Source organism: Halomonas citrativorans, from assembly GCF_014898005.1.
Lineage (GTDB): Bacteria > Pseudomonadota > Gammaproteobacteria > Pseudomonadales > Halomonadaceae > Vreelandella > Vreelandella citrativorans.
In genome coordinates this window covers 57,672-115,342 of record NZ_JABUYX010000004.1, presented here as the reverse complement: position 1 = coordinate 115,342, position 57,671 = coordinate 57,672, and the positions used below count along the sequence as shown (strand labels likewise).

The 57,671-nt window shown below is 55.7% G+C and carries 53 protein-coding genes (2 of these 53 cut by a window edge); 33 read left to right on the top strand and 20 right to left on the bottom strand.

Going from position 1 to position 57,671, the window contains the following annotated elements; all coding sequences use genetic code 11:
• The 9 genes from INT20_RS06935 to INT20_RS18220 all read left to right on the top strand — a co-directional run.
• On the top strand, window positions 1–266 hold the end of the coding sequence (locus INT20_RS06935; protein WP_193056664.1) for a TonB-dependent receptor domain-containing protein. Its footprint begins 1,729 nt before the window's first position; the window shows 266 of its 1,995 coding nt (coding positions 1,730–1,995); its start codon lies beyond the left edge, outside the window; its stop codon occupies window positions 264–266.
• Between the two features lie 32 nt (window positions 267–298).
• Window positions 299–1,351 (top strand): ChuX/HutX family heme-like substrate-binding protein, encoded by a 1,053-nt coding sequence (locus tag INT20_RS06930; protein WP_193056663.1) that lies wholly within the window; start codon window positions 299–301, stop codon window positions 1,349–1,351.
• A complete protein-coding gene (locus tag INT20_RS06925; RefSeq protein WP_193056662.1) occupies window positions 1,348–2,217 on the top strand; it encodes a heme/hemin ABC transporter substrate-binding protein in 870 nt (289 codons plus the stop codon). The genes INT20_RS06930 and INT20_RS06925 overlap by 4 nt, the downstream gene beginning before the upstream one ends.
• 40 nt (window positions 2,218–2,257) lie before the next feature.
• Window positions 2,258–3,250 (top strand): FecCD family ABC transporter permease, encoded by a 993-nt coding sequence (locus tag INT20_RS06920; protein WP_193056661.1) that lies wholly within the window; start codon window positions 2,258–2,260, stop codon window positions 3,248–3,250.
• Complete coding sequence (locus INT20_RS06915; RefSeq protein WP_193056660.1) at window positions 3,244–4,005, top strand: ATP-binding cassette domain-containing protein; 762 nt, start codon at window positions 3,244–3,246, stop codon at window positions 4,003–4,005. Before INT20_RS06920 ends, INT20_RS06915 begins: the two co-directional genes overlap by 7 nt.
• A 31-nt stretch (window positions 4,006–4,036) precedes the next feature.
• Window positions 4,037–4,618: an RNA polymerase sigma factor gene (locus INT20_RS06910; RefSeq protein ID WP_192535740.1), complete on the top strand. Its 582-nt coding sequence runs from the start codon at window positions 4,037–4,039 to the stop codon at window positions 4,616–4,618.
• On the top strand, window positions 4,611–5,603 hold the full coding sequence (locus INT20_RS06905; RefSeq protein ID WP_193054573.1) for a FecR family protein: 993 nt from the start codon (window positions 4,611–4,613) through the stop codon (window positions 5,601–5,603). Before INT20_RS06910 ends, INT20_RS06905 begins: the two co-directional genes overlap by 8 nt.
• Window positions 5,604–5,690: 87 nt before the next feature.
• Window positions 5,691–6,311, top strand: coding sequence for a biliverdin-producing heme oxygenase (locus INT20_RS06900; RefSeq protein ID WP_192535742.1), 621 nt, complete (start codon window positions 5,691–5,693; stop codon window positions 6,309–6,311).
• A gap of 184 nt (window positions 6,312–6,495) precedes the next feature.
• Entirely contained in the window at window positions 6,496–6,618 is a 123-nt protein-coding gene (locus tag INT20_RS18220; RefSeq protein WP_264298670.1) for a hypothetical protein, read from the top strand.
• Window positions 6,619–6,680: 62 nt separating this feature from the next.
• Here INT20_RS18220 and INT20_RS06895 read toward each other — a convergent pair whose 3' ends face one another.
• Window positions 6,681–6,893 carry a hypothetical protein gene (locus INT20_RS06895; RefSeq protein ID WP_192535744.1) on the bottom strand — a complete coding sequence of 71 codons (213 nt, stop codon included), beginning with the start codon at window positions 6,891–6,893 and terminating at the stop codon, window positions 6,681–6,683.
• 436 nt (window positions 6,894–7,329) lie between these two features.
• Here INT20_RS06895 and INT20_RS06890 point away from each other — a divergent pair, with 436 nt between their 5' ends.
• From INT20_RS06890 to INT20_RS06865, 6 genes are all read left to right on the top strand, one after another.
• Complete coding sequence (locus INT20_RS06890; RefSeq protein WP_193056659.1) at window positions 7,330–10,326, top strand: TonB-dependent receptor; 2,997 nt, start codon at window positions 7,330–7,332, stop codon at window positions 10,324–10,326.
• A gap of 128 nt (window positions 10,327–10,454) precedes the next feature.
• Window positions 10,455–11,030 carry a heme acquisition protein HasAp gene (locus INT20_RS06885; protein ID WP_193056658.1) on the top strand — a complete coding sequence of 192 codons (576 nt, stop codon included), beginning with the start codon at window positions 10,455–10,457 and terminating at the stop codon, window positions 11,028–11,030.
• A 246-nt stretch (window positions 11,031–11,276) separates the two neighbouring features.
• Window positions 11,277–13,067 (top strand): type I secretion system permease/ATPase, encoded by a 1,791-nt coding sequence (locus INT20_RS06880; RefSeq protein WP_193056657.1) that lies wholly within the window; start codon window positions 11,277–11,279, stop codon window positions 13,065–13,067.
• On the top strand, window positions 13,064–14,428 hold the full coding sequence (locus INT20_RS06875; protein WP_193056656.1) for an HlyD family type I secretion periplasmic adaptor subunit: 1,365 nt from the start codon (window positions 13,064–13,066) through the stop codon (window positions 14,426–14,428). The genes INT20_RS06880 and INT20_RS06875 overlap by 4 nt, the downstream gene beginning before the upstream one ends.
• Complete coding sequence (locus INT20_RS06870) at window positions 14,425–15,774, top strand: TolC family outer membrane protein (protein ID WP_193056655.1); 1,350 nt, start codon at window positions 14,425–14,427, stop codon at window positions 15,772–15,774. The genes INT20_RS06875 and INT20_RS06870 overlap by 4 nt, the downstream gene beginning before the upstream one ends.
• Before the next feature lie 43 nt (window positions 15,775–15,817).
• The gene (locus INT20_RS06865) at window positions 15,818–16,243 is read left to right on the top strand and encodes a YbaN family protein (RefSeq protein ID WP_193053384.1); all 426 of its coding nucleotides are present in this window, start codon (window positions 15,818–15,820) and stop codon (window positions 16,241–16,243) included.
• 29 nt (window positions 16,244–16,272) lie between these two features.
• Here INT20_RS06865 and INT20_RS06860 read toward each other — a convergent pair whose 3' ends face one another.
• Window positions 16,273–16,959, bottom strand: a complete 687-nt coding sequence (locus tag INT20_RS06860; RefSeq protein ID WP_193053383.1) for a GntR family transcriptional regulator — start codon at window positions 16,957–16,959, stop codon at window positions 16,273–16,275.
• Window positions 16,960–17,244: 285 nt separating this feature from the next.
• Here INT20_RS06860 and INT20_RS06855 point away from each other — a divergent pair, with 285 nt between their 5' ends.
• The 6 genes from INT20_RS06855 to otnC all read left to right on the top strand — a co-directional run bounded on the left by INT20_RS06855 (window position 17,245) and on the right by otnC (window position 23,758).
• Window positions 17,245–18,639: a flagellar biosynthesis protein FlgA gene (locus INT20_RS06855; RefSeq protein ID WP_193056654.1), complete on the top strand. Its 1,395-nt coding sequence runs from the start codon at window positions 17,245–17,247 to the stop codon at window positions 18,637–18,639.
• An 82-nt stretch (window positions 18,640–18,721) separates the two neighbouring features.
• Window positions 18,722–19,687: a tripartite tricarboxylate transporter substrate binding protein gene (locus tag INT20_RS06850; protein ID WP_192528261.1), complete on the top strand. Its 966-nt coding sequence runs from the start codon at window positions 18,722–18,724 to the stop codon at window positions 19,685–19,687.
• Between the two features lie 101 nt (window positions 19,688–19,788).
• Complete coding sequence (locus INT20_RS06845) at window positions 19,789–20,277, top strand: tripartite tricarboxylate transporter TctB family protein (RefSeq protein ID WP_193056653.1); 489 nt, start codon at window positions 19,789–19,791, stop codon at window positions 20,275–20,277.
• Window positions 20,278–20,317: 40 nt separating this feature from the next.
• On the top strand, window positions 20,318–21,805 hold the full coding sequence (locus INT20_RS06840) for a tripartite tricarboxylate transporter permease (RefSeq protein WP_193056652.1): 1,488 nt from the start codon (window positions 20,318–20,320) through the stop codon (window positions 21,803–21,805).
• A gap of 22 nt (window positions 21,806–21,827) precedes the next feature.
• Entirely contained in the window at window positions 21,828–23,114 is a 1,287-nt protein-coding gene (gene otnK / locus INT20_RS06835; RefSeq protein WP_193056651.1) for a 3-oxo-tetronate kinase, read from the top strand.
• Window positions 23,111–23,758, top strand: a complete 648-nt coding sequence (gene otnC, locus INT20_RS06830; RefSeq protein ID WP_193053377.1) for a 3-oxo-tetronate 4-phosphate decarboxylase — start codon at window positions 23,111–23,113, stop codon at window positions 23,756–23,758. The genes otnK and otnC overlap by 4 nt, the downstream gene beginning before the upstream one ends.
• 3 nt (window positions 23,759–23,761) lie before the next feature.
• Here otnC and INT20_RS06825 read toward each other — a convergent pair whose 3' ends face one another.
• From INT20_RS06825 to INT20_RS06785, 9 genes are all read right to left on the bottom strand, one after another.
• Window positions 23,762–24,883, bottom strand: coding sequence for a Gfo/Idh/MocA family protein (locus INT20_RS06825; RefSeq protein ID WP_193056650.1), 1,122 nt, complete (start codon window positions 24,881–24,883; stop codon window positions 23,762–23,764).
• Window positions 24,884–24,963: 80 nt separating this feature from the next.
• Window positions 24,964–26,466 carry a CoA-acylating methylmalonate-semialdehyde dehydrogenase gene (locus tag INT20_RS06820; protein WP_193056649.1) on the bottom strand — a complete coding sequence of 501 codons (1,503 nt, stop codon included), beginning with the start codon at window positions 26,464–26,466 and terminating at the stop codon, window positions 24,964–24,966.
• Between the two features lie 35 nt (window positions 26,467–26,501).
• Window positions 26,502–27,413, bottom strand: a complete 912-nt coding sequence (gene iolE / locus INT20_RS06815; protein ID WP_193056648.1) for a myo-inosose-2 dehydratase — start codon at window positions 27,411–27,413, stop codon at window positions 26,502–26,504.
• A 38-nt stretch (window positions 27,414–27,451) separates the two neighbouring features.
• On the bottom strand, window positions 27,452–29,299 hold the full coding sequence (gene iolD, locus INT20_RS06810; protein ID WP_193056647.1) for a 3D-(3,5/4)-trihydroxycyclohexane-1,2-dione acylhydrolase (decyclizing): 1,848 nt from the start codon (window positions 29,297–29,299) through the stop codon (window positions 27,452–27,454).
• A 1-nt stretch (window position 29,300) separates the two neighbouring features.
• A complete protein-coding gene (locus tag INT20_RS06805) occupies window positions 29,301–31,259 on the bottom strand; it encodes a bifunctional 5-dehydro-2-deoxygluconokinase/5-dehydro-2-deoxyphosphogluconate aldolase (protein WP_193056646.1) in 1,959 nt (652 codons plus the stop codon).
• 116 nt (window positions 31,260–31,375) lie between these two features.
• Complete coding sequence (locus INT20_RS06800; RefSeq protein WP_193056645.1) at window positions 31,376–32,173, bottom strand: TIM barrel protein; 798 nt, start codon at window positions 32,171–32,173, stop codon at window positions 31,376–31,378.
• 9 nt (window positions 32,174–32,182) lie between these two features.
• Entirely contained in the window at window positions 32,183–33,079 is an 897-nt protein-coding gene (locus INT20_RS06795) for an ATP-binding cassette domain-containing protein (RefSeq protein ID WP_226912077.1), read from the bottom strand.
• Between the two features lies 1 nt (window position 33,080).
• The gene (locus tag INT20_RS06790) at window positions 33,081–34,211 is read right to left on the bottom strand and encodes an ABC transporter permease (protein ID WP_193056644.1); all 1,131 of its coding nucleotides are present in this window, start codon (window positions 34,209–34,211) and stop codon (window positions 33,081–33,083) included.
• Between the two features lie 52 nt (window positions 34,212–34,263).
• Window positions 34,264–35,208 carry a sugar ABC transporter substrate-binding protein gene (locus INT20_RS06785; RefSeq protein WP_193056643.1) on the bottom strand — a complete coding sequence of 315 codons (945 nt, stop codon included), beginning with the start codon at window positions 35,206–35,208 and terminating at the stop codon, window positions 34,264–34,266.
• Window positions 35,209–35,420: 212 nt separating this feature from the next.
• Here INT20_RS06785 and INT20_RS06780 point away from each other — a divergent pair, with 212 nt between their 5' ends.
• From INT20_RS06780 to INT20_RS06765, 4 genes are all read left to right on the top strand, one after another.
• Window positions 35,421–36,275, top strand: a complete 855-nt coding sequence (locus tag INT20_RS06780) for a MurR/RpiR family transcriptional regulator (RefSeq protein ID WP_193056642.1) — start codon at window positions 35,421–35,423, stop codon at window positions 36,273–36,275.
• Between the two features lie 85 nt (window positions 36,276–36,360).
• Complete coding sequence (gene iolG / locus INT20_RS06775; RefSeq protein WP_193056641.1) at window positions 36,361–37,356, top strand: inositol 2-dehydrogenase; 996 nt, start codon at window positions 36,361–36,363, stop codon at window positions 37,354–37,356.
• 88 nt (window positions 37,357–37,444) lie between these two features.
• A complete protein-coding gene (iolB, locus tag INT20_RS06770; protein ID WP_193056640.1) occupies window positions 37,445–38,248 on the top strand; it encodes a 5-deoxy-glucuronate isomerase in 804 nt (267 codons plus the stop codon).
• Window positions 38,249–38,358: 110 nt separating this feature from the next.
• Window positions 38,359–39,105 carry a sulfite exporter TauE/SafE family protein gene (locus INT20_RS06765; protein ID WP_193056639.1) on the top strand — a complete coding sequence of 249 codons (747 nt, stop codon included), beginning with the start codon at window positions 38,359–38,361 and terminating at the stop codon, window positions 39,103–39,105.
• A 42-nt stretch (window positions 39,106–39,147) separates the two neighbouring features.
• Here INT20_RS06765 and INT20_RS06760 read toward each other — a convergent pair whose 3' ends face one another.
• Window positions 39,148–39,843 (bottom strand): HAD family hydrolase, encoded by a 696-nt coding sequence (locus INT20_RS06760; protein ID WP_193056638.1) that lies wholly within the window; start codon window positions 39,841–39,843, stop codon window positions 39,148–39,150.
• A gap of 217 nt (window positions 39,844–40,060) precedes the next feature.
• On the opposite strand from INT20_RS06760, the gene INT20_RS06755 reads away from it, so the two are divergent.
• Genes INT20_RS06755 through INT20_RS06740 form a run of 4 tightly spaced genes read left to right on the top strand, consistent with a single transcriptional unit; the run spans window position 40,061 to window position 43,576 of the window.
• The gene (locus INT20_RS06755) at window positions 40,061–41,149 is read left to right on the top strand and encodes an HDOD domain-containing protein (protein ID WP_193056637.1); all 1,089 of its coding nucleotides are present in this window, start codon (window positions 40,061–40,063) and stop codon (window positions 41,147–41,149) included.
• A 47-nt stretch (window positions 41,150–41,196) separates the two neighbouring features.
• Window positions 41,197–41,949, top strand: a complete 753-nt coding sequence (locus tag INT20_RS06750; protein ID WP_193056636.1) for a 5-oxoprolinase subunit PxpA — start codon at window positions 41,197–41,199, stop codon at window positions 41,947–41,949.
• On the top strand, window positions 41,946–42,650 hold the full coding sequence (gene pxpB, locus INT20_RS06745) for a 5-oxoprolinase subunit PxpB (protein WP_193056635.1): 705 nt from the start codon (window positions 41,946–41,948) through the stop codon (window positions 42,648–42,650). The genes INT20_RS06750 and pxpB overlap by 4 nt, the downstream gene beginning before the upstream one ends.
• Window positions 42,647–43,576, top strand: a complete 930-nt coding sequence (locus tag INT20_RS06740; protein WP_193056634.1) for a 5-oxoprolinase subunit C family protein — start codon at window positions 42,647–42,649, stop codon at window positions 43,574–43,576. The genes pxpB and INT20_RS06740 overlap by 4 nt, the downstream gene beginning before the upstream one ends.
• A 28-nt stretch (window positions 43,577–43,604) precedes the next feature.
• Here INT20_RS06740 and INT20_RS06735 read toward each other — a convergent pair whose 3' ends face one another.
• From INT20_RS06735 to INT20_RS06710, 6 genes are all read right to left on the bottom strand, one after another.
• Complete coding sequence (locus INT20_RS06735) at window positions 43,605–45,101, bottom strand: sodium:solute symporter family protein (RefSeq protein WP_193056633.1); 1,497 nt, start codon at window positions 45,099–45,101, stop codon at window positions 43,605–43,607.
• Window positions 45,094–45,282, bottom strand: coding sequence for a hypothetical protein (locus INT20_RS06730; protein WP_192528407.1), 189 nt, complete (start codon window positions 45,280–45,282; stop codon window positions 45,094–45,096). The genes INT20_RS06735 and INT20_RS06730 overlap by 8 nt, the downstream gene beginning before the upstream one ends.
• A 250-nt stretch (window positions 45,283–45,532) precedes the next feature.
• Complete coding sequence (gene katG / locus INT20_RS06725) at window positions 45,533–47,683, bottom strand: catalase/peroxidase HPI (protein WP_193056632.1); 2,151 nt, start codon at window positions 47,681–47,683, stop codon at window positions 45,533–45,535.
• A 298-nt stretch (window positions 47,684–47,981) separates the two neighbouring features.
• Entirely contained in the window at window positions 47,982–49,424 is a 1,443-nt protein-coding gene (locus tag INT20_RS06720) for an NAD(P)(+) transhydrogenase (Re/Si-specific) subunit beta (RefSeq protein ID WP_193056631.1), read from the bottom strand.
• 16 nt (window positions 49,425–49,440) lie between these two features.
• Window positions 49,441–51,021: a Re/Si-specific NAD(P)(+) transhydrogenase subunit alpha gene (locus INT20_RS06715; RefSeq protein ID WP_193056630.1), complete on the bottom strand. Its 1,581-nt coding sequence runs from the start codon at window positions 51,019–51,021 to the stop codon at window positions 49,441–49,443.
• A 233-nt stretch (window positions 51,022–51,254) separates the two neighbouring features.
• The gene (locus tag INT20_RS06710; protein WP_172117817.1) at window positions 51,255–51,527 is read right to left on the bottom strand and encodes a DUF2798 domain-containing protein; all 273 of its coding nucleotides are present in this window, start codon (window positions 51,525–51,527) and stop codon (window positions 51,255–51,257) included.
• Between the two features lie 131 nt (window positions 51,528–51,658).
• On the opposite strand from INT20_RS06710, the gene INT20_RS06705 reads away from it, so the two are divergent.
• Window positions 51,659–52,582 carry a LysR family transcriptional regulator gene (locus INT20_RS06705; RefSeq protein ID WP_192528411.1) on the top strand — a complete coding sequence of 308 codons (924 nt, stop codon included), beginning with the start codon at window positions 51,659–51,661 and terminating at the stop codon, window positions 52,580–52,582.
• Here INT20_RS06705 and INT20_RS06700 read toward each other — a convergent pair.
• Window positions 52,579–53,229 carry a TetR/AcrR family transcriptional regulator gene (locus INT20_RS06700; RefSeq protein WP_192528412.1) on the bottom strand — a complete coding sequence of 217 codons (651 nt, stop codon included), beginning with the start codon at window positions 53,227–53,229 and terminating at the stop codon, window positions 52,579–52,581. The two genes, INT20_RS06705 and INT20_RS06700, sit on opposite strands and share 4 nt — an antisense overlap.
• 128 nt (window positions 53,230–53,357) lie before the next feature.
• Between INT20_RS06700 and fabF the strand changes: the two genes are divergently transcribed.
• Both fabF and mapR read left to right on the top strand, forming a co-directional pair.
• Entirely contained in the window at window positions 53,358–54,623 is a 1,266-nt protein-coding gene (fabF, locus tag INT20_RS06695; RefSeq protein ID WP_192528413.1) for a beta-ketoacyl-ACP synthase II, read from the top strand.
• 67 nt (window positions 54,624–54,690) lie between these two features.
• A complete protein-coding gene (gene mapR / locus INT20_RS06690) occupies window positions 54,691–56,112 on the top strand; it encodes a GntR family transcriptional regulator MpaR (RefSeq protein WP_087110820.1) in 1,422 nt (473 codons plus the stop codon).
• A 45-nt stretch (window positions 56,113–56,157) separates the two neighbouring features.
• Here mapR and INT20_RS06685 read toward each other — a convergent pair whose 3' ends face one another.
• Window positions 56,158–56,808: a hypothetical protein gene (locus INT20_RS06685; RefSeq protein ID WP_192528414.1), complete on the bottom strand. Its 651-nt coding sequence runs from the start codon at window positions 56,806–56,808 to the stop codon at window positions 56,158–56,160.
• Between the two features lie 356 nt (window positions 56,809–57,164).
• On the opposite strand from INT20_RS06685, the gene INT20_RS06680 reads away from it, so the two are divergent.
• Window positions 57,165–57,671, top strand: the start of a protein-coding gene (locus INT20_RS06680) for an NRAMP family divalent metal transporter (protein ID WP_192528415.1). Its footprint extends 813 nt past the window's final position; 507 of the gene's 1,320 nt are visible here — the first part of the coding sequence; the start codon lies at window positions 57,165–57,167; the stop codon falls past the right edge of the window.

Sequence of the window (57,671 nt, the reverse complement as noted above, 5' to 3'; positions counted from 1 at the left end):
CGACCTTAGGCAGTGATATTGCACTGTACAACGGTAATGTGCGCCTGGGCTGGCAAGGTCGGTTTGCCCGTGATTTCGACAAACAGGGCGATGACGAGCGCTTGCCAGGCTACGGGCTACACGATGTACACCTGGCCTGGCGCCTTACCCCCGCCATTGATACCTCGCTACGCCTGGCCAACCTGGGCGATAAAGTGTGGTACCGCCCCGATGGCAGCTTAGGCGATGGGCGCAGCCTGTTCGCCACCCTCAACTGGCAGTGGTAATGCCACACCATGCACCCGATGGAGGTGAGCTCATGACGCAATCCCAACAAATCGCTATTCTGGAAGCCTTTGATGCTGCGCGTGAAGCACAGCCGCGCCTGCCCGCTATTGATATTGCCGAGCGCTTGGCCATTAGCGAAGGCGAGTTACAGGCGGCTCGCCTGGGGCGTGATGTATGGACACTGCCCCTGCCACCCAGTGAGATCGCAAGCTATCTGCCCACGCTTGGCCGCGTAAAATCACTGACCCGCTCGCGCTTGGCCGTCCTTGAACAAACCGGGGGCTATCCTGAATTGCGCGGCGGAGCCCAAACGGGACTACTGCTCGACCCCGGCGGTTTGGATCTTCGCTTGCTGTATTCCCACTGGCACTGGGTGTGCCTGATTCGCGATGCCATGCCTTCACAAGATGGCTCGGAGGAGTGGCGCTGGAGCCTGCAAATATTTAACCAGCATGGCTGCGCCGTGCACAAATGCTTTGCGCTGGAAACACCGCTTCCCAGCGCCTGGGACGCGTTAGCAGCACTCGGCACCCAGGACACTCCAGCGTTCACCCAGAGTGCACCACGCCTTAAACGCCCGCTTCCCAACGCCCCCGACCTTGCGAGCGAATGGGGAGCGATGCAGGACGTACATCAATTCTTCGCTCTGCTGCAGCGCCATCGCCTGGAGCGTATTGAGGCCAACCAACTGATGGAGGGCCACTATACCCGGGCGCTACCGGCTAACATACTGGAAAACCTGCTCCATCAGGCAAGCCAACACGCCTTGCCGCTCATGCTGTTTGTCGCCAGCCCCGGCTGCGTGCAAATCCGCACGGGGACGCTGCCCATGCCCCAGCGCGCACGGGGTTGGCTGAACCTGTTTGGCGATAGCTTTACCCTGCACCTGGACGACACCGCTATTGATCAGGTATGGCAAGTGTCTAAACCCAATCGTGATGGAGGCGTCACCAGCATTGAAGCGTTTGACGCACAAGGCGCATTAGTCCTGCAAATATATGCCGAGCGCCGCGAGGGCAATCCCGAATCCAGCGCCTGGCGGCAGCTATTGAATGAGCTTAATCAGCGTGAGGCCGTGGCATGAAGCAGCCTGTTCGACTGCTCTCCGGCGTTTTGCTTGCGCTGCTGTTCAGCCTGGAAACGAGCGCCAGCGAACGCTGGGTTGTGCTGGGCGGCGATATTGCTGAAACGCTTTCGGCCTTGAAGGCTGACATTAACCTGGTCGCCCGTGACGATACGGTTCTCTATCCTGAGACCCTGACAGCGCTGCCCTCTGTGGGTTATTTACGCCAGCTCTCGGCCGAAAGCGTACTGTCGGTTCAGCCTGACCGTATCCTTGCCAATCAGCATGCCGGCCCTAAAGAAGTGCTTGAACAGCTGGACGCTGTCGGCGTTACGCTGGATGTAGTTAGCGCACCCGCGACGCTAGCGGCCATTGCTGAAAAGGTTCGCGCGGTGGGTAGCTACACTGACCGGCATGAACAAGCCAACGCTTTAGCGCAAACCTTGACTGACAAGCTTGAATACCTGGCCGACTTGCCCCCCTTACCTTCAACCCGGGCGATGTTTATTCTCCAGCATAGCGGCTTAACGCCGCGCGCCGCTGGTCGCCAAACTGCGGCGCATACGGCACTTAAAGCCGTCGGGCTGGAAAACGCCTTTGCAGCGATGGAGGGCTACCACAGTGTTGGCGCCGAGGCGTTGGTGCGCGAGGTGCCTGAGCTGATCATTATGTCAGCGCACGGTTTAGACGCCATGGGCGGCCCAACGGCCTTATGGCAATTACCCGGTATGGCACTTACTCCGGCAGGCCAAGCGCAGCGGTTAATCGTTATCGATGATCAGGCACTGCTGGGCTTTGGGCCACGTGCGCCCGACCAACTGTTAGCCTTACGCCAGGATGCTGAAGCGCTGCTCAACGCCTCGCCCACAGCACTGGCTGCGCCGTAATGGTCAGCTTAAGGCTTATCGTCAGCGTACGATGCGACCGATGGGGCGCGCTCCACGAGTCCTTATCGGCTTAACGCTTGCGCTGTTACTTGCCTTGGCGTGGGGCGCGGCGTCGGGCGCATTAGGGCTCTCCCCATGGGCACTGCTAAACGGCAATGCCGATACGCTCAGCACACAGGTTTGGTGGCAGCTGCGCTTACCGCGCTTGCTGCTGGGGGTTGTCGTAGGCGCCATGCTTGCGGGCAGCGGCGCTGCCATGCAGGGGCTATTTCGTAATCCCTTGGCCGACCCAACGCTGCTCGGCCTTGCCAGCGGTGCCGGGCTATTTGTGGCGCTATGGATCGTTATTTTTCAGGATAGCGCCGTCAACAGCCTTTACGGCCAGTTTGCTGCTGGCTTTTTGGGCGCGCTGAGCGTATGTGTCATCGTGTTTGGCTTGGCCAAACGCCAGGGTGGGAGTGCCGCCGTTATGACCCTGCTGCTAGCGGGCCTGGCGATTAACACTCTGGCCGGCGCTGCGGGTGGTGTCCTTGCGTTTATCGCCAGCGATGAACAGCTGCGCCAACTGAGCCTGTGGGGTATGGGCACGCTAACCCATGCCTTATGGCGAACCACCGCTATCGCCCTGGTACTGATTAGCCTGGCACTGTGGATGCTAATGCGCAGCGCCAGCGAGCTTGACCTGCTTCAACTAGGCGAAACCACGGCCCATGCGGCGGGGCTGGACGCCAACCGCCTAAAACGCCGTATTGTCGTGGCCACCTCACTTGGCGTCGGGCTGTGCGTAGCCCTCACCGGTGTCATTGGCTTTCTTGGCCTGCTGGTTCCCCACTGCCTACGGCTTTGGCTAGGGCCCGGACACAGGTTACTCCTGCCTGCCTCAATGCTGGGCGGTGCTTTGTTATTAGTGGTCGCCGATACCCTGGCTCGTACGCTAGCCGCTCCTGCCGAGATCCCGGTCGGGCTGCTAACGAGCCTTTTGGGCGGGCCCTACTTTCTGTATCTGCTTATGCGCCGGAGCCCGTCATGCTGACCCTGCATCAAGCGGGGCTAACCTCAATTCCCGCACTAGCGCCCATGAATGGTGAGATCCATCCAGGCGAACTGCTCGCGATTGTAGGGCCTAATGGCGCAGGCAAAAGCACGCTGCTCAGCATGCTGTCAGGCTATCGCCGCTGCGAACAGGGCACCGTACAGTTGGATGGCCACTTGCTACATGAATGGGAGATCACCGCGCTCGCCAACCGTCGTGCGCTTGTCGCTCAGCAGGAGCCTGTCGGCTTCGATTGGCGAGTGGAAGAACTGGTGTGTCTGGGGAGCAACCCCGATAAAGCACTCATCGCCGAACTACTCGATGATCTGGACCTCGTCCCGCTCGCCAAGCGCAGCGTACTCTCGCTCTCGGGCGGCGAGCGCCAGCGAGTGATGATCGCCCGCGGCGCCTGCCAACTGCTCTCGCGGCGCTCGGACGCTGCCAGGGATGGCGGCCTGCTTCTGCTGGATGAACCCACCAGCGCCTTGGATATCGGCCAGCAGCAGCGACTAATGCGTCAACTACGCACCTGGGCCACACGGCATCATATGGCCATCGTATGCGTCCTACATGACCTGAACCTGGCCGGCACTTACGCCGACTACGTTTGGTTACTGCAAAAGGGGCAGCGTATAGCGCATGGTAAACCCCGACACGTTTTAAAGACTACGACCATCGCCAAGGTGTATGGAGCGGAACTTTACTGCATCCAAAGCGACATGGCGTTGGCTCCTCTTATTACCCTTGCGCCGTGATTTTTTTATTAATGAGATGAGCAAGCCTCGCATGACCAAAACTTCTTCTGCTCTGCTTCGCATGTTTCTTAACGAGCGGCATCGTCTTATAAAACGTATCAAGCAGGTTGTTGGTAGCACTAGTGTTGCAGAGGATCTGGCACAAGACACCTTTGTTAAGCTGTGGCAACGCCCCTCTAAAGAAACAGATACTGCTGGCTTGCTACACCGCACGGCGCACAACCTAGCGCTGGACTATTTACGATCCCAAGGGGTGCGTAAGCGTCATCAAACTCAAGAATTTAATGCCACTATTGATGAGCCCCCTCAGGAGCCAAGTCCAGAACAAATTGCTCATAAGACTCAACAGTGGCAGAAACTAATCGATCAATTAAATACCCTTCCCCCCAGAACTAAACGCGTATTCCTACTCAATCGAATTAGCGGTGAGACCTATCAGGCTATTGCCGAGCGCTTGGGCATTTCTGTTAGCACGGTTGAAAAAGACATGATGCACGCGATGCGCCAGTGTCGTAAATGGAAAAAACAATCAATCAATGAGGAAAACATTCAGTCCACTCGTTGTATTAATAACAACAGGCCACGTTCCCAGGAAGGGTTAGACCGTGACTAAACCAAACGAACCTTTGAGCCAGCCAGCGCCATCGCCTGCAATAGATGACGCCACCATGGATGATGCCATCGCTTGGTATCTTAAACTCAAGGATGCAAGCGTCACCCAACATGATCAACAGGCGTTCAACGCGTGGCTACAACAAAGCCCGCTTCACCACTTTGCGTATCAAGAAGCGAAACAGCTTTGGCAGGATATTGAAGCCCCCATTCGCCTGTTTCACCTTCAACAGTCTGCCACGCCATCCAAACGGCGGAATGAACGACCGTGGGGATGGGCAGTCGCTGCCCTATGCATGCTCGGCTTGCTGTTGAGCCTTGAACTATGGCGTGAACCAGCCAACTGGGATCGACTGACAGCCGATGCCGTCACGACACCAGGGCAAATGAAACAACTTCTACTGGCAGACGGCTCGTCTCTTTTACTGGATGGGAATAGCGCGCTGGACATTGAGTTTGACGAAACCTACAGAGGACTAACGCTAAGACGCGGGCGATTATGGGTTGATGTTACGCAAGATGCCCAGCGCCCCTTCACCATTACCGCTGGCGAAGCATCGATAAAGGTTATCGGTACTCACTTTGCTGTGATGCATAGCACTGACAGTGTCACCGTGACGGTGGCAGAGGGGCAAGTAGCCATTACAGACAGTCAAGGACACCAAGCCCTGTTGGGTGGCGGTAAGCAAGTGGCACTTATCAATGGCGAACTTGGCCCTGTCTCACCGGTAGCTCTGCCTGTAGCACTTGGCTGGAAGGAAGGAAGAGTTGTATTCGATGACGCAGGAATGAGTGAGATCGTTGCTCAATTGGAACGCATGCTACCAGGCCGCCTACTACTCGATACTCACGCTTTTTCTGACGTACGTCTTTCCGGAAGCTTCCCTGTCGACCAGCCGGAGGCTCTGCTTTCAGCCTTGACTCATGTATCTGACATTGAGGTTCATCGCTTACCCGGCGATTTACTGTGGCTACGCACGGGGTGAAGTACTCATAGGTAATACACGCACACACGGGGATTGCGCCTCCATTTACGTCCCTGATTTCATTCATCTCACTAAAGAGAACGACTCATGGAAACACTTCTTTCCCCTTCAAGAGAGACGAATACTCTCCCCTTGAGCAAGCGTCTAAAGTTGGATACCCATACTGCTCATGAACATGTTGATAAAGCCATTATGGAACTCGCCCCTTTTGCCAGCCTGGAAGGCTACAAGAGATTTCTAACGGTTCAATATCAGTTCCAACGTCACACTGAAGTGCTTTATCTTCAGCCTGAGCTGAACGACTGGCTGGAAGGGCTGGCCGAGCGCAGTCGTTACCAAGCAGTGATCAGAGATTGCCAGGATCTTGCCCTCAACCTCGATGACTTGACTGACGATGCTCTCTCAGTACCCGCTATCGAATCTCAAGCGGCTGCGGTTGGCTGGCTTTATGTCAATGAAGGCTCGAACCTGGGTGCGGCTTTTCTGCTCAAATACGCCAGCCAACTTAACCTCTCCATCAATTTTGGTGCCCGTCACCTCGCCCCCAGCGATGCAGGACGTGGGTTGCACTGGCGCCGCTTCACTGCACAGCTAGACGCCATCCCGCTCTCTGAAGAACAGGCAAACGAAGCCTTAAACGGCGCCAGAGCGGCCTTTACTTTCGTTAAATCGCTGGCCTCTAACGTACTAACTAATAACCAAAAATAACGCCAAAAGAAGCGTTACTAAAACGATATAACGGGGAATTTTAGTGAACCAGACTCTACAGGGACACTCGTCCAGATTGCTTGTATACGCCTTTCCTGCCGCCTCTCTGTTGCTCAACTGGTGGGCAGCCAGCTTATTCATGATTTCACTGATAAGCGGGTGTTTAGGCTCACTCTATGGGCTAATGACAGAAACACCTAGCGTATGGATTTCGCTAATGATCGCCTTGGCAAGCGGCGTTTTTCTGCATAGCGTGCTGATCGCAGTTGCATTGACGATTGCCGTGACCGCCGAACAAACCTGCTGATGCAGTTCGCTCAACTACAAACGGCGGCTGCAGAAACTGAGCGCAACACCTTAGCGAAATGCTCAGGTGTTGCACTCAGTTTTTGCAGCCAAGCGGTAATGTACGCCGAGATAAGGCACATAATTGCGGAAATTAAACACCTTGGACTCATGAATAGTCACCAACCCGTGCACTTCTTTTCGTGTTATACCCTCTTCATTGGGAGTTATAAAACCACCATCGTTAAAAACGATACAATTACTTCCGCCATGAATGACAAAAATATCGTCGCCCATGCCACCCATTCGCATACCGTCTATGGTGAAGCCTCCACCAAGATAAACGCCTGAACCATGCCCGCTCCCTCATACCGGGAGGGAGGCATACGGTGATATCATCCCACTCGATTTCCTGAGCCATACCATCCCCCCCTTGAATGTACCTAATCTGCCTTTGATTTGATCACTATAAAATATAAACAATCTCAAATATAAGCAAATATCAATTGCAATTGATTATGATTAACCCCGAAGTTGAACGAGGGGTATATAACGCATGCTCGTATGCCCAGAGGGAAACCTGCATGCATGGCATGCCACGCATCGCGTCCCATACCACGGCCCCACAAAATAATTTGGCAAAAAATTTATTTCAGATGAGGGAAATTCTCATCCCAATCGTTAATTAAGATACAAACGATTATTATTAGCGTAACAAGGGAGCTTTATTTCAATGCATTTTAAGGTTTTTTCCCGATCCCCAATCACTGCCGCTGTGATACTGGGCCTGCTTGCCGCGCAAACTCAGGTATTGGCACAGGCCCAGCCCTCTGTACCGAACTCATCCAAGGCGCTGCAGCAAAATCCTTTGCAGCAGCGCTACACGTTCGACCTGCCCGAACAGCACCTGCTCTACTCGCTGGGTGAATTTACCGCTACCACGCAGATTGCTGTCGTCCGTCAGGATGGCCAGCCCATCAACGGTACCGCACCGGCCTTACGCGGCGAAATGACTGCCGATGAAGCACTTCGCACACTGCTAGCCGACTCATCACTGACCTTTTCATACCGCAATGGCAGAACGGCAGAACTACTGGAACCAACCACCTCAATCACCGTGGGCAACCAAACAGCCTTTAGCACTCTGACCGTATCGGCAGACCGTATCGGTGACGACTGGGTCTATCATGAGCCACGCTCGGTAAGCGTGATCACGCGCGAACAGATTGATCGCACGCCGCCGCGCCACGCCGCCGATATGCTGCAGGAGACCCCTGGTGTCTACAGTGCCGTCAACGCCCAGGACCCGGGGCTCTCGGTCAATATCCGGGGCATGCAGGACTTTGGGCGCGTCAACATGATGGTCGACGGCATGCGCCAAAACTTCAACGACAACGGTCACCAACAGCGTAACGGCACCATGTATGTCGATTCCGAGCTGCTCTCGGACGTGGTGGTCGAGAAGGGGTCCAGCACGGGCGTGCATGGTGCGGGTGCCATCGCTGGCAGTGCCAACTTCCGCACCATCGATGTGGATGATGTTCTTCTACCGGGTAAAGATATCGGCGTGCGCTTACGCGGCATGACTGGCGTAGGTGGAGAAGGCAATGGAGTCAACTTTATTGGTAGCGCGACTGTAGCCGGGCGCCTTGGCGATCGCTGGGAACTGCTGGCGGCGCGCAGCAACCGTAATTTCGGCGAATACGCCCCCGGCCGCCGTCGACCAAACTACGATTTTCTTACGGTAGGAGTCCAGGATGAGTTTCATAAAGACATCGTTCAGGATGTCGACCGAGTCCGCTTCACCGACAACGAGCAGGACTCAAACCTGTTCAAGGCGCGCTTGCATATCGATGACGACCAGTCACTGACGTTTTCCTACCTGGGTACCGAACTCTCTTACAACAACGTCTCGGATCGGCAGATAATGAGGGCTGGTGAGGTGGTCGACGGCGATGATGCCTGGCGCCGCTTTGGCGACGCCAGTACAACCTCCGACTCGGTCAGCCTGCGCTATAACCTTAACCCCTCCTCCCCTCTGATCAACCTGGAGGCTAACGCTTACTTCGTTTCAACAGAAGGGCAGCGTTATACCGAAGCTGGCCGGCCCGTGGTGCTAAACGGCACCGATATGACCGAGCTTTACTGGATGATCGGCGTCTGTGAACAGAATCCCATCCCAGATAATGCATATAGCGCCTGCCGGGCGGGGCTTGACAACAATAACCGCACTCAAATCGATACCTACGGCTTTACGCTGGAAAATACTGCGCATTTTGCACTCGGCGGGATTGATGGTTTCTCTTCCAACCACGGGGTTGAGTACTTTATCGACAAAGGCGAGTCCACCACTGCACAGGAGCGCGGCGGCCGCCAGCTGGCCTCGATCGACAACACCATGCAGCCCAGCGGTGAACGCAGTATTGCAAGCGCTTTTAGTAACTTACAGTGGGAAAACGAAGCCTTTACCCTAGCGGCAGGGCTTCGCTACGACTATTACAAGCTTAAAGGCTCTACAAAGCTGCCTGGAGTAGAGTGGACATATCATAACCGCTATGACAGAGCGTCAAGAAGAGCTGAAAACGGTCTGAGAACCAGGAGATCCAACTGCATCAGCGCTATCATTCCAGAGCAAAGTAGGCAGACAGCTTGCGATGATATTCCGACTTGGGAAGGTTATGTTAACGACCCAACCTCTATGATCGACTATGAGACAAGTTGGCGTTACGAACCTACTTGGTTATCGGACACTGTGATGCAAGATTACGACGTCGATAACAGCATGGATAAGTTGCTACCCACATTATCCGCAGCCTATCGCCCCAATGAGAACGTCGAACTATTTGCTAACTGGGGCCGTGGCTGGCGGCCACCCTCACTCACTGAAACACTCATGCAGGGCAGTCACCCCGGCGACCCCTTCGCGGTGCTATTCCCCAACCCTCATGCACAACCGGAAACCTCACGCAGTTGGGATATAGGCACCAATTTTACCGCCCAGGATCTATTTAAAAGTGGGGATCGCTTCTTCAGCAAGCTCTCTTACTACGACACCCGTGTGGATAACTACCTGATCACCTCTATGGTTAACGTGATGCCAGGGCAGCAAGGGGGATTAGGCCATACCATGTTCGTGCCAAACCTGCTACCCATGAACTTCCGCGGTTTGGAGCTGGAGATCGATTATGACGCCGAACGTTGGTACACCCAAGCCAACTATACCCATGTACTGGGGAGCGATAATCAGTTCTGCCAGAAGATCTATCCACTGGGCAGCGGGAATATCCGTGAAGATATACCGGATGAAAACGGCAACTACTCTGACGCTTACTACGAAGCCATTGAAGCCGGTTACGACTCTTATGAGGCAATGAGAGATGACCTAACTTATTGCGGCATTGATGTCATCGGTATGAATAGTGCCAGGCAATTGCCCATGGATCGCGGAAGCCTCACCTTCGGTACCCGCTGGTTCGACCAGCGCCTAGATGTAGGCACCCGCCTTAACTACAGCGCCGCGGGCGGCCCGGAGGATTTCGACTTTGACCTGTGGCCCAGCTACGTCACCTGGGACCTCTACGCCAGCTATCAGGTCAACCCTAACCTGCTGCTGCGAGCCACCATGCTTAACGTGCGCGACCGTAACTACGTCACCGGCTACTCGGATATTTTCTCCAAGAGCTATGGGGCGGGTCGCACCCTAATGGCCGGAGCAGAACTGCGTTTTTAATTAAATTACGGCGCATGACCCGCGCCGTTTACGAACATGCCCACCCTTACGGGTATGCAGGGCAGATAATTAACGTTATCTGCCAATCACGGCCTTAAGGCCAACATTGATAGATCAAGGAGACTGAAATGTCCATTAGCTATACTTATGATGAAGCCTATTTCCCTGATACGTTTTCAACCGGCACACTGGAACTCCTGTTAACAGAGTTTCAAAAGGAGGGAGCGGGTGGAGAGCACAGCGACAATAACCCGGGTGGTATTAATACTGGAGGGTTCTTCACCAACGGAGTTAACTCAGGCTTGGCGGGCGATACTTACGCTATGGCCAACAATGATGGTGACTTTGCTTTCTCCGCCACTGGCAGCCTTTCCTATAACTTCGCTGATCATGCACTGACTGGCACCTTGACGGAGCTTACGTTGGGTGCGGGCCTCAATAATGGTGAAGTGGTTAATGATTTCATTACCTTCACCTTTGACGATCCTATCGTTGCCAGCCATGACGGCCGTGGCAACGAAGTACACGACATCATCTGGGGCTTAATGAACGGTTCGGTGAACGGTGCCGACGATAGCGCTGGCACTGGCACTGATGGTGGCTTGCTGGCGGTACTGGACGATGCAGGCTTGCTCGGCGATGCCATTCCGGCATCCGTCACCGGCGTTGCTGCCAGCGACTTCGATTTCGCCCTGGCTGCGTGAACAACGCCATCGCTATAAACACCTAATAAAAAAGGCAAGGGGAATCCCCTTGCCGCAACGTTCAAACACCGCGTCAGGGGCGTTATGCCTTGGCGCGGTGCCTCGGCATTCTCGCCAGATAAGACGAGAAGTCAAGCAGAGACGTGACCAAAGCACTAATGAGAGAACGAATTCGAGACGAATGGCTGGGCCTCAAGGTTCAAGCACATTCGTTGTTTTGTCATGTCATTTTCAGGACACGCCACCATGCCCGCGCCCCCTCGCCGCCAGTCAGGTAATGAACTAAATCAAGCACTCGGCCGCTATCGCGGCACACTGCGCTCGGTAGGGCTGTTCAGTGCGGTTATCAATCTGCTGATGCTAGTGCCGCCGCTGTATATGCTGCAGGTCTATGATCGCGTACTGGCTTCCGGCAATACCACCACGCTAATGATGCTAACGGGCATGGCGCTGGGGCTGTTGGCGTTAATGGGTGCCTTGGAGTACATACGCAGCCTGGCAGTCATTCATATTGGCGAACGCTTCGATGAACAACTGGGGGAGCGGGTTTACGCGGCGGCCTTCGAGCGCGGGCTAAGCGGCCAGGCAGCCCAGGCGGGGCAAGCCACGCGGGATCTTGATTCGCTGCGCCAATTTATCACCGGCCACGCGGTATTTGCGTTCTTCGATGCCCCCTGGTTCCCACTGTATTTGCTGGTGATGTTTATGTTCCACCCGTGGATTGGTTGCCTAGCGCTAGTGGGTGCCATCGTGCTGATCGGTCTGGCATGGCTCAACGAGCGACTTTCCCAGCCGCCGCTACGTGAAGCAGGCAAGCTTTCCGTACAGGCGAATGCCATGGCAGAAGCGCAACTGCACCATGCTGATGCCATCGAGTCGATGGGTATGCTGTTGGCCTTTACCCGCCGCTGGTCGCACCTGCACGATGGCTTTGTCGCGCTGCAGGGGCTGGCCAGCGAGCGTACCGCGCTGGTTACTTCTATCTCCAAGAGCCTGCGCATTGCGTTACAGTCACTGGTATTGGGGTTGGGCGCTTGGCTAGCGATTGGCGGGCAGATCAGTCCTGGTACGATGATCGCCGGGTCTATTTTAATGGGCCGTGCGCTCAGCCCTATTGATCAGGTGATCAACGCTTGGCGGCAATGGACCTCGACACGGCTGGCTTACCAGCGCTTGGGTAACCTGCTAACAGTACACCCGGCCCGCCAGCCAGGCATGGACCTCCCTGCCCCGCTGGGCAAGCTTAATGTGGAGCCGGTAAGCGCCATGCCGCCAGGCGGAAAGATACCCACGTTGGTTCAAGTGGGATTCCAATTGGAAGCGGGCAGCGTGCTCGGTGTTATCGGGCCTTCGGGGTCAGGCAAATCTACCCTGGCCAAACTGCTAGTGGGTGTTTGGAAGCCGAAGGTCGGCACCGTGCGGCTGGATGGTGCCGATATCAAGGGCTGGAACAGAGCGCTACTGGGGCCACATATCGGCTACCTGCCTCAGGATGTCGAGCTGTTTGCAGGTAGCGTGGCGGAGAATATCGCTCGCTTCAGCGAACCGGACCCCATGAAGGTCGTCGAGGCCGCCAAAACCGCGGGCGTACACGAACTGATTCTGGCCCTACCCAATGGCTACGACACCTACTTAGGAGATAGTGGGATCGGCCTTTCGGGAGGGCAGCGCCAGCGTATTGCCCTAGCGAGGGCGCTCTACGGCCCCCCGGCACTCGTCGTGTTGGACGAACCCAATGCAAACCTTGATGACGCCGGTGAAAAAGCACTATTGGAAGCGTTACAGCGACTGCGTGAATGCCACGTTACGGTGGTGCTGATTACCCACCGCCCTCAGGTACTCAAGGCCACTTCTCACTTGCTAGTACTACGTGAAGGCCACCTGCAGAAGTTCGGCCCCACTGAAGAGATCTTGCAAGCCTTGAACACTGCCCGCCAAGCGGTAGCTCCTGCCAATGGCGCGATGGCCACTCCGTATGCGCAAAGCGCTTATAGCTACGGCAATGTTTCCATCAATCGTCAGGAGCAGCGCGCATGACCCTTCGCGATATCTCGCAGTCGCCACCTGATGCAAAACCACACACCTCCTCAGCCATACCGGACTGGCAAGCACTCGCCATGCGCCGTAAGCGACGACCGCTTCGCATAGGGAGTTGGCTGCTACTGGGAGGCTTAGCACTGTTTGTGGCCTGGGCAGCCTGGGCACCGCTGGATAATGGTATCGCCGTGCCTGCCACGGTGGTGGTGTCGGGGAACCGCCAAGCGGTCGAGCATCCTACCGGGGGCACGGTCGAAAGGCTCTGGGTGCGCGATGGTGATCGAGTGGATCAAGGGCGGCCGTTGGTTAGCCTGGATACCACGCAGCTGCAAAACGAGGCCGAGGTGCTGCGCTTGCAGCACGCCTCGGCGCTGGCGGAAACGGCGCGCTTGGAAGCCGAGCGCGATGGGCAAGCGAGCATCACCTTCCCACCCGAACTCATGCCCTCGGGCGATGCCGATATTGATACTCTCGTCAGCCAGCAGCGCCTGCTCTTTGCCAGCCGCCGCAGTGCCCTCGACGCCGAACTCGCGGGGCTTGCGGCCAGCCTTGCCGGGCAACGCGCTCAAGTGACCGGTCTCGAAGCTTCGCTCAGTCAGCAGCGAACACGCCTTGACGTGCTCAGCGAGCAGCGGCGCAACCTGAGCGAGCTAGCATCGGGAGGCTACATACCACGCAACCGAATGCTGGAGTTCGAAGGCAGTTACGTCCAGTTGCAAGGCGACATTGCCAGCGCCAACGGCACCCTGCAGCAAACCCAACGCCAGATCGACGAGCTTGAGCTGCGCCTGACCCAGCGCCAGGAGGAGTATCAGCGCGAAGTGGGCGAAGCGCTGGCTCAAGCCCGCCTGCGCGGCCAAGAAGCCGCCGGGCGCATGGCCAACAACGCCTACGAACAAGCGCACGCGGTGATTCGTGCCCCGCGCTCGGGCCGCGTGGTGGGCTTGGCCTTGCACACCGAGGGCGGCGTGGCACAGCCCGGCAGTCTGCTGATGGAGATCGTCCCGCAAGACGAGCCATTGCGCGTGGAGGGGCAGCTTCCCGTCGACCAGGTCGACCGCGTAGCACCGGGCCTGCCGGTAGAGCTTGCCTTCACCGCGTTCGAGCGCAGCAGCACGCCGCGCGTTCCGGGCACGGTTACGCAGGTCTCCGCCGACCGCTTGGTCGACGAGGTCAGCGGCCTGCCTTACTACCGCCTGGAGGTCGAGGTCGCCAACGACGACCTGGCAGTGCTGGGCACAGCGCCGCTAAAGGCGGGCATGCCAGTGGAAGCATTCATCCGTACGGGCGAGCGCTCACTGCTCAACTATCTGCTCAAGCCCCTGTTCGACCGGGCACGCATGGCATGGGGGGATGCATGAGGTTGTTACGTTCAACGGCGGTGAAACTTAGCATCGGCTGCTGGCTCTGCCTACCACTGGCTGCCCAGGCACTGGATTTCCAGACCGCTTACGACTACGCCCGCCAATACGATCCTACTTGGCTTGCTGCACAAAACGCCCGCGATGCCGGGCAGAAGGAGCGTGCCCTGGGGCGCTCGCGGCTGCTGCCTACGCTCGGCTACCGCTACTCCTACGCGCATAACCACTCTGAGGTAGAGCAGTCGACCCCGCTGGGCACGACCACCAACGACATGCGCTACTCAAGCCACACCTCGGCAGTGACTCTGACCCAGCCGCTACTGGATGCGGCGGCTTTCGCCCAGTATCAGGCAGGCAGGGCGCGTGCCGAAGCTGCCGAGGCAACGCTCGACCGCGCCTATCAAGCACTGGCCGTTCGTGTGCTCCAAGCCTATACCGATACCCTCTACGCCGAGGACGACATCGCCTTGGCCGAAGCGCACCTGCGGGCATTGGAAGAGGAGTCGGAGAAAAGCACCCAGTTCGTCGCCTATGGTGAGGGCACGCGTACCGATCAGTTGGAAATTGCCGCACAGATGCGACTGGTCGAAGCGCGCCTAATCGAAGCCGAGGACCGCTTGCAGGACGCACTCAACGCACTCGACCTGCTCATCGGCCAACGGCCTGCTTCCCCCCTGGCACCGCTTCGCCCAGACGCCTGGGCAGTGCTGGCGGAGCAGGCACAAGCCAGTGCCTCCACGTTAGACGAGTGGCAAACCTTGGCACTGGCCTACAACCCGGAGCTTGCGGCACAGCGCAGCGCCCTGGATGCCTCGCGCCATCAGGTGCATGCCCAGTACGCAGGCCACTTGCCCACGGTGCAGCTTTATGCCCGCAGCCAGATCTCCGACTCCAGCAGCGAGAACACCATCGGCCAGCGCTACGATACCAACAGCATCGGCGTCGAAGTCAACCTGCCGCTCTATTCGGGTGGGCGGGTCGTGGCCGCCAGCCGCCAGGCACAGAGCACCTTCGAACAGCATCGCCACGAGTTGGATGCGACCACAGCAGAAATTCTCAACGACGTAGAACGCCAGTACCGGCTGGTGCGTAGCAGCCAGCGGCGCGAAGAGGCGTACCGGCAATCCGTCGAGGCCGCCACCCAGCGCGTGGAAGCGACACAGCGTAGCCTGGAAGGCGGCGAGCGTACCCATCTGGACGTGTTGGATGCCGAACACCAACGCTTCGAGGCGTTGCGCGATCTGGCGCGGGCTCGCTACGATTACCTAGTGGCCTGGCTGAGCCTGCGCTGGCAAGCGGGGCAACTTGACGACAGCGATATCGCCCAGGTAGCGAACTATTTCTAAACGATTTCCGGCGATACTGCCGAAGCCTAGAGAGCCACGACACATGAAAGAAACGCCCCCTTCATCGACATCGCCCCAGCGTGAGCCTGCACGCAGCCCGCTGGCCCGCGCCCTATGGGTAGCACTGGCCGCGCTGAGCTTCGGCATTGGAGTCGTAGGTATTTTCGTGCCACTACTGCCGACTACCGAGTTCATGCTCGGGGCGATCTACTGTGCTTCCAAGGGCTCGCCACGCTTCGAAGCCTGGATTCGTTCGCGGCGCTACGTGGGGCCATTGATCAAGAACTGGGAGTGCGAGCGCGCCATTTCACGTCGCGCCAAGTACGTGGCGGTGAGCAGCATCATCGCCAGCGCCATGCTGCTGCTCTGGCATTTGGGGGAAGGCTGGTTGCGCTGGGCCATCATCGCACTGCTGGCCGGGGTGGCGGTATGGCTGGCAACGCGCCCAGAGCCCACCAAGCAGGATTGATGTGGCAATAAAGATTGCCCAGGACGAGACTAGAGGGTCAGGTTTTCCGGCTGACCGATATCTTCCTCACCGTTCGTGTACTTTATCCACGTTTTACCCAGATGGTTGCGCAGTTCATCGCCGACGCGTGCGGCGTCGCGGGCCTCCAAGGCCGCCATGATAGCCTCGTGCTCCTCCATGGCTTTCGCCCATTTATCGTTCTTTTGATTGGACAGATAGCGCACCCGATAAAGCTGCCGACTGAGGTTGGCGTGTATATCAATTAGGGTCGTGTTCCCCGAAAGCGCCACGATCCGGTTGTGGATATCCTGGTTAAGCCGAAAGTAGTTCTGCCGATCCCTTCTTAAGAACGAAGCTTTCATTTCGTAATGCAGCGCCTGTAACTCAGCAATATCTTCGTCGCTAGCCCTGACACACGCCAGTTGCGCGGCTGACTGCTCAAGGACGCTTAATACATAGGCCTTTTCTTTCATATCCGCAGCGCTGACATCCGCAACCACAGCCCCGCGGTTGGGGGAAATCACCACTAAACCTTCTGTCGCAAGAATCTTGAGCGCCTCGCGTAGCGGCGTACGCGACACTTGTAACTCAACTGCCAGCGTGCGCTCGGGTAACCGCTGTCCCGGTTGGAAATGATCCATGACGATATGTTCGCGCAAATAATGCGCGACTTTTTCAACAAGCCCGGCGTTATGGGTTGGAGCGATATCTTCCATGGAGTTGTTCACTTTGATTAGCGTCTATTAATAATGGCATACCAAAAAACTCTTTTCAAATAACCATATATAAAAAAACATTCCTTAGAAAACACTTAAGATATTGATTTAATAAAAAAACAAACCTAATAACGACTAAAGTATCACCCCTCTAGCGTTGACCTCAACAATGGTATACCACTAAATTTCACATCTATATATTACGTCTACGTTGAAAAAAAGACGCATTTATAAGTTCATGGCCACTGTAAAAATACTTTTGCCAAACATGGAATTCTACTATTTATGAATTACTTACAACATTTTCATACGGCCAAAGTAGTTGAAGTCTGTATCGCGGGCGCTGGTGATTTTGGTCGTGGCGTATTGCGTCAAGCCCGCCAGATGCCAGGATTGTCAGCGCGTATTGCGATCGACATCAATCCTGAAAAGGCGGCTGAAGCCTTTCGCCACGCGGGTTTTCCCAGCACAAAAATAATGGTATGCCATTCTACGAGCGATGCCGAAGACGCTTGGCAGAAAGGCTTTTTCATTGCCACGGCTTCTTTCGATACGGTCGCGGCACTTCCGTTCGATATTCTGGTTGAGTCTACCGGCATTCCTGATGCCGGCGCCCATTATGCAGAAGCGGCCTTACTGGCGGGTAAGCATGTCGGTATTGCCACCAAGGAAACCGAATCGGTTGTCGGACCCTACCTGACTCGCCTAGCCGAAGACCAAGGGCGCCTTTTCACTCCGCTGGATGGCGACCAGCCAAGCCTGCTGATTGGCCTTGTCACATGGGCCAGAACGCTGGGGTTTGAGATCATTTCTGCTGGCAAGAGCAGCGAATACGACTTTATCTGGGATGAAGCGCAAGGCACCGTTACCTGTAACGGTGCCCAGTACGATGCCTCTGAAATTGCCGCACTCTGGAAGCTTGACGATAGCGATGCACGCACCACAGTCAAATCCCGCGGCGAGGCTCTATCCGCTATTCCGCAGATTTCAGTGCCTGACCTATGTGAGATGGTCAACGTTGCCAACGCAACCGGCCTGCAGCCAGACCTGCCCGAATTTCATGCCATGGTGCTGAGAACCATAGAAGTACCCACACTTCTGGATACCCAAGCAGAAGGCGGTGTTCTAGAAGGTAACGAGCGCCTTGAAGTTTTTAACTGCCTGCGCCGCCCAGATGAGCTGAGCTTTGCTGGCGGTGTGTTTGTAGTGGTGCGCTGTGAAGACCCGCATGTCTGGACACTGCTGCGCGATAAAGGTCACGTACTAAGCCGCAGCGGCAATAGCGCCATGGTTTATCTGCCGCGCCATTTGCTGGGCCTGGAAGCGCCCATCTCACTGCTGGATGTGGTACTCAACGGCTTAACGTCCGGTGGCGGCCATGCCACCACACCTAAATTCGACCTGACTGCGCGCGCCACCCAAGCGATCAAGGCGGGCCAGCGGCTCGAGATGAAGGGCCATCATCGGCACATCGAAGGGCTGCGTCCGGAGATTCACCCCGCTGCGGCGCTTTCAGATGACGCCAAAGTCCCTTTTTATCTGTTACCAGGCGCCGAAGTTATCCGCGATATCGCACCTAACCAACCCATTACTTTAGCCGATGTCGCGTTACCACCTTCTCGATTACATAAGCTTCGACTTAAACAGGACAACCTGTTTTATGCAGGCGACAGCCAGTAACTAACGATAGAGCGCCTTTAAGGTGCTCTACTTCGTATATTGATGGACCCTAAAAGCAACAATAATCACCTTGGAGAAAATCATGCTTATCAAACATAATGTTAAATACGCCACTTTAGGTCTTGCCATGCTCGGCGCGGCTACCAGCGCAAGCGCCAGCGATGCCGACAACTTCCCCAGCAAGCCGATCCAGTTCTTGGTAGCCGCAGGTGCTGGCGGTGGTACTGATAACTTTGCTCGGGTCGTTCGCCCGATGTTTGAAGAAGCCATTGGCGGCGCGCGTATTACAGTGGTTAACCTGCCAGCCGCATCCGGCGCTTTAGCCCATCAGCGTGCCGCCACGAGCGAGGCTGATGGCCACACTTTAGACTTTGCCTCCACTACGCTTGTGACTTCACTCGCGGCGGGCCAGAACCCCGTGGGACTGGATCAATTAACGCCGGTTGCGCGTATGCAGTCTGACGTAATGGCGCTTTTTGTTAATCCTGAGCGTTTTCCTGATTTTGATTCTTTCGTGAAATACGCTGAGGAAAATCCCGGTAAAGTCACCGTTGGGGGCACCCATACGGCAAGTCCAGATCATGTAGCTTTCCTGTCTCTGCGCGATGCGTCTGGGCTAGACATAAACTTTATCCCTTACGACAGCACCGGCAACGCCACTGCCAACGTGCTGGGCGGCAATATTGATGCGACCACCACCTCGCTAAGCCCGCTATTAAGCTACATCGAAGCTGGCCAGATGATGCCAATTTTGGTCTTCAGCGATGAGCGCCTTGAAGACTACCCAGATGTGCCGACCACGGTTGAAAACGACTGGGATCTGACAGACGGTAACGATCGCGCCATATTTGTGCATGCTGATACGCCTGCGCCGATCATGAAGCGCCTGGAAGATGCCTTTAAAGACGTATATAACTCTGAGGAGTACCAAAGCTACGCAGAGCGCGTAAACCTTGATTACCGTGAAGGCTGGATGGGTAGCGACGAGTATCGTCAGCGGCTTGAGAACAACTACGAGCTTTACTCACGTTTGCTGCAAAACGACTAAACCAGCAGCTGCTGGTTGGTGGAGGGGCGTGTCCCCCCTATACACATCTGAAAGATCGGCCTCGCGGGGCCGTTCTTCCACTATCCCCATCAAGGTTTAGCATGCACGCTAGGATCACTCTTTTTGCGCTTGGGGTCGTGTCACTCGCGGTGGTGAGTCTTTATCCCACGCTGCAATTCCCAAGCTCTGCGCAGGTGTCCACGTTTATCGGCCCTCGCGTTTGGCCACTGACCCTGCTGATCGTTCTGTTTACGCTGGGAATTGTCCTGCTCGCCATCACGTGGCGTGACCGCAAACAGGCGCTGATCAGCGAACCTCAAGCTACTACAGACACCGCAACTGAAACGGCACCAACCTCATCACGCTTCTCCCTTGGCCGCACCCGCCATTGGTGGTTTATAGCGGCGGCTATCGCCTACACGCTATTGATACAAAGCATCGGCTTTTTAATCGCCAGCCTGATATTTACGTTTATCGGTACGCTGCTGCTGGGCGCCCGTTCGTGGATGACCATTGCCATTACGTTAGTTCTTGCCGCTGTACTGATGCAGGGCGTTTTCGTGTCGCTGCTTGGCATTCCCATGCCGTAAGGCTGACCCATAACAGACCCAACTTTCTAGGGAGTCGACCATGCTAGAACATTTTTTGGCTGGGTTAGCCGTGGTGATGCAGCCACTCAATCTACTGCTCTTAACCTCTGCCGTGCTTATCGGCTTTATCGGTGGTGCACTGCCCGGCGTTAGCGGCGTTATTCTGGTGGTTATCCTGCTGCCGGTTACTTATGGCATGGAGCCGACCACAGCCTTTATGGTACTGACCGCCATCTATGGAGCAACGGTCTTTTCAGGTTTGATTACGGCCATTCTATACCGTGCCCCGGGCACTCCTGAAGCGGTCATGACGGCGTTTGACGGCTATCCCATGACTCAGCGTGGAGAGGCAGGCAAAGCCTTGGGTATCGGCGTTTTAAGCTCCGCTATTGGAGGGCTTGTGGGCACCGTCGCGCTTATTATATTCACGCCCATGCTGGCCAAGATGGCCTTGAAGTTTTCATCTCCTGAGTACTTTGCCTTGGCGGTACTCGGTTTAACCGTGGTGGCTTCACTAGGCGGTCGCCTCATATTTGGCTTGATTGGTGCGGCGCTAGGCCTATTCATTGCGACCATTGGTATTGACCCGCTCACCGGCACCAGCCGCTTTACCTTTGGCAATCTTAATCTGGCCGAAGGCGTGGGCTTGATTCCGGTCATTGTGGGTCTGTTTGCCGTTTCAGAAGTCATGAAACGTACGCTGGACCATGAAAGCCATCAGCCCTTGAAAAAGGTGAAGGTCAAGATTTTCGATCTACCTGTCCTGCGCCAAATCGGTATGACCCTGTCGCGCTCATCCATTATCGGGGTCATCATCGGTATCCTGCCGGGTATCGGTGCCAGTACCGCGGCGATGGTGAGTTATAGCGAAACGGTCCGCTGGTCCAAGCATCCCGAGAAATTTGGGAAGGGTGCGCCGGAAGGTATTGCCGCCCCTGAGTCTGCCAATAACGCAGCGGCCATGGGTGCACTGGTACCACTTTTTGCGCTGGGCATTCCGGGTAGCGGCACTACAGCCGTTATTCTAGGCGCGTTTATCATGCACGGCCTGCAGCCTGGGCCAATGTTCATGCTGACCAGCAGTGACTTGATCTACGCCGTCTTTGCCGGGCTGTTTATCGTCAACTTTATGATTCTGCTTTTCTCAAAGCCGTTCATCGTGCTGTTTACCAAGTTGCTGAATGTACCTTATTCCGCACTCGGCCCCATCATTATCATGTGCTGCATCGTGGGTACCTATTCGGTGCGCAACTCCATGTTTGATGTATGGTTGATGATGGGCTTTGGCGTGTTGGGCTATCTGCTTGAGAAGATCAACTTCCCCCTGGTATCCATCATTTTGGGATTGGTATTGGGCCCTATCGCAGAAAGCGAGCTGCGCCGTGCGCTATCCATGTCACAAGGCGACTTCAGCATCTTTATTGAGCGTCCTATCAGCGCCACACTGCTGAGTATTGCTTTCCTTCTGCTGGCCGTCACGCTGATTACGCCGCTGATCAAGCGCGCACGTCGCAAGGCCACTACCTGAAGCCCGTATCCTGGAGAATGCTATGACCATCGTACTGGGCGCTATCGCCGACGATTTCACCGGCGCCACTGACCTTGCCAATAACCTGGTACGCGGCGGCATGCGCTGCGTTCAAGTTATTGGGGTGCCGACCACCTCGCCCGATTTAAGCAACGTGGATGCCGTGATAGTAGCGCTTAAATCGCGCTCCTGTCCGGTTAATGAGGCCACCACCGATTCACTGGCGGCATTTGAGTGGCTGCGTGAACAGGGTGCCCAGCAGATATTTTTTAAATACTGCTCAACCTTTGATTCAACCGACAAGGGCAACATCGGCCCGGTTGCCGATGCACTACTTGATCGACTCGGCATTTCGCAAACCGTGATGGTCCCGGCATTTCCGATTAATGGCCGTACGGTATACCAAGGGCACCTGTTCGTTGGCGATCGCCTGCTTAACGATAGCGGCATGCAGCATCACCCGCTGACACCCATGACCGATGCGGATCTTGTACGCGTGCTTTCGCGCCAGACTTCCCACTCCGTTGGCTTGGCCAGCCGCACCACGCTAGCCAAAGGGGCCGAAGCCACTCGCCAACACCTTGACGCTCTGGCGGCTAAAAACGTACGCCACGTGATTTGCGATACCGTCGATGACAGCGATCTGGACGTCTTGGCGGAGGCAACGGTAACGATGCCCTTGGTAACCGGCGGTTCGGGGCTAGGCCAAGCCCTGCCTGCCCAGTACCGCAAACAGGGTTGGCTTGCCGAGATAGCCGAGCCCGGGCGTCTTCAACCCGCCTCGGGTAACATGCTGGCACTGTCTGGCAGCTGCTCACGGGCAACGCTTGCCCAGGTTGCTGATTTCCTCGAACGCCATCCTGGCGCTGGTTTTGCGCTTGACCCGCAGGCTCTGGCGAAAGACGACAAACAATGGGAACAAGCCCTGGCCTTCGCGTTCGAGCGTCTTGAACAAGATGCACCTGCCTTGATCTATGCCTCAGCTGATCCTGAAAAGGTCAAGGCTGCTCAGGTGGAACTGGGCGTCGATAAGGCCGGCCTCATCGTCGAAAAAGCGTTAAGCCAGCTTGCCGTTACTCTGGTCAATGAAGGCGTTGGCCGACTGGTAGTTGCCGGTGGCGAAACTTCAGGAGCGGTGGTGTCTGCCCTGGGCATTTCAGTGCTACGTATCGGCGAGCAGATCGATCCCGGCGTGCCCTGGACACAGGCGGCACTTGCCAACCGCGAGGCCCCACTTTCCCTGGCACTCAAATCGGGCAACTTTGGCAGTATGGATTTCTTCACACGAGCGTTTGAGGTATTGGTATGAGTACTCACGACCAGAACTGCCTGCGTGAACAGATCAGCACGCTGGGGAAATCGCTGTTCGATCGTGGCCTGACCATGGGCTCCAGTGGCAATATCAGCGTGCGCCTGGATGACGGCGGCTGGCTGATGACGCCTACCAACGCCTGCCTTGGCCGTCTGGACCCTGCACGCATCTCGCACCTGGATACCCAAGGCCAGCTAATCAGCGGTGATAAGCCCACCAAAGAGCAGTTTCTGCATATGGCGATGTACGATGAGCGCCCTCAGTCCGGCGCTATCGTGCACCTGCACTCCACGCATTCGGTGGCGGTTTCCTGCCTGCCGGGTATCAACCCTTGCGACTGCATTCCGCCGCTCACCGCCTATTACGCCATGCGCGTAGGCAAGCTTCCCCTGGTGCCTTACCACATCCCGGGCGACCAACAGCTGGGCGAAGCGGTACGCGGCCTAGCAGGCAAGCACAGCGCCGTGCTACTCGCCAACCACGGCCCGGTTGTCGCCGGTAAAAATCTTGAAGCGGCAGTGTATGCCACCGAAGAGCTCGAAGAAACGGCCAAGCTGTTTCTGCTGTTGCGCGGCGAAAACCCGCGTGTGCTGACGCCTGAACAGGTTGCTGAATTGGAAGCCCGGTTTCCGAGAGATTAACAGTTATACTTCAATCCAACGCCCCGCCTGATGCGATGCTTCGATGGCATCGATCAAGCGGTTCACACGCACGGCCTCTCGAAAATCAGGGTAGAGCGGGCGGTCGTTGATAATACCTTCCACCAAATCGCGCACCTCGATAATTTTCTGATCGTTATAGCCTAAGCCATGGCCGGGTGCAGGGCTGAAGGCGGCATAGTCAGGGTGTTCAGGGCCGGTCAGCAGCGTGGTAAACCCGCGTCGACCGCTATTCGCTTCGTGGCGGTAGAGTTGCAGCTCACTCATACGTTCCTGATCAAAGACAATCGCTCCTTTGGTGCCCGTCAGCGTATAGGCAAGCCCCATCTTTCTGCCTGCCGCTACTCGTGAGGTTTCAATATTTCCAATCAAGCCATTGTTAAAGCGCAACATTGCTTGGGCCTGGTCATCGTTTTCAACCTTAGCCATACCTGTGCCATCCGCTGTGGGGCGCATGGCAATCACCGTTTGTAGCTGACCACACACCGAAGTGATGCGTTGACCGGTCAGGAACTCGGCCATATTGATAATATGCGAGCCTACATCGCCCAAGGCGCCAGCACCGGCGGTGGCTCGCTGGGTATGCCAATCGTGGGGCTTTTGAGGATCAAGTAGATAGTCCTCATTATGCCGCCCACGAAAATGGATCAACTCGCCAATTTCGCCGCTTGCCACAATATCGCGTGCCAGCTGTGTGGCTGAATTGCGAATGTAGTTAAATCCGACCAGTGTTTTGACGCCTGCCTGTTCGGCAGCCGCGGCCATCTCCTGCGCATCAGCCGTGCTGAGCGCCAACGGCTTTTCAGCATAAACATGCTTACCCGCCGCAATGGCTGCCAAGGCCATTTCTTTATGCAAAAAATTGGGGGCACAAATATCCACAACGTCGACGGCGCTATCCGCCACCAGTGCGCGCCAGTTATCAGTAGCACGAGCAAACCCCCAGGCATTTGCCCGGCTTTGCGCTACCTCAAGATTCACGTCCGCCAGCAGTTCACAAACCGGTTTTGCAGGCAGATCAAAGACACTGGGCGCTGCATTAAACGCAATAGCATGGGCTTTGCCCATAAAACCTGTTCCGATTAAACCAATAGTGAGCGTTTTCATTGTCATTATTCCTGTGAACAAGGCAGGCCATAAGCAAACGCCGAGCAGCGCTCGGCGTTAGTTTTACCCTTCGTTAGCCATTACATAGTGGGCATTGAAAAGTGATTGGTCTCTTCACGAATACCGCTTGGCCAGCGCTGGGTAATCGTCTTCATACGGGTATTGAAACGCACGCCATCGGGGCCATGCATATGCAAGGGGCCAAACAGAGAACGCTTCCAGCCGCCAAAGCTATGGAATGCCATGGGTACGGGAATAGGAACATTGACGCCCACCATGCCGACCTGGATCTGCTCACAGAATTGACGTGCGGCGTCACCATCGCGGGTAAAAATCGCCGTGCCATTGCCGTATTCATGCGCATTAATCATCGCCACGGCATCATCAAAGCTTGCAGCACGGGCAATGGATAAAACGGGCCCAAAGATTTCTTCAGCGTGAATGCGCATGGCTGGCGTCACATGGTCGAAAAGCGCTCCACCAATAAAATAGCCATTTCCCGCACTCTCGATATCGGCCTGGCGGCCGTCAATCACTAACTCGGCCCCTTCGTCAACGCCTACCTGGATATAGTCAGCGACCTTATCGCGATGCTCACGGGTAATCAGCGGGCCCATATCATTGTCGGGGCCATCGACCAGGCCCGGTCCGACGGTCAAATTAGCCAGTTCAGCAACCAGTTTTTCTCTTAAACGATTCGCCGTGTCTTCACCCACCGGAACCGCAACGGAAATAGCCATGCAGCGCTCGCCAGCAGACCCATAGGCTGCTCCCATCAGCGCGCTCACCGCTTGATCAAGGTCCGCATCGGGCATAATCACCATATGATTTTTAGCCCCGCCCAGCGCCTGAACGCGTTTGCCATGGGCCGATGCGGTCGCGTAAATGTACTCGGCAATCGGCGTGGAGCCGACAAAACTGACCGCCTGGACCCGTTCATCGGTGAGCAGCACATCGACCGACTCTTTGTCGCCGTTGACGACATTAAAGACGCCATCGGGCAGGCCCGCTTCTGTGAGTAGTTCCGCAAGGCGTAGCGGCGTTGAGGGATCTTTTTCAGAGGGCTTCATGACAAAAGTATTGCCGCAAGCCAGCGCAATGGGAAACATCCACATGGGCACCATGGCGGGGAAGTTAAACGGCGAGATACCTGCACAGACGCCCAGCGGCTGCATCATCGAGTAGCTATCCACCCCGGTACCCACGTTCATGGAGTGCTCGCCCTTTTGCAGGTGAGGAATACCGCAAGCAAACTCGACAACTTCAAGGCCCCGAGTCACTTCACCTTTGGCATCAGAAAACACCTTGCCGTGTTCGCTGGAAATCAGTCGCGCTAGTTCGTCGATGTGCTCTTCGACCAGCGCTTTAAACTTAAACAGAATGCGTGCACGCTTGAGCGGCGGTGTTTTTGACCATTCCGTGAAGGCGTCAGAAGCGATGCGCACGGCTTCACGCGTTTCATCGGCGGTCGCCAACATGACCTGGGCACTCTGCTCTCCGGTCGCTGGGTTATACACCGGTGCATAGCGTTCGCTGCTGCCCGATGTAAGCTGGCCGTTAAGGAAATGGGATAACGTCTTCATGCAAGCTCCTGTTTAACGGATGGTCGTGGCGCCGACTAATAAGTGGCACTGGCAACATCGAAGCCTGCCTGTTCGGCAAGATCGTGCAAATTACGGTAGCCCAAGCGGGCATACGTCAATGGGTGAGCAACTTCGGGGTCTTGCTCTGCCTCAACAACAAGCCAGCCCTGATAACCCTGATCACACAGATGCGTTAACGCCGGTAAAAAATCCACATCGCCATCACCAGGCACGGTAAAAAGACCATCCAGCACGCCATTTAAAAAGCTTTTATCACGGTTACGCACAGCTTCAAGTACAGGGAAGCGTAGGTCCTTGCAGTGCACGTGGTGAATACGTGTGCTGTAGCGCTGGGCGATGGTTAATGGATCACCCCCTGCGCCACGCAAATGTCCAAAATCAAGCAGTAACCCTACGCCTTCTCCGGTGCTATCCATCAAACGTTCAACGTCTGTCTGGCTTTCAATCACCGTGCCTAAATGGTGGTGATATACCAGTTGAATGCCTTGCGACTTGAGATAATCTCCAACGATATCCAGACCGCTGCATAAACGCTGCCAATCATCTTCAGAAAGATGGGGGCGCTGAGAAAGAGGGCGCTGTTGGTCACCGTGCACGCACCGAGATACTTCACAGAACACCATAACGCTGGCCCCACACTGCTTGAGCAGGTTCAAGTGGTCCTGAACGGCCGCAATCTCTTCCTCAGGGCTTCTTTCCAACAGATGGGCGGAATACCAGCCGGATACCAGGGCCAGCTCATGATCCTTTAACACCTTACCCAAGGCATCCGGTGTTCGCGGGAACTTGTTGCCTAGTTCAAACCCTGTAAAGCCCGCTTCGCGGCCTTCCTGCAAACAGGTTTCCAGCGGTGTCGAAGCTCCCAAACTGGGTAAGTCATCGTTGGTCCAGGTGAGTGGATTGATCCCCAGCGTGACGGTTGGCATAGCATGTATCCTTATCGTTATTGGATGATTAAGCAGGCTCAGCGCGCTTGATGCTGCTTGGCATCGCGGTAGCCTTGATAAGCGGACGTGACCTGCTCCCGGGAAGAGACCTCGGGTACGGCCACTTCCCACCAGGCGCCGCCTTCCTCGGTGCTGGGGATCGGGTCCGTGTCCAAGGTAATCACATAGGTAGTGGCTGCTTGGCGGGCACGCACCAGCGCTTGCTCCAGCGCGGCAATCCCCGTAATCGATTCCGCCTGACAACCCAGTGCTTTCGCATGGGCCGCAAAATCGGTTTTGGGTGCGCCCGCCTCGACACTGCGGCAATCCTTAAGCAAGTTATTGAACCCTTCCCCTCCCGTTGCGTGCTGAAGCCTGTTAATGCACCCATAGCCGCGATTATCCAATACAACGACGATCAGCTTATGGCCCAACATTACCGAGGTGGCGAGCTCTGAGTTATGCATCAGGTAACTACCGTCGCCAACCATGACGACCACTTCGCGCTCAGGCTTAGCCATTTTGACGCCCAAGCCGCCGGCAATCTCATACCCCATGCACGAGAAGCCGTACTCCACGTGATAGCTTCCAGGACCCGAACACTGCCATAGCTTATGCAGTTCCCCCGGCAGCCCGCCAGCCGCACACACCACGGTTACGTCGTCCCCTGCCTGGCGGTTAACAGCGCCGATTACCTGAGCATCGGAGGGTAATGGAAGGCCTTTATCTGCCGTCACCCGTTTAACCACGTCAGCCCATTCACGCTTTAGCGCTCCTGCCTGCTCTCGCCAGCTATCTGAAGCACGCCATTCCCCCAGCTCACCGTCAAGCTGCTGTAAGCCAACACGCGCATCGCAGATAAACGGTATCGCGTGATGTTTGAGGCTATCAAAACGACCAACGTTAAGGGCTATAAGCGTTTTTTCACGACGTTCAAACAGCGCCCGGGATCCAGTCGTAAAATCCTGCAAGCGAGTTCCAATCGCTAAAATGACATCCGCCTGTTCAGCCAAACGGTTGGCGGCAGCGCTACCGGTGACACCAATCGCTCCTACGGCGAACGGATGGCTATCCGCTAACGCGCCTTTTCCCGCCTGTGACTCGGCGACAGGGATACCGTGCACTTGTGCAAAGTTCGCCAGCATTTCGCAGGCATCGGCGTAATGCACCCCACCCCCAGCAATGATTAACGGCCGCTTTGCCTGTTTAAGTGCGACAGCGGCGTGCTGTAACTCGTCAAGCACAGGTGGCGAGCGGCGAATGCGGTGTACTTTGGGGATAAAAAAGGCGTCTGGATAATCGTAGGCAAATGTTTGCACATCCTGCGGCAGGGCAAGCGTTACCGGGCCACAGTGTTCAGGGTCAAGTAGCGTGGCTATCGCCTGAGGCAGACTGGTGAGCAGCTGCTCAGGGCGGCTGATGCGATCAAAATAGCGTGACACGGGACGAAAACAGTCATTAACACTGATCGTCGGATCACCAAAATGTTCGACCTGCTGTAGCACCGGGTCAGGAGCACGCGTGGCAAACGTGTCGCCCGGTAATAACAAAACCGGAAGGCGATTGGCGTGGGCAAGTGCTGCTGCCGTCACCATATTGGTCGCGCCTGGCCCAATGGAACTGGTCGCGGCCATCAGGCGCCTTCGCCCGTTCGCTTTGGTAAAAGCAATCGCCGCATGTGCCATGGTTTGCTCGTTATGGGCGCGATACGTCGGCAGCGTTTCCTTGACGTGATAAAGCGCCTCACCCAAACCAGCCACATTGCCATGGCCGAAAATCGCAAAGACCCCTTCAAACAACGGTACATCAGTGCCGTTTATTTCAATACGTTGAACTGCCAGGTATTTGACTAACGCCTGGGCCATGGTGAGTCGGATCGTTCTCATCTCACGCCTCCTCCGTATAGGGCAACGTTTGCGGCTGGCTATTTCGTAACTGCCGCCATGCGTGAATCAATTCGGCATAATTGCAGGCCACCTGCTGTACCAAACTGACGTCATCAAGACGGCCTGCCAACCATTCGCGACTTGCCTGGGCAAACAGCGTGCGTCCTACGGTAAAGCCCTTGCAGCAAGGGTGCCTGGCCGCTTCCATAAAACCCTGCTTCATTTCCGTCATAGGTGCGTCCAGCCCCAACAGGACAACACCACGACAGTAAGCGTCTTCACGGTTAATAATTTCGCCAACGGCTTTCCATGCAGCGCCAGACATCATGGGCAGCTTCCACCAGTCGGGGCGAATTCCCAGGTTGTAAAGCCGTTGCAGGCTACGCGGCAGCGTTGTGTCATCACAGGTCATATCGGCCGGTGGAATAATTTCAATCAACAGTTCCAGACCTTGTGAACAGGCGGATTGATAAAGCTGGCGAAGGCGCTCTTCCTGTTCCAAACGCAGGGGTAAGGCATCGTCCGGGTGGTAGAAAACGAGGCACTTGATAACCTGCTCGCGGGGCCAATGACGCAGGCATGAGCCCAAGTCATCGCCATGCTGAAAACGTAGCGGGCGTGAGCCGGGTAGCTCAACGGGGCGGCCAATCCACCAGCCCTGCCCGCTTGCCTGATTGAGGGCATCCTGGCCAAATACATCGTCGACCAGAATCGCTGGTGTGGCGAGGCCACCGCGTTTTGCGCCCTCCTCGGCGGCCGTTACCAGAAGTTTTTTAAGCTTGGGTAATTGGGTGGCCTCCGCCTGCTCATCGCGCGCCATGTCAGTGAGCTGGCGGCGGTGATCAAAGGCCAAGCCAAGCACTTCAGGCCATTGAACGGGCACACGCGTTGTTACACGGTGCAGATGATTTAAACGTTTATCTACATCCGGCCGAGGTACATCATCACGGCGTGCCAGATAATCAAACAGCTCATCCTCGGTTGGCATAGCAGGCGCGCATCCATGGCGAGACACCACCAGCGCACCACATGCATTGGCGTACTGAGCACAGGTTTGCCAAGGCTCATCACGCAACCAGCCCCGCAACAGGCCGCTCATAAAGGCATCGCCCGCGCCCAGTACGTTCAGCACTTCAACCTGTACCCCTTCGACCAAAATGCCGTCTTCGATACGTGGCGGAATATCCCCTTCAAACACCACACAACCTAATGGGCCCAGTTTGCACACCAACGTGGCCGCACTTACCCGGCGTACGTTGTGTAAGGCTTCCAGGGTGTCCGTACTACCGCCTGCAATGTGAAACTCTTCTTCCGTGCCGACAATCAGATCAAAATCAGGCAACCATTGCTGGAGATCAGTGGTTACTTTGCCATCAGCAATAAAACGGGTTTCACCATCACCGGGATGGGTCAGCCCCCACAGCACAGGGCGATAGTCGATATCCAGCACACGTTTAACGCCCGCGTAGGCCGCTGCGTCCAGCGCCTTTCGGCACGCTTTTCGGGTGGTTTCGGTTGAAAGGTGAGTGCCAGTGATCGCAAGCGCCTTGGCCCTCGCAATAAAGTCAAGATCAATGGCCGCAGCATCGATAGCCATATCTGCGCAATCGCGACGGTAGAACAGCAGCGGAAAACTTTCACGGTCTTTCAAGGCCAGCAGTACCAGGCCCGTATGGCGCTCAGGGTCGGTTTGTAGCACGGAAGTATCCACCCCTGCTCGCGAAAGTTCTTCACGTACAAAGTGGCCCATTTGCTCGTTGCCTACCCGTGAAAGCATGGCCGACTTCAGCCCTAAGCGCGCAGTACCATAAGCGACATTGCCGGAGCTCCCGCCCAGGTACTTGGCAAAACTCGCCACATCCTCCAATCGGCTACCAATTTGTTCGGCGTAAAGATCAACGGCCACACGCCCCAAACAAATCAGATCAAGCGGCTGTTGTTGTCCATTATTATTCAGCATTAACGTCTCCCCACGTCACTCGTGGTGGTACTGAGTATCAAGTACCAGGTCCCGGGTTTATAGAAGTGCTTTGGCAGTTGCCGATAGACACTTTTCCAGAGGGCATACAGTGGCGTTTAAAGTGAAAAGACCGTTCGGAATCTTTCAAGTGCAAGCTCATCATCACCTGATGCCCAGCCCTCTAGCCCCACCGTGCCGCGGTAGCCTATATCGTTCAGCGTGCGGGCTATGACCGCGTAGTTAATCTCGCCAGTTCCCGGTTCACAGCGCCCCGGCACATCGGCTACCTGCACTTCCCCAATGTAGGGAGCACAGCGTTGGATCAGCTCAATAAGGTTACCTTCGCCAATTTGGGCGTGATAAACGTCCAACATGATACGCAGGCTGGAGCGATCAACACTTTCTACAAGCGTCAGCACATCCACCAAGCGTGCAAACGGTACGCCGGGGTGATCAACGTCGGTGTTGAGATTTTCCAGCACAAAAGTGACACCGTGCTGTTCACCTAAATCCGCCAGTCGGTTCAAGGTTTCACGCGCTTTGAGCCACATGGCTCCGGTCAACTGGTAGCACGGTTTTACGGGAAGGCCTTCAGTATTCAACCCAGTGCCGTGCAGGTTAAGGCGTGGAATACCAAGTCGCTTGGCTACCTCGACCGACGCAGCCGCCGTGTGCAGTAGCTCATTTGCGCCAGCACTATCTGCCAAGGTGCCTGAGACGTAACCGGTCATGGATGAGAACACTGCTCCGCTATTGGCCAGCGCCTGAATGTCATGTCGAGTCCAGTCCCAAATTTCTACGTTGAAACCTAGCTCGTCGATACGCTTAACACGCTCAATCATTGGCTGATCGCAGAAGACCATTTCAGCGCAAACGGCGAGCGTAAAAGGCGACGATGAAGTGGGTATACTCATCATGACTCCTTAGTAACCGCCTGCCACATGTTCCTTGACGGGGTCATCAGTACTTCTTCCACCGGCTATAGAGCCGGGCTGGCCTTCGGCATCGCTACCGGCTTTTTTTTCGCGGTCGCAGCGCTGAAACTCGGCGAGTTCGGCATCCAGACTCTCAAGTTCAGCCCCACCGGCCATCATGTTGAGCACTTCTTCGCGGGTAACGTCTTCTTTACGATAGGAGCCCAAGCTGCCACCACGTGATAACAAGGTAAACGCATCAGCGACGGGGTAAGCGTGATGGACGTTATGAGTGATAAAGATGACCGCCAGCCCATCAGCGCGTGCTTTAGCGATGTAACGCAAGACCACCGAGGCCTGTTTGACACCAAGCGCTGATGTGGGCTCATCCAAAATCAGCACTTTGGCCCCAAAATAAACCGCTCGAGCAATGGCGACACATTGGCGCTCGCCACCGGAAAGGGTACCGACAGGCTGGCTGGGATCACGTACATCAATACCGATCTTTGACATCTCTTCTTTGGCGATCCGGTCGGCGTATTTCCAGTTAATACGTTTGAACGGCCCCCAGCCTACGGTGGGTTCACGTCCCATAAAAAAGTTACGGGTAATCGACATCAGAGGCACCATCGCCAGATCCTGGAAAACCGTCGCAATACCGGCATCCAGCGCATAAGCAGGCGATTTAAAATGCATCGGATCACCACCCAAAAGCATTTCGCCATGGGTAGGCTGATGGACACCGGAAAGCGTTTTGATCAGTGTGGATTTTCCGGCACCGTTGTCCCCAAGCAAGCACATTACCTCACCGGAATACACCTGCATGGAAATGTCACTTAAAGCAATGACACTGCCAAAGTGCTTACTGACACTGCGCATTTCGATCATTGGAGTACGTGTCGTCATATTACTTGGCCTCCATTGCTTTTTTGCGCATGTAATTGTTGAACAACACGGCCACCAGCAGCATGACGCCAAGGAATACCTGGAACCAGTCGGTGTTAACACCGGTGTAAAAGATGCCCATCTGCACCATGCCGAAGATCAGTGCACCCAGCGCCGCGCCAATGGCAGAGCCGTAGCCACCGGTCAGCAAAGCCCCACCAATCACCACGGCAATAATGGCCTCAAGCTCTTTCAACATGCCGCGAATAGTGTCCGCTGAGCCGGTATCCATCACCTGGATGCAGGCAAAAATAGTCGCGGAGAAGGCGGTAAACATGAACAGCGAAATCTTGACCCGATGCACCGGCACGCCCGAGTTGCGTGCCGCATTAGCATCACCGCCGCTGGCAAAGATCCAGTTACCGTAAGGAGTACACAACAGCACCCAGGTTGCCAAGGCGGTTAGGCCCAGCCACCAGACAATAGAGACGGGAATGCCAGAAACCACGGGGTTACCCGCAAAGTTGGTCGCTATCCAACCATTGGTGGCCATCCAACTGAAGAGCCCGGTCGCGACTTCACCCGAAAAGAGCGCTGCAAACCAATCGCCGGGGATATGTTCGTGCACCCCGCCCACTTGGGTCCGCCCGGTGAGTAAACGGCTGACACCGATCGCTAGGCCACGCAGAATAAACAGGAAACCCAGCGTTACAATGAAGGAAGGCAGCCCAGTGCGATTAACCAGGTTGCCGTTAATCCAACCGACCAGGCCCGCACAGCTAAACGCCAACAAGATAGCAGCCCACAGCGGCCAGTCATACTCCACGGCAGGGATAGCGATCAGAATGCCCGCCAACCCAATCATTGAACCAATCGACAGGTCAAATTCGCCGCCAATCATTAGTAGCGCCGCAGCGGTGGCAATAATGCCGAGCTGAGCGGCTACTTCAAGAAAATTAATGATCCCCGCAGGCGTAAACATGCCGGTGCCACTTGAGGCAACAATGAAGAAAGAGAGGACCAAAACAGCCCCCGCCAAGGCTCCCAGCTCCGGCCGGTTTAGCGCTTTCTTCCAAAACGAGACTCGCTGGATACGCTCGTCCTGGGGAACATCCGCTGGCGTAGCAGGCTGTTTGGCTTCATTGGAATTCATAGCGATCGACTCCCAAGGCTCGACACCGTCGAGCCTTTTGAATAGGTAATGTTCAGCGAATACCCTGACTGCTCAGTTCAACGACCTGGGCGGCGTTTTCCTGGGTTACAAAACCGGGGCCGGTGGCTACGTCACCTGCCGGTAGCAGGCCGTTCTTAACGAACTGATCAAGGAACATGACGGGTAAATAACCCTGCATGTATTGCTGTTGGTCGATCGCAAAATCCAACTCGCCCGCTTCAAGGGCTTCCAGGATGCCGGGAGAAAGATCAAAGGTGCCAAGCGTGAACATATCGGTTGCCCCTTGATCACGCATGGCGCGGATCATCGGCTCGGCGGAAAGCGGTCCAAGCGTTAGTACACCTCGAACATCTTCGTTCTGATTAAGGTAGGCAATGATGGCATTGCGAATACTGGTAGGGTCATACGTTGTCGCGAGCTGCTCGGCATTGCCGTTAAAACCGTCAACAAAACCATCACAGCGCTGGTCAAGTCCCTGGTTGCCCTGCTCATGATTGATGCAGACGCCTTTTTCAACGCCCATTTCCTGCATGCGTTCAGCCGCTTGCTTACCCGCCTCGTATTCGCTTTGTCCTACATGAAGCCGGGCGCCATAATTACGTGCCACGTCGCCACCCGAGTTGATCGTAATCACAGGGATGCCGTTATCAGCCGCGCTTTGGACAACGCCGCCCAAGGCATTTTCGTCGGTGAAAGACAGAATCAAGCCATCGGGATCGGAGGCTATCGCCGCCTGCACGAGTTGCTGCATCTGGGCCATATCAAACGTAGAAGGTGCTCGATATTCAAGCGTTGCACCCACCGTTTCAGCCGCCGCTTCCGCGCCATTTTTTACAATGGACCAAAAGGGATCAGACGGGACACCGTGCGTTACCATGACGAAGCGACTGCTTTCTGCATACACGGCAGAACTCATCAAACCAGCAGCGGCAGCAACTGATAGCCATCGCGCTATACCACAAGATAGACGTGCCATAATTAATTCCTCTTAGCATTATCATTATTGGTTGGAAGTGGCATTAAATGCCTTGGCGCTATGAAATATAGATTCTGAAAACAAAAGCACCAAATTATTTATTCTAAACTTTGGTATTAATGGAATATTCATTTCAATAAACTAAACTGCATTTCAGCTCGCCACTGGGAATGATTGCCCAGTGGCCTACGATTAAACGCTGAGGAACGTTCATGCAGCAGCCACCACAAAGTTATCGTGAGCTGGAAGTGTTACTCACTGCCGAGTACGACTCGCTGAGCAAACGACTCCAGCAAACAGCACGCTTCATGCTTGATCATCCTCAAGAGGTAGCGCTAGCCACCGTGGCTAAAATTGCCGAACAGGCGGATGTCACACCCTCTACGCTGATTCGCTTGGCCAACAGTTTGGGCTTTAAGGGCTTTTCCGAAATGCAGCAGCTGTTTCGTAGCCGTTTAGTGAATGAGCTACCCAATTACACCGAACGTATTCGTGCAGTGCGTAGCGCGACGGGAGAAACGCCGAATAGCACACAGTTGCTATGGGAATTTGCGGATGCCAATCGCGACGTACTGGAGCAGCTACCGAGCCGTATTGACCCTGCAAGCCTCGAAGAAGCACTGGATATCTTTGAAAAAGCGCATGCGATTCACGTTATGGGTGCCAGGCGTAGCTTTGTGGTTGCAAGCTATATGACCTATGCCTTGGCCCATGTGGATAAACCCGCCTTACTGGTGGGCGGCCTGGGAGGCATGTACCGGGAACAGCTGCGCGCCATGAGCCAGCACGACGCCCTGCTGACAATTAGCTTTTCGCCCTATGCTGAGGAGGCCCAGCAAGCGTGTGAATATGCCAAGCAGCGTAACTTGCCCATTATCGTGATTACCGACTCAAGCTTAAGCCCACTCGCCCGTTTGGCAGATGTTGTCTTTGTAGTTCAGGAGGCAGAAGTGAAGAGTTTTCGCGGCTTGACCGCCTCACTATGTTTGACCCAGGCCTTGGCGATTTCTTTAGGAGTACGCCAAGACAAGGCGCGCGAAAAGAGCGCTACGGCAGCACCGACATAGGCATAAAAGACATAAACATAGAAAAAGACACGTAATACCCAACAATCCAACACACCTGAATGCCAAGAACAAAACAGGAGGGATTATGAAACTCGCTCTCATCGGCGCTGGGCGCATCGGCAAGGTGCATGCCCAAGCCATCGATTTACACCCTGACATTACCCTCGCCGCGGTGGCTGATTTCCACTCGCCCGCTGCCGAAGCGCTGGCCATGCAGTACGGTAGCCGCGCCGTTGATGTCGATACAATTTTTGCAGACGCTACCATTGATGCCGTTTTGATTGCCTCAAGCACCCCAACGCACGCGGAGTACCTGGAGCGGGCGGCACGCTCAGGTAAAGCGATTCTCTGCGAAAAGCCCATCGCGCTTGACTTGGCGCGCACTCGGGACGCGCTACAAGTGCTTAGCGAACATCCCGTCACCTGCGCGCTCGGCTTTAACCGCCGTCACGACCCTCAATTTGCAGCGCTTAAAGAAGCGATTGCTCAGGGGCGTATTGGCGCGTTGGAAACCTTGACGATCATCAGCCGTGACCCTTCACCACCACCTGCTGAGTACGTGGGTGACTCGGGCGGGCTGTTTCGCGACATGATGATTCATGATCTGGATATGGCGCGCTGGCTCCTTGGTGAGCCAATCGAAAGCGTCTTTGCGGTGGGTAGCTGCTTGATCGACCCAGCCATTGGCGAAGCAGGCGATGTCGATACTGCCATGGTAACGCTCACCACTGCGAGCGGAAAGCTCTGCCAAATCAGCAACTCTCGACGCGCCTGCTATGGTTATGATCAGCGTATTGAAGCCTTCGGAAGCGAAGGCATGCTGCAGGCGCAAAACGAGAGCGATACACGGCTGCGCTTTACAGGCACTTCTGGCCAAGTGGAAGAAAAGCCTAAGTGGTTTTTCCTGGAGCGCTATGCGCTAGCCTACCGGTTAGAGATTAATGATTTTGTGGATGCCTGGAAAAAGCACCGTGCACCGTTAGCAGGCGCTCAGGACGGATTGGAAGCCCTGCGTTTAGCTGATGCGGCGGAACATTCACGGCGAGAGGGGCGCAAAATACTGCTGGAGGCAGCGGTTTAAACATCCGCTCAATTTTTTCTTGCTCACCAATTACCTACTCAAAACGGTTAGCAGCACTCAAAACGCTAGCTTTTAGAAGGAGCGATATATGGCTTCACTACTGGTACGCCCCACCGCCCCTGATGAGCAGGGCACTATCATCGACGTAACTCCGGCCTCAGCGGGCTGGGAACACGTTGGCTTTCGGGTCCACACGCTTGCCAAGGGGGCACGAATTGAAGCCAGCACAGGTGACCAGGAAGTCTGCCTGGTACTGCTAACCGGGCGTGCCAATGTCGTCAGCGGCGAGCACCACTTTGAAGATATCGGCGAGCGGATGGATGTCTTTGAACAGATTCCACCCTACGCCGTTTATTTGCCCAATGGCGCAAGCTACCAGGTAGAAGCCACCACCGACCTGGAGCTTGCGGTATGTGCAGCTCCCGGGCAGGGCAACCATGCACCGCGCTTGATCGCTCCGGATAGCATCAAAAAAAGCACCCGTGGACAAGGCAGTAACGTTCGTCATGTGCACGATATTTTGCCGGAAAACGAACCCGCCGATAGCTTACTGGTGGTGGAGGTGTTTACGCCTGAGGGTAACTGGTCGAGCTATCCGCCACATAAACACGATGTGGATAACTTGCCTCACGAGTCATTATTGGAAGAGACTTACTATCACCGCATCAATCCTTCCCAGGGCTTTGCCTTTCAGCGTGTGTATACCGACGACCGCTCGCTTGATGAAACCATGGCCGTGGAAAACGGCTGCTGTGTGCTGGTACCCAAAGGCTATCATCCAGTGGGCGCGCCTCATGGCTACTCGCTCTACTATTTGAACGTGATGGCAGGGCCTAAACGCGCCTGGCAATTTCACAATGACCCCGACCATGAGTGGTTGATTAACCGCTAAATCGGCCTGCTCTGTGCCTGGCAACGCTCACCAGATGCTATCCTTCCATGCCCCGCCTGCGCGGGGTTTTCGCGTTAAGCGTTTCAACTTCGGGCTTTTTAGGAATTGCCATGCTGCCGGACTACTCCATTATCGCTTGGCTATTGATCGGATTTTCGGTGTATCTGACGGGCGTCTCAAAAGGCGGCTTTGCTGGTGGTTTTGGCACGCTTTCGGTGCCGCTGATGGCACTGGTGATTAGCCCCACGCAGGCCGCAGGCCTATTGCTGCCGTTGCTGCTGGTAATGGACGTATTGGCAGTGAAAGCATGGTGGGGCAAGCATGACATGGCCGAAGTATGGCGATTTTTGCCAGGGCTCTTCGTCGGTGTTGCGGTTGGCACACTGCTCTTTGGCAGCCTGAGCGAACAGGGCGTCCGCCTGGTGTTGGGAGGGATCTCAGTGGTGTTTGCTGCGTATATGCTGTTAAAGCCATTGGCCGCCAAGCCTATCTCAACGCATTGGGCGCTGCCTGCCGCCAGCGTGTGTGGCTTCACAAGCTTTGTTGCCCATGCAGGCGCCCCACCACTCAATCTTTACCTACTGCCACGAAAACTGCCTAAAGAGACCTTTATCGCCACCTGCGTTGTCACCTTTACAGCGGTTAACGTGATTAAACTGGGCCCGTACCTGTGGCTTGGTGAAATCAATATGACCAGTGCTTGGGCATCGCTACTCCTGGTGCCGGTCGCTTGGGTAGGCGTGCGCAGCGGCCTTTGGCTACAAAGCCGAGTTAATGAGCAGTGGTTTTATCGCCTGGTTATACTGGCCATGTTCCTGGTGGGTGTTAATCTGATTTGGCAGGCGTTGGCGCCTTAAAAGATAAACGTCTCCCCATACAATTATCTGCGTAGGGTATCTTTACAACTGATAACCTGGTAGCGGCCAGGTTCGCCAATCAAGCCTCTGCCACCCTTCAAGGCTCGCGACCTCAGCCAGCACGGGGTCGGGATTAACCACCACGGGGCAATCGACATATTGCAGAAGCGGTAAATCGTTGCGGGAGTCTGAGTAGAACATAGTGTGGCTGGGGGTAATCTGGTGCTCCGTTAGCCACTGCTGTAAGCGCAGCACTTTACCGCCGCGGTAAGAGAAAATGCCCTCACTCTCACCGGTATAACGCGCTTCTTCTGCCTCTTTATCAATACTTAGATCCACCGCCAGCACGTGGGCAATTCCCAGCATGTTGGCAATGGGCGCGACCAAGTGGCGTGACGAGGCAGAAATCAACACTAACGTATCGCCCGCCTGACGATGAGCCGCCAGGCAGGCCAAGGCTTGAGCGAATATACGCGGCTGGATATGCGTCGCAACAAAACGCTCTACTTCTTTTTCGACGTCAGTAACGAGCCTGTTCTTAAGTGGCGCCAGCGTCATCGTCAGGTACTCTTCCAGCTTTAATTGACCCGCATGATAAGCCTGCTGCATCTTCTCAGCCCGGGCGAGAAAGGTCTCGGCGTTGCTGATCCAACCCTGCTCGAACATCCATAAATTCCAGCGGTCGCTACAATCTCCATCCAAGAGAGTATCATCAAGGTCAAACAAGGCCAGCCGCATAAAGCACTCCTATCGTCGCGGATTGACGGCGCGTAGGATATGCCACGAATCATGGCAAAAAGATGACAACCGCAAGCCATTCGTTGTTACTCACCCGCTGTACAAGCGCTGTTCATTGCATCAGCATGGAAGACGTCGACGCCTACGGGGTATATGATTAACGAAAGTACTGACAGCCGCTGCCCGCTACGCTGACAACACACAAGGAGATTATCCCATGACGGGCCCTTTAGTATCAGTCGATACGCTCTACATAACACTGACTGATGAACTGCCAGCGTTTTTGAGCCAATCACTTTTACAGTGCAAGAGCCTACCAACGCTACCGTCTGTAGCGCTTAAAGTGCTTGATATAGCCCGTTCATCAAGTTCAACCTTGAGCGATTACGCCAAAGCGATTGAGCACGATCCAGCGTTAACACTGCGCCTCATTGCGCTCGCGAATAGCGCCTATTACACGCGCTCAGCGCCACCTGTTCAAACCTGTATTGAAGCCATGCAGCGCCTTGGTATAAACGCAACGCTGCCCGTTATATTAGGGTTTAGTTTGTTTCAAGAAGCGCCTAATCGTCATCAGGCTTGGCAACGCACCATCACTGCGGCCCTGGTAGCCCGCTATTTGGCTGAGCAGCTATGCCCTGACGAAAGTGGCAGCATATTTACACAGGCGCTACTACAGGATATTGGCATATTAGCGTTACAGGCAGCCTACCCTGAAGAAGCCGACAAACTCTATACCGATACTTCCTTATCGCATGCTGAGATAACGCAAGCAGAGCAACGCTGCTTTGGCTGCGACCATACACTGGTTGGCGCTTGGCTAGCCTCTAAATGGGGAATGTCCAATCACGCGGCAATGGCCATACGCCAAAGCCATGAAAGCTTTTTAGTCAGTGATAAAGCACTTCTCTGCCTTCGTTTGTCAGGACCCATTGCCGATGCCTGGCTATCCAACAACCCAGCATCTCAACTGGCGGCCTTGTTATATCAACTCAAGACCGTTAGCTATGCCGATACGCTGCAGCTCGACGAAGTGCTTTATAATGTTCAGCATCAGACCAGCCTGATTGCCAACGTGATGAACATGAATACGCCCATAGAGGTCGATAGCACGGCCCTGTTGGCAGAAGCTCATCAACTGCTCTTTCAGCACACGCTGACGCTTGGCTCTCAACTAGAAGCCCAAAAACAAGCGTTAATCTCATTGCGCTACCCCAATGACAACACCAGTCCCAAAGAGCGTGTCCAACGGGATGCTTCTCTTGATGCCAAGCGATCAGGGCTAGTACGCAAGCATAAAAAATAGCTCATGGTGGTTGGCTGCTAAGCGTATTAATAACAACAGGAGTGGTTATGCCCGTCCCTACGCTTAACTGCGATATGGGTGAAAGCTTCGGTAATTGGATACTTGGGCTGGATGCTGAGGTCATGCCTTTTGTTGACTGCGCCAATATCGCCTGTGGCTACCACGCCTCCGATCCTCACGTTATGCGTCGTACCGTGGCACTGGCTGTTCAGCATGGGGTACAGATCGGCGCTCACCCAGGCTATCCGGATTTAATCGGCTTTGGGCGGCGCTCCCTGGCCTGCTCGGCGGCTGAAGTCGAAGATATGATTCTTTATCAGGCGGGCGCGCTTGCCGGTATTTGCCGCGCCGAGGGTAGCGAACTTGGCTATATCAAGCCGCACGGCGCCATGTATAACGATATGGCTGCCAACCTTGAGCTGCTGGAAGGCGCGATGCGTGCCGTGCGAGCATTCGATGCAAGCCTTCCGCTGATGGTAATGGCCACCGCCAATACCGAGCCGCATCGCGAACTGGCTGCTAAAATGGGCATCACGCTCTGGTTTGAGGCCTTTGCCGACCGCGCCTATGAGCCCAACGGCCACTTGGCATCGCGTCGCTTGGCGGGAGCTGTTCACCACGACCAATCGACCATCGTGGCCCAGGCCATAGCGCTTGCTAAGGGCGACGCCCTGACCGCCCGCGACGGCTCATCGCTGCGGCTTCCCTGCGACACGCTCTGTGTTCATGGTGATAACGCCGAGTCGATTGCTGCCGTACGTGCGATCCGTGAAGCTTTCAAGGTGTTGGAGTCCGCGTGAAACTGCGTCTTGAAACCGCTGCCATGGATGCCCTCACGGTACGTCTTTTTGATGAGATTGATGAGCGCAATATGGGCTGGATCATGGCTGCGGACACTGCCCTGCGCCACGCCTTTAACGATGCACTGATCGATCTTATTCCTTCTTATACGACCCTGCTCGTTCACTACGACTGCCAACGCATGACCTTCGTTGAGGCAACGTCACGAATCCGCGAAGCTCTCAAGGGCCTTCAGCCTGCCGATACACAGCAGGGCCAGCTGCATGAGATCCCGGTGTGGTACGACGCAAGCGTGGGGCCTGAACTACCGGCAGTGGCCCAAGGCGCCGGGTTAAGTATTGAGCAGTTGATTGCGCGCCATTGCGGCCACGACTACTGCGTTTTTGCGCTTGGTTTTGCGCCGGGTTATGGCTTTATGGGGCTGGTAGATGAAGACCTGGCTACGCCTCGCCTGAAAACCCCACGACGCCGGGTGACAGCCGGGAGCGTAGGCATCGCCGAGCGCCAAACGGCGATTTACCCGCTGCTTTCGCCTGGCGGCTGGAATATTCTCGGCCGCACGGCGGTGCCGCTTTTTGAGTACGCAAAACGTGGCGAACCACTGTTGCGACCCGGCGATAAGGTACGCTTCAAGGCCATCTCTCAAGCCGAATTTGAAGCTGCCGGAGGTGATACAACCCCGCTGGAGGAGCGTGCATGAGCCAGGCCAGCATCACCGTAAATCAGGCAGGCCCCCTTGCGCTTATTCAGGATGCCGGGCGCTTCGGTGTCGGCCACCTGGGCGTTACCCAAAGCGGCGCCGCCGACTGGATCTCGTTTCGCTGGGCCAACTGGCTGCTGGGCAATCCGCTTGAGAGCGCCGCGCTAGAGATTGTGATGGGTGGCAACCTGACATTGGAAACCGACGCAAGCGTGTGCCTGGCGTTGGCCGGTGCCGACCTTGACGCGCGTATTGATGATATGCCGCTGGCGGTTAACGCGTCCTTCACTCTACGCCCTGGGCAAGCACTCACGTTTCGCCAGCCACGCGCCGGGCTGCGTGCCTACCTCGCCTTTCCCGGTGGGCTTGAGGCACCAGTGGTATTGGGTAGCCGCGCCTGCACGGCCCGTGAGCAGCTTGGTGGGCTTTATGAGGATGGCAACCCCTTACAGCTCAACGACCGCCTGTACTGGCAGGGCGCGTCAGTGATGCCACGCCAACTTCCAGCAAGCGCTCAGTTGCCGATTCCCAACGAGCGATGTTGGCTGCCAATGGTATTAGGTGCCCAGGCGGCCTTCTTTGCGGGCCGCAGCCTCTATCAATTATTTAATCAACCATGGCACGTTGATCAGCGCGCTGACCGGATGGGCATTCGACTTACAGGGCAAGCGCTTGAAAGTAAAGTAAGCGGCGTGATCTCAGAAGGCATCCCACTGGGCGCTGTACAGGTACCGCCCGATGGCCAGCCGATCATTTTGATGAATGATCGCCAGACCATTGGTGGCTACCCACGCATGGGCGCGATTACCCCCAGCGCCTGTGCTCTGCTCTCCCAGTGCCTGCCCGGCACCGAGGTGTGGCTACAGCCGGTGAGCGCTACTCAGGCTCAGGTGAGCCATCGCCAGCAGTTGGCAGAGTGGCGTTAATCACCGGGCTTATACCTGGCAGATACTTTTACGCCGAGGATGCGTCAACCTTCACACGCTTATTGCGCTCCAGCACTTCTGTTATTGCCGCCAAAAAAGCATCTCTTGAAGCGGCATGAGGGGTGGTGATGAAGCTTACGCCCACAAAAAGCGCTGCCGCGACCACGATGCCCCAAATACCGGCCGGCAAACCCAGCAGCGAATTACCGGTGGCGTACATTAACAGCACAAAAACGCTGGTCCCCACGATACTTGCCAATGCCCCCGCTGCGGTGCCTTGCTTCCAGTAAAAAGCGCCGATAATCGCGGGCACCATAGCGACCAACCCTGACGAAGCTGCCACGGAGAGTACAGCAATTAAATCCAGCTGCAGCTCAGCAAATCCAAGCGCCAGCAGAGCAATAACCGGCACAACGATCTTGCCCACCAGCAGTTGGCGCTTTTCATTTACGCCGGGTTTGGCGTTGGCGTAAACATCCCGAGAAAACATGGCGGCCAGGGTTAACATGATGGAATCAATCGTTGAGACCGCTGCCGCCATAATGCCCACCATCACGATCACTCCCAACACGGGGGGGACAAAGTCAGAAGCCAGCAGTGTGGGTGTAGCGAGATCAGCCCGCGCAAGATCGGGAAACGCTGCCAGTGCCGAGAATCCCCACAGCACGGACACCAGCGTATAGATAAAGCCAAACACCAAAAAGCCAATCAGCATTTGGCGCATGGCGCGCAACGATGCCGGCATAAACAGACGCTGGCTGACCTGCGGGTTGGAAAGGCTAAAAAAGAACCAGGGAATACTCAGCCCCAAAAAGGTCACCAGGCTAAAAAGCCCCGTGCCCGGAACGGTGAGGGCCGCAGGATGCTCCGCCTCAAGCGTGCCAAACAGGCCGCCGAAACCGCCCAGCCCCTGGATCACCAGCAATGCGACCAGCGTTGAGGCAACAATCATCATCAGCGCCTGTAACGAGTCAGTCCACATCACCGAACGAATACCGGCAATATAGGAAAAGAAAACGGCGATTAACGTCGCCATGACCACCCCGGTGGTAAACGTGATGGCGCCATCCGTCATGCCTTCCAGCAGATAGCCCACGCCGGCCAGCTGCACAGCAGAGTAAGGGATCAGAAAGATACAGCTGGTGATAGCAACGGCCATGGCGACAGGCTTACTGTGATAACGATACCCCAACATTTCGCTGGGAGTAACAAAGCCAAATTTTTTGCCGACAGCCCAAAAACGCGGACCGAAAACAGCCACCAAAGAAACACCCGCAAAATAGATAATTTCAAAGCCTAGTGCACCGACACCACCGGCGTAGGTTAGCCCCGCCAGCCCCACCATCATAAAGGCACTATACGTGGTTGCGCTGTAGCTTAGCGCCGAGACAAACCCATTCATCTGCCGGTTACCCAGAAAATAGCCCGACATACTGTTCGCAGCCCCCTGCCGCGAGAGAACCGCAATCCCGACCGCTACCAGTAGATAAAGGGCAATAGCCCCCCAGATCATCGCCTCAGTCACGATCGTGTTCCTTAAAATCCTGGGTAATAAAGATGTTGAGGGCAATCACCACGAGCCCAGCACACGCCCAGAAAAGAAAGCTGCCATACCAGGCCGCGGTATTTGTCAGAAGGGTGTAGGGCACTACGCAGCTGAGCAGTACCACTAGCCAAACGGCCACTATCCACTTGCCTCGTTTCACGGTTCACCTTGGGTTGTCAGAGCTGGGAGAAGGCGTATGCAGCGCCACTATGGTTTATAAACCACACCAACGCACTGCCCGGGTTTGTCAGAGTAGCGATTTGCCTGCATCTTGTGTACGTCTCCTGAAGACTAATTGCATAACTAATGCTTTCTCAGGCAATAAAAAAAAGCCCGCATCTTTCGATGCGGGCAAGAGGGGGTACACCAATAACAGTGACTGCTCACGCGCCCCTTATGGGCGCGTGGCATTACGCTAAATCAAACCGATCAGCGTTCATTACTTTTGTCCAAGCGGCAATAAAGTCGCTGGCAAACTTCTCGACGTGGTCATCCTGGGCGTAGATTTCGGCATAGGCACGCAGAATCGAGTTGGAGCCGAACACCAGATCAACACGGCTGGCTGTCCACTTCACCTGACCCGTTTGACGATCACGAATCTCATAATGATCGCCCGCCGGATGCCAGGTATTGGCCATATCCACCAGGTTCACGAAGAAGTCGTTGGTCAATGCGCCTTCGCGCTCGGTGAACACGCCATGTTGGGTGCCTGCGTGGTTGGTGCCTAATACGCGCATACCACCTATCAGTACGGTCATTTCCGCAGCCGTTAGGCCGAGCAGCTGAGTGCGGTCCAGCAGCATCTCTTCGGGGCTGACCACGTAGGCGTCTTTCTGCCAGTTGCGGAAGCCGTCGGCCAGAGGCTCAAGCGCCTCAAACGACTCGGCATCGGTCATTTCATCCGTTGCATCACCACGGCCGGGGGCAAAGGGCACCGTGGCACGTAAGCCAGCGGCTTTTATTGCCTGTTCGATACCTACGTTACCCGCCAGCACGATGGTATCGGCAAGGCTTGCGCCGCTTTCCAGGGCGATAGGTTCAAGCACTGCCAGCACACGGGCCAAGCGCTCGGGCTCATTACCTTCCCATTGATTCTGGGGCGCCAGGCGGATACGTGCGCCGTTGGCGCCACCGCGCATGTCAGAGCCACGATAAGTGCGTGCGCTGTCCCAGGCGGTGTTAACCATGTCGCTGATACTCAAACCGCTAGCGGCGATACGCGCTTTCAGGGCGTCAACGTCGTAATCGGCCGGCCCAGCGGGCACCGGGTCTTGCCAGATCAGGTCTTCTTGAGGCACATCTGGGCCTGCGTAGCGCACTTTCGGACCCATGTCACGGTGGGTCAGCTTGAACCAGGCGCGGGCGAAGACATCATCAAAGTACGCCGGGTCCGCCATGAAGCGCTGGCAGATCTCGTTGTAAATTGGGTCGACCTTCATGGCCATATCGGCATCAGTCATTATCGGCATGCAGCGGATGGAAGGATCTTCCACGTCTACCGGCATGTCCTCTTCCTTAATGTCGACAGGCTCCCACTGCCAAGCCCCGGCGGGGGATTTCGTCAACTCCCATTCGTGACCAAACAGCATCTCGAAGTAGCCCATGTCCCACTGCGTCGGGTTCTTGGTCCAGGCGCCCTCAATACCGCTTACCAGGGTGTCACGGCCAATCCCACGACCCTTGGTTTTCATCCAGCCAAGGCCCTGAAGCTCGGGGCCAGCCGCTTCGGGCTCCGGGCTTAGATCGCTGGGCGTGCCGTTACCATGGCACTTGCCGATAGTGTGGCCACCCGCCGTCAGGGCCACCGTCTCTTCATCATTCATCGCCATGCGTTTGAAGGTTTCACGCACCTGGGCGGCCGTCTTGAACGGGTCAGGCTGACCGTTCACGCCTTCCGGGTTCACGTAGATCAGGCCCATCTGCACGGCGGCCAGCGGGTTATGCATGGTGTCGGGCTTTGCCACGTCGCCATAGCGGCCGTCGGACGGTGCCAGCCACTCTTTTTCAGCGCCCCAGTAGGTGTCCTTTTCCGGGTGCCAGATATCCTCGCGACCAAACGCGAAGCCGAAGGTTTTCAAACCCGCGACTTCATAGGCCATGGTGCCGGAGAGAATCATCAAATCGGCCCAGGAAATCTTGTTGCCGTACTTCTTCTTGATCGGCCACAGCAGGCGGCGGCCTTTATCGGTATTGGCATTATCCGGCCAGGAGTTCAGTGGTGCAAAACGCTGATTGCCGGTACCGCCGCCGCCACGGCCGTCCGCCAGGCGATAAGAACCTGCTGCATGCCAGGCCACCCGGGCAAACATGCCTACGTAGCTGCCCCAGTCCGCTGGCCACCACTCCTGGCTCTGGGTAATCAGTTCGCGAAGGTCCGCTTTCAGTGCCTCTACATCCAACGTTTCCAGCGCTTCGCGATAGTTAAACTCTTCACCCAGCGGGTTCGTTTTTGTATCGTGCTGGTGCAGGATGTCCAGGTTCAGGGCGTTAGGCCACCAGTCGGTGTTGGACTTGCTGGCGGCTGTGTTACCGCCGTGCATTACCGGGCATTTACCACTCATGCGTTCATCTCCCCTTATTGCTCTTACCCCTGGCGTAGCCAGAGGAACACCCAATGACGTCTCTCGGCATAACGCTTCCAAAACGCGCGAGCGGGTGACTCATTGACATGAGACTGTTTTAAAGCACATTAGCTATAGCTACAACTTGCATTTAGCAAACAACGTGATAGTAATTTTTAATCCATAAGCAACAAGGCCCTTTCCCGGTAACCATGACAGTGAGCGAGACGTGCCGATTAAACGCGAACAGGGCGCCCTTGGGCGCCCTGTTCATTGGGTTGCACTGCGTTGCGGAGCGTTAATCGACCAGCGGTAGCAATGCGGTCAGGCTATCGCGAGCATCGCCGTAGAACATCCGGCTGTTCTCCTTGAAGAACAACGGGTTTTCGATGCCCGAGTAGCCGGTGCCCTGGCCACGCTTGGAGATAAACACCTGCTTGGCCTCCCAGACCTTCAAGACCGGCATACCGGCAATGGGGCTGTTCGGATCTTCTTCAGCGGCCGGATTGACGATATCGTTGGAGCCAATCACGATCACCACATCGGTGCTGGCGAAATCGTCATTGATTTCATCCATCTCCAATACAATGTCGTAAGGCACCTTGGCCTCGGCCAGCAACACATTCATGTGCCCCGGCAAACGGCCCGCCACCGGGTGAATGCCAAAGCGTACGTTCTTACCTGCCGCGCGCAGCTTGCGCACCAGGTCGCTGACCGCACCTTGAGCTTGCGCGACAGCCATACCGTAACCCGGCACGATCACTACGCTATCGGCATCGTTTAGGGCACTGGCCACGCCGCCAGCATCAATCGCCACCTGTTCGCCTTCGATCTCTGCCGCGGGCCCAGTACTCCCGCCAAAGCCGCCCAGAATCACGTTAACGAAGTTGCGGTTCATCGCTTTACACATGATGTAAGAGAGAATCGCCCCAGAGGAGCCCACCAGCGCGCCGGTCACGATCAACAGATCATTAGAGAGCGTAAAGCCGATAGCCGCCGCCGCCCAGCCGGAGTAGCTGTTGAGCATCGACACCACCACCGGCATGTCCGCACCGCCAATCCCCATGATCAGGTGATAACCGATGAAGAAAGCCAGTGCGGCCAGCAAAATCAGCGTCCAGAAGCCTGCACCGTTGAGATAGAGAATCGCCAACAGCAGTGAAAGCACTGCCGCCCCAGCATTCAGCAGATGCCCGCCAGGCAGTTGACGCGGTTTGCCATCCACCTTGCCCGCCAGCTTGCCAAAGGCGATCACGGAGCCTGTAAAGGTGATCGCACCGATAAAGATGCCCAGCACGACCTCAATCTGCAAAAACGTTAGCTCATCGGGGGCCTTGGTAGCCACCAGCGCGGCAAACGCCGAAAACTCTTGCATGACACCATCAGCCGCACGAGCAGCCAGCACTCGGCGGCGCTCCAGGTCCGCACTCCATGCCACAAACACGGCCGCCAAACCCACAAAGCTGTGCAGGGCGGCCACCAGCTGGGGCATTTCGGTCATTTCGACCTTACCCGCCATATAGGTACCGATGCCTGCGCCGATAATCATCATCGGGATCAACCACCAGTAGCCACCTATGCCCGGCCCAAAGGCGGTGAAAAATACCGCAACGGCCATCCCTACAATGCCGTACCACACAGCACGCTTGGCTTTTTCCTGATTACTAAGCCCACCCAGCGATAAAATAAACAGTACGCTTGCCGCAATCGCCGCGGCAGATACGAATCCTTGACCTAACATATCGTCTCTCCGCCGCTCAGGATTTTTGGAACATGGCCAGCATCCGGCGTGTCACCAGAAAGCCACCCACAATATTGATCGTTGCGATGAGTACCGAAATAGCCGCCAGCACGCTAACCACCGCGCTGCCTGAGCCAATCTGCAAAATCGCCCCCAAAATAATGATGCCGGAGATCGCATTGGTCACCGCCATCAGCGGCGTATGCAGCGAGTGGCTAACTTTCCATATCACCTGGAAGCCGATAAAGCACGCCAACACGAAGACAATAAAGTGCTGCATAAAAGACGCAGGCGCGACCTGGCCGAGCAACAGCATCAGCGCACCACCGATCGCCAATATGCCGACCTGGCGTTTGGTCTGGGCCTTAAACGCCGCCGCTTCTGTGGCTTTTTTCTCTTCAGGCGTCGGCTCTTTTTCTTTCTTCTTCGGTTTGGCCGCAGCAATCGCTTTTACTTTGGGCGGGGGCGGCGGAAAGGTCACTTCATTCTGGTAAGTCACCGTCGCGCCACGAATCACGTCATCATCCATATTGTGATTGATCACGCCATCTTTCTCAGGCGTTAAATCGGTCAGCATATGGCGAATATTAGTGGCATACAGCAAGGACGACTGGGTCGCCATGCGTGAAGGGAAGTCGGTATAGCCGACCACAATCACGCCGTTATCGGAGACGATACGCTCATCGGGCTGGGTTAAATCGCAGTTGCCGCCTTTTTCAGCCGCAAGATCGACAATCACCGAACCGGGCTTCATGGCCGCGACCATATCTTCAAGCCACAGCTTGGGCGCCGGGCGCCCGGGGATCAGCGCAGTGGTAATAACGATGTCCACATCAGGCGCCTGTTCGCGGAAACAAGCCAGCTGCTTTTCGCGAAACTCGGGGCTTGAAGGCGAGGCATAACCGCCGCTTGCCGAGCCATCCTGACTATCTTCGCTGTCTGCAAAATCCAGGAACAGGAACTCAGCGCCCATCGACTCGATCTGCTCGGAGACTTCCGGACGCACATCAAAGGCACGCACCACAGCACCCAGGCTGGTGGCGGTACCAATGGCCGCAAGCCCGGCAACGCCTGCGCCAATTACCAGCACCTTAGCCGGAGGCACTTTGCCCGCAGCAGTTACCTGGCCGGTAAAGAAGCGGCCAAAGTTATTGCCTGCCTCTATTACCGCGCGGTAACCGGCGATATTGGCCATCGACGAGAGTGCATCCATCTTCTGGGCCCGCGAGATACGCGGCACCATATCCATCGCAATCACGGTGGCGCCTTGGGCACGGCACTTCTCAAGCAGCGCTTCGTTTTGAGCGGGCCAGAAAAACGCAATCAGCGTTTGTCCTTCTCGTAGTCGTGCCGCTTCTTCATCAGAAGGCTCGCGGACTTTAATGACCACCTCAGCGCCCTGCCAAAGAGCGTCAGCACTATCCACTACGGTAACGCCCGCATCACGATAAGCGTTGTCATTAAAGCCCGCCGCAAGACCAGCGCCTGTTTCAATCAGACACTCATGGCCCAGCTTTTGGATCTGCTTTGCGCTTTCAGGGGTAAGCGCCACACGTGCTTCTCCCCGACTCGTTTCCTTAGGTGCGCCTATTCTCACACGGGTACTCCCTACGGTTTGAAAGCCGACAATAAGCTGTCATGGTTTGTTTTGATGCCAAGTACAGCCCGCTTGACGGCAGTTGGTTTCGACCACCACATCTTTATAAAACGTTACAGGCTCTCATGTTGCGTTTTAATAAAGCCATTCAACCTTTGATGCATGACATGAGCTTTTCCAAACATCGTCACCGGCAGGAGCAGTATGCGCAAAAATCAAGCGGCATAATTACCTCAATGCGACCTGATCGTAAGCTGTACAAGACGGGCAACCAGTGGCCGTACTACCAAAATGCACACAAAGGCGCTGGGCATGGCTACCCGATAGGCGTGCCATACCTGGCTAAAATAGTGATCACTCACTCCCGCATTAACGGCGGTAATAATCAGGGTCATTAAGAACGCCATAATCGTCGACATGTATAATGCAAATATGACCGGCGTAAAACGTGGGTGCAGCTTGCGCGCTGCCAGCAGGCGCTGTTCTGGGTAGCGGCGGGTTGTCATGGGTGAATTACCTTATCTATCAAACGTGTTTGCGCACTCTACAGTGACTTGAACCAATTCAGAAGCAGGTTCACGATAAGCACAGCCATAAGTTAATATTACGAATGGCGCTAAAGATTAAGGTATGGCTTATGGTTGCGTTACGCGGTATCGAGAGTTTTGTGAAAGCAGTTGAAGCCGGCAGCATTGCGGGCGGCGCGCGCCGTTTGGGTATTAGCGCGGCAGCCGCCAGCCAAAACATCAGCCGCCTGGAAACCCACTTGGGGGTGCGCTTGCTCACCCGCACTACGCGCCGTTTAGCGCCGACGGAAAGCGGTGCTACCTATTACGCAAAAGTGCGTGAACTGGTACAGGAATTGGAGCTTGCCGGTCAGGCCGTCAGCGCGCTGCATGACGCACCCAGAGGGCGTTTGCACATCGCTTCAACCGGTGCCTTTGCCCGGCACCTATTGGCCCCCATGATCCCAGCCTTTAATCGCCGTTATCCCGACATCACGGTCGAGCTCAGCATTGCCGACCGCCACGTGGACCATATCGCCGAATCGGTTGACGCCAGCATTCGCATTCGTCATGCGCTGGAAGAGGGGTTGGTGGCGCGTCCTATTGCGCGGGTGCCATCCATCTTCTGCGCAGCACCTCGCTATCTTGAGCAGGCCGGATACCCGCACACTCTGGAGCAGCTTAAGGAGCATGACTGCCTGGTATTTCGGTTTCCTTTGGATGGGCGCTATCTCGGCTGGGGTGCGGTACGCAACGGCATACGTTTCGATGTGCCGGTGAAGGCACGTATGATCAGCGACGACATTGATGCACTGGCCCAGATGGCCATTGAAGGTGGCGGCATCACACGGTTAGCGGCGTTTATTGCAGAACCGTTAATTGCGCAGGGCAAGCTCGTCGCACTGTTTACGCCGCCGTTTGCGGCTGATGAGCCCCTGGAGGTTGACCCACTAGAGTTTTATCTTTGTGTCCGGCATCGGCGTGAATTAACGCCCAAGGTCCTGGCGTTTCAGCAGTTTCTCACCGAGACTCTCCCTGCCCACTGGCGGGCCTAGGCCGACATAACGCGTTGCAGCATCCCTTCTGCTTCCGTTTCGCTCACCCCCAGCATTAACAAAATCTGGCGCTGGGTCGCCAATAACACATGCTGACGCTCTTCCTCACCGGGTAGGCTTTTGGCAATGGCCACGGCCCCCACCAGCGCTGCCAGAATAACCCGCGACTTACCGGCAATCACTTCGCGGTCGTGGGCAAAGGGGAGTTTTTTTAGCTTGCTCAAGGCAAGCAAGCGCATTTCAAGCATCTTTTTCATCCGCAGGTAAGACGCCTCAAACATGGTACGAATCTCGGCTTTCTCGCTGCCTATTTCATTAAACAGCACCGCTTCCGGCCCTGGCTGTTGCTTACGCTCAAGCTCCTGGAGATTCCAGTAGTTAGAGACCAGCTCCGTTAGGTGCTGCAAGGAGAGCGGCCCTTTTACCAAGCGTGCCGCCCGGCTGCCATCCAGCGCTTTACGCACAGAGGCATCATACAACGCCTCTTTGGAGGCGAAGTGGGAATAAAAAGCCCCGTGGGTCATTCTGGCCAGCTTCATGACCTGACCGATGGAGACTTTATTAAAGCCGTATCGGCTGAACAGTTCAGTGGCTGACGCCAGGATACGCTCTCTGGTTTTGGCCTTATGGCTTTTGGGATAAGGCATGTTGACCTCGTTATGTACTGCTAAATCGTTCGGCTAAATTGTTTGGCTAAATAATCCTGCTAAATATTATCTTGATCATATAATGCGTACTGCTAGCGTAGCCGTATTTAAAGCACTGAGGAGCCGCTATGCACTCACCTATTGTTATCACCGGCATGGGCATGGTCAGCCCGCTGGGATATAACGTCAAGACAAGTTGGGACACTCTGCTGCAAGGCCGTTCAGGGATTCGCCAGATTACCCGCTTTGATACCGCTCAAACGCCTATCAAAATTGCCGGTGCGGTTGCCCACTCAACTGATGACCCGCAGGCGGGGCTTTGTCTGGATGATATCGCGGATGCCAAAGAGCGCCGCAAGTTGGACCTGTTCAGCCTTTACGCCATGGCAGCGGCAAAAGAGGCGCTTGAGCAGGCTGGCTGGCAGCCAACGGACGAAGCACAACGCCGCGCCACGGCGACCATTATCGGTTCCGGCATTGGCGGGTTCCCCACGATTACCGAGGCCCAGCAAACGCTACAGCAGAAAGGTTACCGTCGGGTGTCGCCGTTTACCGTACCCGCGTTTCTGGCCAATATGGCGGCGGGCAATCTGTCGATTCGCTACGGTTTTCAGGGCCCGCTGGGCTGTCCGGTGACGGCGTGTGCGGCGGGCCTGCAAGCGATTGGCGACGGCATGCGTCTAATCCGTAGCGGTGAAGCCGACGTGGCGTTAGTGGGCGGCGCCGAGGCGTGTATTGACCCACTATCATTAGCGAGCTTCAACGCGCTCAAAGCGCTTTCCACCGAGCATGAGCAGCCTGAAAGTGCGTCGCGTCCCTTCGACAGCACCCGCAACGGTTTTGTGATGGGCGAAGGTGCGGGCCTGCTGGTGATTGAAACACTTGAACATGCACAAGCGCGCGGCGCCACGCCGCTGGCCGTCATTAGCGGCTACGGCACCAGTGCCGATGCCTACCATATTACTGCCGGGCCAGAGGACGGTAACGGCGCCGCCGCGGCGATTCATTCGGCGCTGAAAATGGCGGGGCTTAACGCGGATGAGATTGGCTATATCAATGCTCACGCCACCTCCACGCCCGTGGGCGACCGGGCAGAAATTGCCGCCTTACGGCGTGTGTTTGGTAGCAAACTGCCACACATTCCGATCTCTTCCACCAAATCGGCAACGGGCCATTTGCTGGGGGCGGCGGGCGGTGTTGAGAGTATATTTTCAGCGCTTTCTGCCACGACGGGCCAGCTGCCGCCCACACTTAACCTGACGCACTGCGATGAAGATATGCGGGACCTGGACTTCATCCCGTTAACAACGCGCACCCAGCCCTCCCCGCATGTGCTGTGCAACGGGTTTGGTTTTGGCGGCGTCAACGCGGCGCTGATTATCAGTCAGATGTAGCGCCTGGCCGTCGGCTTTTAACCGCCGTTCGCGTATCCTCTTGGCCTGCTTTTAGCGGTGGAAGAACATGAAACGCTACGAACGCTTTGCCGAGGAAATATCCGAACTTATCCGCAGTGGTGTGCTGGCGCCAGGGGAGCGTGTACCCTCAGTTCGCCAGGCCAGCCGCCACTACGCCATTAGCCCATCGACGGTGTTTCAGGCGTACTACCTGATGGAGAAGCAGGGGCTAATCGTGTCGCGGCCACGCTCGGGCTACTTTGTCCGCGAACAGGCGCAGCAGTTTCTCAACGAGCCCGAAATGACCCAAGGCCACCCTGAAACGGCCGACATTGCGGTAAGTGAACTGGTTTTTTCGGTGCTGGGGTCGCTTCAAAATGTCGATACGGTGCCTTTTGGCTCGGCCTTTCCAAGCCCTGAGCTGTTTCCGCTTCCCCGCTTGGCGCGCAGCATGGCCAAAGGGCTACGCGAGCTTTCTCCCAACGCCATCATCACAGATATGACCGCAGGCGATACGGCACTGCGCCGCCAGATCGCTCTGCGTTACCGGTTGGCTGGCGTGCACCTACCGCCCCAGGAACTGGTGATTACCAATGGCGCCATGGAAGCCCTGAACCTGGGATTTCAGTGCGTGACCGAACCTGGTGATCTTGTCGCCATCGAGTCACCGGCCTTTTACGCAAGCCTTCAGGTATTGGAGCGTTTGAAGTTAAGGGCAGTCGAGATTCCTGTTCATCCGCGGGAAGGAATCGACCTGGACAAGCTGGCAGACAGCCTTGCCAAGTACCCGATTAAAGCCTGTTGGCTGATGAGCCATTTGCAAAACCCGCTTGGGGCGAGCTTGAGTACGGCCAAAAAGCAGGCGCTGTATGGGCTGTTGAAGCAGCATCAGGTGCCGCTGATCGAAGATGATGTGTATGCCGAGCTCTATTTTGGCTCCAAGCCCCCCGTACCCGTTAAGCACTTTGATGATGAAGGATTGGTGATTCACTGCGGGTCGTTTTCAAAGTGCCTGGCGCCCGGTTATCGGGTCGGCTGGGTAGCCGGAGGGCGCTACGCCGAAAGCATTTCCCGGCTGAAACTGATGACGACAATTTCACCCTCGGTGCCCGCTCAGGTAGCCATTGCAGATTACCTTCAGCACGGCGGCTACGACCGCCATTTGCGCAAACTGCGCCTGGCACTGGAATTTCAGCAAACCCGTATGCTCTCGGCGGCGGCACGCTACTTTCCCAAGGATACCCGCGCAACACGCCCGGCTGGCGGATACTTTCTGTGGTTTGAATTTCCCAAGCCGGTGGACTCGCTGCGCCTGTTTCAAATAGCCCTGGCGCAAGGGATCAGCATTGCACCTGGGCCTATCTTCTCTGCCACGCAGGGGTATCAAAACTGCGCCCGCTTAAGCTATGGCCACCCATGGACACCGCGCAGCGAAGAGGCCATGGCGTTTTTGGGCGAGCAGCTAAGAGCAATGCTGGCATCTTGTTAAGCGCTGCTTTTCAGGTGTTCATTTTCAGGCGCTCGTTTTAGCGACTTACGCCTTTTGGCTATGCAGATGACGGTTGTCTGCCGATGTTAACCGGGCAAGCTTTCCAATTTGATACAGGTCGTGCAGATACATATCAAGCCGGAAAATGCCGTGAGAGATGGCGATCAACACGAAGGTTAATAGCATCAGCACCGGGGGTTCATTCAGCCAGGTAAAGGCGGCCGATGAAAAGGGGTATAGCAGCGTATAGATGCTCATTCCACCCAGGAACTGCGCCAGCATGCTGTTCACAATCACCAGTGAAATCATCAGCACGCGGGCATCCCATGTTGGCAGCCGGGTTTTACAGAATGACAAATGCCGCACGCGCAATTCGCCGCTGACATCAAGCTGCCCCCTGCGGCGTAGAAGAGGAATGGCATAGGTGCCCGCTTTTTCCTCTGTAAACGCCAGGAGCGCCATATGATGATTCATCTGAGGCCCAAATGTGTGGGCGACCGCTTGGTCAAAATCGGCTGACCCGCCTGTTTGCTTCGCCAACAATGCTTTATGAGAAAGCTCGCTTAAGCGCACTTTATCGCCGCTTGAAAGCTTCAAGTCATTGGCAAAATTAATATTATAGTTAACCTCATACACCTGGTATAAAGCGGCCGTGACACCTATAAAAATCATAAAATAAATGAAAACAGTCAGCATAGTAGCGCGCCTCTTAAACGTTTTATTACCCTAACAGCCTGACGTCTGGTTAACGAATGTCCTGCTCGCCATCTGTGCGTTTTTGAATTCTGCCTTGCACTGCCGTTTCAGTACAGACTCAGAACGTTACGATAAATACATATCAGCTTAAAGGCTGACCCAGTGCAAGCAAACCCGGCTAGCGTAACACCTTCGCCATTTAGCCAGCCTTAACGATTTTGCTATACGTGAGTAGCGTCATACAGCGCATAGCGCATGAAAGCCATCAAAGACTGAGCTAACATAGCGGCCCGCGATCAGAATCGCTTAAAACAATAATGACATTTCAATAAAATCTCGCTCACAAGGAGCCCACCATGCCCCCTCAAGAATCCAGCACGCTGACGGCTTCTCCTCCGGTCACATCCATGTATGCCAAATACCTGGCCGCGCTTGGCCCCGGCTTTTTATTTGCGGGGGCAGCCATTGGCACGTCTCACGTTGTTCAATCAACGCGTGCTGGGGCGGAGTATGGCATCGGCTTACTGGTCTTTATTTTACTTGCCATACTGCTTAAGTATCCGTCTTTTTTCTTCGGGCCATTTTATGTCAGCGTCACAGGCAAGTCGCTGGTTGAGGGCTACCGCCAGACCTTTGGTAAATCCGTGGTGGCGCTGTTTGCGCTGGTCCAAATACCTGTCTCGGCGATTATTATTGCCGCCATTGCGATTACCACGGCAGGTCTTGCCGGCAGTATCGTGCCTATGACGTTAAGCCCGCCAGCCATCGCCGTGATACTGATTGCCCTGTGCTGCGTGCTGACATTTGCAGGCGGTTACAAGCTACTGGATTGGGTCAATAAAGTCTTTATTGTCATCTTAAGC

What these genes read in the sequence shown, in the direction of transcription:
- INT20_RS06875 (WP_193056656.1), top strand. Translation starts at nt 13,064, where the DNA reads ATGACCCTTCGCGATATCTCGCAGTCGCCACCTGATGCAAAACCACAC.
- INT20_RS06750 (WP_193056636.1), top strand. Translation starts at nt 41,197, where the DNA reads ATGCCCGTCCCTACGCTTAACTGCGATATGGGTGAAAGCTTCGGTAAT.
- iolB (WP_193056640.1), top strand. Translation starts at nt 37,445, where the DNA reads ATGGCTTCACTACTGGTACGCCCCACCGCCCCTGATGAGCAGGGCACT.
- fabF (WP_192528413.1), top strand. Translation starts at nt 53,358, where the DNA reads ATGCACTCACCTATTGTTATCACCGGCATGGGCATGGTCAGCCCGCTG.
- INT20_RS06685 (WP_192528414.1), bottom strand. Translation starts at nt 56,808, where the DNA reads ATGCTGACTGTTTTCATTTATTTTATGATTTTTATAGGTGTCACGGCC.
- INT20_RS06915 (WP_193056660.1), top strand. Translation starts at nt 3,244, where the DNA reads ATGCTGACCCTGCATCAAGCGGGGCTAACCTCAATTCCCGCACTAGCG.
- INT20_RS06795 (WP_226912077.1), bottom strand. Translation starts at nt 33,079, where the DNA reads ATGACGACACGTACTCCAATGATCGAAATGCGCAGTGTCAGTAAGCAC.
- INT20_RS06880 (WP_193056657.1), top strand. Translation starts at nt 11,277, where the DNA reads ATGCCCGCGCCCCCTCGCCGCCAGTCAGGTAATGAACTAAATCAAGCA.
- INT20_RS06790 (WP_193056644.1), bottom strand. Translation starts at nt 34,211, where the DNA reads ATGAATTCCAATGAAGCCAAACAGCCTGCTACGCCAGCGGATGTTCCC.
- katG (WP_193056632.1), bottom strand. Translation starts at nt 47,683, where the DNA reads ATGAGTGGTAAATGCCCGGTAATGCACGGCGGTAACACAGCCGCCAGC.
- INT20_RS06765 (WP_193056639.1), top strand. Translation starts at nt 38,359, where the DNA reads ATGCTGCCGGACTACTCCATTATCGCTTGGCTATTGATCGGATTTTCG.
- INT20_RS06865 (WP_193053384.1), top strand. Translation starts at nt 15,818, where the DNA reads ATGAAAGAAACGCCCCCTTCATCGACATCGCCCCAGCGTGAGCCTGCA.
- INT20_RS06925 (WP_193056662.1), top strand. Translation starts at nt 1,348, where the DNA reads ATGAAGCAGCCTGTTCGACTGCTCTCCGGCGTTTTGCTTGCGCTGCTG.
- INT20_RS06855 (WP_193056654.1), top strand. Translation starts at nt 17,245, where the DNA reads ATGAATTACTTACAACATTTTCATACGGCCAAAGTAGTTGAAGTCTGT.
- INT20_RS18220 (WP_264298670.1), top strand. Translation starts at nt 6,496, where the DNA reads ATGACAGAAACACCTAGCGTATGGATTTCGCTAATGATCGCCTTGGCA.
- otnK (WP_193056651.1), top strand. Translation starts at nt 21,828, where the DNA reads ATGACCATCGTACTGGGCGCTATCGCCGACGATTTCACCGGCGCCACT.
- INT20_RS06850 (WP_192528261.1), top strand. Translation starts at nt 18,722, where the DNA reads ATGCTTATCAAACATAATGTTAAATACGCCACTTTAGGTCTTGCCATG.
- INT20_RS06755 (WP_193056637.1), top strand. Translation starts at nt 40,061, where the DNA reads ATGACGGGCCCTTTAGTATCAGTCGATACGCTCTACATAACACTGACT.
- INT20_RS06845 (WP_193056653.1), top strand. Translation starts at nt 19,789, where the DNA reads ATGCACGCTAGGATCACTCTTTTTGCGCTTGGGGTCGTGTCACTCGCG.
- mapR (WP_087110820.1), top strand. Translation starts at nt 54,691, where the DNA reads ATGAAACGCTACGAACGCTTTGCCGAGGAAATATCCGAACTTATCCGC.
- otnC (WP_193053377.1), top strand. Translation starts at nt 23,111, where the DNA reads ATGAGTACTCACGACCAGAACTGCCTGCGTGAACAGATCAGCACGCTG.
- INT20_RS06700 (WP_192528412.1), bottom strand. Translation starts at nt 53,229, where the DNA reads ATGCCTTATCCCAAAAGCCATAAGGCCAAAACCAGAGAGCGTATCCTG.
- INT20_RS06760 (WP_193056638.1), bottom strand. Translation starts at nt 39,843, where the DNA reads ATGCGGCTGGCCTTGTTTGACCTTGATGATACTCTCTTGGATGGAGAT.
- INT20_RS06930 (WP_193056663.1), top strand. Translation starts at nt 299, where the DNA reads ATGACGCAATCCCAACAAATCGCTATTCTGGAAGCCTTTGATGCTGCG.
- iolG (WP_193056641.1), top strand. Translation starts at nt 36,361, where the DNA reads ATGAAACTCGCTCTCATCGGCGCTGGGCGCATCGGCAAGGTGCATGCC.
- INT20_RS06710 (WP_172117817.1), bottom strand. Translation starts at nt 51,527, where the DNA reads ATGACAACCCGCCGCTACCCAGAACAGCGCCTGCTGGCAGCGCGCAAG.
- INT20_RS06705 (WP_192528411.1), top strand. Translation starts at nt 51,659, where the DNA reads ATGGTTGCGTTACGCGGTATCGAGAGTTTTGTGAAAGCAGTTGAAGCC.
- INT20_RS06890 (WP_193056659.1), top strand. Translation starts at nt 7,330, where the DNA reads ATGCATTTTAAGGTTTTTTCCCGATCCCCAATCACTGCCGCTGTGATA.
- INT20_RS06895 (WP_192535744.1), bottom strand. Translation starts at nt 6,893, where the DNA reads ATGGGCGACGATATTTTTGTCATTCATGGCGGAAGTAATTGTATCGTT.
- INT20_RS06740 (WP_193056634.1), top strand. Translation starts at nt 42,647, where the DNA reads ATGAGCCAGGCCAGCATCACCGTAAATCAGGCAGGCCCCCTTGCGCTT.
- INT20_RS06910 (WP_192535740.1), top strand. Translation starts at nt 4,037, where the DNA reads ATGACCAAAACTTCTTCTGCTCTGCTTCGCATGTTTCTTAACGAGCGG.
- INT20_RS06780 (WP_193056642.1), top strand. Translation starts at nt 35,421, where the DNA reads ATGCAGCAGCCACCACAAAGTTATCGTGAGCTGGAAGTGTTACTCACT.
- INT20_RS06820 (WP_193056649.1), bottom strand. Translation starts at nt 26,466, where the DNA reads ATGAAGACGTTATCCCATTTCCTTAACGGCCAGCTTACATCGGGCAGC.
- INT20_RS06825 (WP_193056650.1), bottom strand. Translation starts at nt 24,883, where the DNA reads ATGAAAACGCTCACTATTGGTTTAATCGGAACAGGTTTTATGGGCAAA.
- INT20_RS06800 (WP_193056645.1), bottom strand. Translation starts at nt 32,173, where the DNA reads ATGAGTATACCCACTTCATCGTCGCCTTTTACGCTCGCCGTTTGCGCT.
- iolE (WP_193056648.1), bottom strand. Translation starts at nt 27,413, where the DNA reads ATGCCAACCGTCACGCTGGGGATCAATCCACTCACCTGGACCAACGAT.
- INT20_RS06840 (WP_193056652.1), top strand. Translation starts at nt 20,318, where the DNA reads ATGCTAGAACATTTTTTGGCTGGGTTAGCCGTGGTGATGCAGCCACTC.
- iolD (WP_193056647.1), bottom strand. Translation starts at nt 29,299, where the DNA reads ATGAGAACGATCCGACTCACCATGGCCCAGGCGTTAGTCAAATACCTG.
- INT20_RS06920 (WP_193056661.1), top strand. Translation starts at nt 2,258, where the DNA reads ATGGGGCGCGCTCCACGAGTCCTTATCGGCTTAACGCTTGCGCTGTTA.
- INT20_RS06900 (WP_192535742.1), top strand. Translation starts at nt 5,691, where the DNA reads ATGGAAACACTTCTTTCCCCTTCAAGAGAGACGAATACTCTCCCCTTG.
- INT20_RS06720 (WP_193056631.1), bottom strand. Translation starts at nt 49,424, where the DNA reads ATGTTAGGTCAAGGATTCGTATCTGCCGCGGCGATTGCGGCAAGCGTA.
- INT20_RS06870 (WP_193056655.1), top strand. Translation starts at nt 14,425, where the DNA reads ATGAGGTTGTTACGTTCAACGGCGGTGAAACTTAGCATCGGCTGCTGG.
- INT20_RS06805 (WP_193056646.1), bottom strand. Translation starts at nt 31,259, where the DNA reads ATGCTGAATAATAATGGACAACAACAGCCGCTTGATCTGATTTGTTTG.
- INT20_RS06860 (WP_193053383.1), bottom strand. Translation starts at nt 16,959, where the DNA reads ATGGAAGATATCGCTCCAACCCATAACGCCGGGCTTGTTGAAAAAGTC.
- INT20_RS06785 (WP_193056643.1), bottom strand. Translation starts at nt 35,208, where the DNA reads ATGGCACGTCTATCTTGTGGTATAGCGCGATGGCTATCAGTTGCTGCC.
- INT20_RS06885 (WP_193056658.1), top strand. Translation starts at nt 10,455, where the DNA reads ATGTCCATTAGCTATACTTATGATGAAGCCTATTTCCCTGATACGTTT.